Source organism: Pseudomonas cremoricolorata DSM 17059 = NBRC 16634 (genome assembly GCF_000425745.1).
GTDB lineage: Bacteria > Pseudomonadota > Gammaproteobacteria > Pseudomonadales > Pseudomonadaceae > Aquipseudomonas > Aquipseudomonas cremoricolorata.
The window spans coordinates 112,891-169,345 of sequence record NZ_AUEA01000010.1 but is presented as its reverse complement, the minus strand read 5'-3'; the positions used below and the strand labels follow the sequence as shown (position 1 = coordinate 169,345).

Sequence of the window (56,455 nt, the reverse complement as noted above, 5' to 3'; positions counted from 1 at the left end):
GCAAGGCCATCTGCACCTCGGCCAGTGCGGGGATGGGAATGTTCGGCGGCACCACGCGGTCGAGAATGCCGTCACGGCGCATGTAGGCGTGGGCCAGCACGTAGTCGCCGATGGTCTGCGATTGGCGCAGGCCGCCGCAGTGGCCGATCATCAGCCAGCAGTGCGGACGCAGCACGGCGAGGTGGTCGGTGATGTTCTTGGCGTTGGACGGGCCGACGCCGATGTTGACCAGGGTGATGCCATCGCCATCGGCGGCGATCAGGTGATAGGCCGGCATCTGGTAGCGGTGCCAGACCACGCTGGCGACCAGCCCCTGGACCTCTTCGTCGGCCATGGTGTTGTCGATCACCACGTTGCCGGGCAGCACCATGCGCACGAAACGCGGGTCGTGGCGCAGTTGCTCGAGGCCGTGGGCGATGAACTGGTCGACATAGCGGTGGTAGTTGGTCAGCAGGATCCACGGCTGCACGTGGCGCCAGTCGCTACCGGTGTAATGCACCAGGCGACGCAGCGAGAAATCCACCCGTGCGGCGTCGAACAGCGCCAGCGGCAGGGCCTCGGCGTTGCCCCAGTCCCACAGGCCATCGGCGATGTCATCGGTGGCTGCCGACAGGTCGGTGCTGGGGAAGACCCGCGCCAGCGCCGCTGCGGTGATGCCGCTGCCGGCCAGCTCGTCGCCCTGGTCGACCACATAGGGGTAGGGAATGCTCTGCTCGCTCATGCCGACTTCCACGGTCACCGTGTAGTCGTCCATCAATGGGCGCAACTGGTCGAGCAGGTAGCCACGGAAGGCTTCCGGCTGGGTCACGGTGACGCTGTAGGTGCCGGCCACCTGAACCTTGGCGTAGGCGCGGGTAGTGGCGGCGACTTCACCTTGGCTGTAGTAGGTCAGGCGCAGGGCCGGGTAGCGGTACAGCGCGCGTTCGCTGGGGCTGGGTTCGGAACGGTCCTTGAGGTAGCGCTTGAGGGCTGCGCTGAGGGCGCCGGTGGCCTGTTCATGCAGGGCCGCCAGACGGTCGACGGCCTGTTCGGGGGTATCTACGACTTCAAACGCTTGGCTCACGCTGGGCATCCTGTCTGGACATGCAGGGCACTCATCTTGCCTCGGTTCGCCGGGAAATACACCCCCAGTGCCTGCTTGTCAGAGCGGCCAGGGCGGTGTCGCTCGCGCCACCAGTGCGGCGAGGTCAGTACCACGCGGCAGGGTGCCGTAGAGCCGCCCGCCAGCGTCGAGGCGGCTGCCGATGAACGCTTCGCTGACGGTACTGCTGCCACCCTCGAGCAGCAGCCTGGCCTGCACCGCCAGGGCGATGTCTTCGCTCAGTCGCCGGGCGCGGGAAGGCAGCTCGGCGGGGTCATCCAGCGCCTGGCGCAGGCGCTCGATGTGCGCCGCCAGGCGGCGGTCGCCGTGCCCGTCACCCAGCTCGTCGAACAACGCCTCGCGTACGCCATCTTCCTTGCCCAGCGCACGCAGCACATCGAGGCACTGCACGTTGCCCGAGCCTTCCCAGGTGGAGTTGACCGGCGCTTCGCGGTACAGCCGCGGCAGGATGCTGTCTTCGATGTAGCCCGCCCCGCCCATGCACTCAGCCGCCTCGTTGATCATCGCCGGGGCACGCTTGCACACCCAGTACTTGCCCACGGCAGTCATCAGGCGGGCGAATAGCCGCTGCCGGGGGTCATCCGGTCGATCCAGCGCCTGGGCCATGCGCAGGCTCAGGGCCAGTGCCGCTTCGCTTTCCAGGGCCAGATCGGCGAGCACGTTCTGCATCAGCGGCTGCTCGCTGAGCAGGCGTCCGCTGACCGTGCGGTGGGCGCAGTGGTGGCTGGCCTGGGTCAGCGCCTGGCGCATCAGGGCGCTGGAGCCGACCATGCAGTCGAAGCGGGTCATGCCGACCATTTCCAGAATGGTGGCGATGCCCCGACCCTCCTCACCGAGCATCCACGCCAGGGCGCCGCGAAATTCCACTTCGCACGACGCATTGGCGCGGTTGCCGAGTTTGTTCTTCAGGCGCTGGATGTACAGCTCGTTGCGGCTGTCGTCAGGGCGATGGCGGGGTAGCAGAAAGCAGCTCAGGCCCTGTTCGGTCTGCGCCAGGGTGAGGAAGGCATCGCACATCGGCGCCGAGCAGAACCACTTGTGCCCAAGCAATTCGTAGGCCTCGCCCGGTCCGCTGGCCGCCACGGGGAAGGCCCGGGTGGTGTTGGCGCGCACGTCACTGCCGCCCTGCTTTTCGGTCATGGCCATGCCCAGCGTCACGCCAGCCTTGTGCCGGTCGCCGAGGTTGCGTGGGTCGTACTCGCGGGCCAGCGCCTTGGGCACCCAGTAGGCGGCCAACGACGCTTGGCGACGCAGCGCCGGAACGGCGGCGAAGGTCATGGTCAACGGGCAACCACTGGCGGCTTCGGCCTGGCTGTGCAGGTAGGTCATGGCCGCGCGGGCGACGTGCGCGCCGGGGCCGGGTTCGCTCCAGGGCAGCGACGGCAGGCCATGTTCGATGGCCGTGCGCATCAGCAGGTGATAGGCCGGGTGAAACTCGACCAGGTCGATGCGGTGCCCATAGCGATCATGGCTGTGAAACTGCGGAGGATTGGCCTCGGCAAGAAATCCCGCGGCCATCAGCGGGCCGCCCGCCAGCGCGCCATAGGCTTCGATGCGCGCCTCGGCCCAGCCAGCGCCGAAGTGCCGCGCCCAGTGCTGCAAGGGCAAATCGATGCGGTACAGGTTGGCGCCATCCAGCGGCGGCGGCTGGTTGCTGACGGTGTGGGTTTCGGCGAATGCGTGCAGGTTCATGGGCGCCTCCAATCGATGCGCATGCTCGCGGCCGTTGCGTGCGGCCGGTCCGATATAGCCTAGAAGCGTCCGCGGCGCTGCGCCTCCTCTACCTGCGGCACCCGCCCCTGCACCACCGCCAGGCTCAGGCTCAGCTCGAAGCGACTGCCCTTGCCTGGGGTCGATACCTGTGACAGCCGCGCGCCGAGCAACTCGCCCATCTGTCGGCAGATCGCCAGGCCAATGCCCAGGCCGCCGTGTTGGCGGGTGGTGGAACCATCGACCTGGAAAAAGCGCTGATACAGGCTGGCCTGATCGAGATCGGCGAAGCCAATGCCGCTGTCGATCACGCTGAAGGTCAAGGCCACGCGGTCAGGCCCGGTGCGACGGCCACGCACCTGCACCATCACCCCGCCTTGGGCGGTGAACTTCAGGGCGTTGTCGAGCAGGCAGGCCAGACAGCGCGTCAGTTTCTGCGCATCGCCCAAGAGGTATTCGGGCAGTTCCGGGCTGAGGTCGAGGCTCAGGTACAGCCCTTTTCCCAATGCCTGGCTGGCGTAGCGGGCGCGCAGTTCTTGCAGCAGTCGACCAAGATGGAATGGCAGCGCCTGGGCGTGCAGGCGCCCGGCCTGCAGCTCGGTCAGCACCAGTAGGTCATCGACCATGGCCAGCATGTCGTGGGCAGCGGCGCTGGCGCTGCGGTGGAACTGCGCCTGCTCGGCGCTGAGCGAGGGTGAGTGCAGCAGTTCCAGCGAACCGACCACGCCGTTCATCGGCGTGCGCAGCTCGTGGCTGACGGTGGCGAGGAATTCATCCTTGAGCCGATTGCTGCGCGCCAGTTGCTGGTTGAGCTGCTCGAGCGTGGCGCCGGTTTCACGCAGGGTGCGCGCCTGCTCGTCGCGCATGCCGTTGATGCGGTCGGCCAGCGCCAGCGACAACAACGCCACCTCCAGCGCCGAGCCAAGCTGGCTGGCGTACATGGTCAGGAACACGTTGGGCAGGTAGCCCAGCACCATCAGGGAGTTGATCAGCCCACCGCAGAGAAACGCCGACCAGGCGATGATGAACCAGCGCGCCACCCGCAGCCCGCGCCACCAGGCCAGCAGGCCTGCTGCGAAGATGCTCAGGGTGAATGCCAGGGCCAGCCCGGTCGCCAGGCGCAGCGCCAGGCCGTAAGGCGCCAGCAACGCCATGGCCATGACCACCGCGGCAGCGGCCATCAGCCCGAGCAGCAGACGGTCGTATATCTGGCTGATCCGCGCCAGTTGCAGGAAGCGCCGGGCGAACTGACAACCGAACAGCCCCGCAGCGCCGATGAAAAAGGGTGTCGCGGCATTCGCCCACCAAGGGTTGTCGGGCCACAGGTAGGCGACGCCGGCCCCGTTGACCGACACTTGGTACAGCCCGAACGCGGCGATATAGAGGATGTAGTAGAGATAGGCGACATCACGCACGCTGACGTACAGGAAGAAGTTGTACACCAGCATCACCAGCAGCACGCCGTAGATCATCCCCAGCACATACAGACGGCTGGGCTGCTGCTCGATGTAGGCATGCGCCGACCACAGGGTCAACGGCGCCTGCAGCGAGCCTTCGCTGTGGATGCGCAGGTAGACGGTGGTGGTGTGACCCGGGCGCAGCGGCAGGTCGAACAGGTAGGCATCCTGGCGGATCTGCCGGCTGGCGTAGGGCAAGGCGTCGCCTGTGCGCTGTGCCAGCCGGTAGCCGCCCTGGCCATCGGGCAGGTACAGCTCGAGGTGATCGAGCGGCGGATACGCCAGTTCAAGCAGCCATTGCTTTTGCGGGCTGCCCGGCCCTTCGCTGTAGGTCAGCGGCACCTTGAGCCAGAACACCGAGCGTGAATAGCCGGCATTGAGCACGTCGCGGTCCTGTTGGCGAAAGCCGCGAAAGCGTGGCGCGCTGACCTCATCGATGGTGCTCGCACCGCCGCGGTCTTCGAACACCTGCAAGGCCCGGCCCAGCTCCAGCCGCGTGGTGGCGTTGTCGAATCCGACCGCCTGGGCCAGCAGGGGCATGCAGCCCCACAGGAAAATCAGCAAATAACGCATACAGCCCCAACATGGCCCGTCCGTTGGCGCCGCAGTGTTCTCTGGTCCGTGTGAGAGGGGGCGCCGTGCGGCACCCGCTTATCGAATTGAACGCGGACTTTAGCATAGCTTGGCCAGGCAACGCGCCCATCCGCAAGGCACGCAGGCCGCACCGCGCCTGGGCTGGCGCCCGCTGCAAAGCACCTGCCCAGGCGCCGGGCGCGTCGCATCGGGCGGTTTGGTGGTAAGCTCGGCGACCATGACTATCTACAGCTCCCGCCCCGTTGTCCTCTGTCTCTCCGGCCACGACCCCAGTGGCGGCGCCGGTCTGCAGGCAGATATCGAAGCCCTGCTCGCCCAAGGCTGTCACGCCGCACCTGCGGTGACCGCCCTGACCGTGCAGGACACCGTCAATGTCAGCGACTTCCGCGTGCTCGACCGCGAGTGGGTACTGGCCCAGGCCAATGCCGTGCTCGCCGACTCGCAGGTCGCCGCGGTCAAGCTGGGCATGCTCGGCTCGATCGAGATGGTCGACACCGTCGCCGAACTGCTCAGCGCCCACCCGCATCTGCCATTGGTGTGCGACCCGGTGCTGCGCGCCGGTGGCGGTGGCCAGTTGGGCAAGGACGAGGTCGGCTACGCCCTGCGTGAGCGCCTGTTGCCGCTGTCGGTGATCGCCACGCCCAACCTGCCCGAAGCGCGCATTCTCGCCGAGCTGCCCAACGGCACCGCCGATGAGTGCGCCGAGGTGCTGTTGCGGTTCTGTCGCAACCTGCTGATCACCGGCGGGCATGGCGACGAAGCGCAGATCCACAACCGCTTCTACAGCCGCTTCGAGGCGCCACAAACCTGGCTCTGCGAACGCCTGCCCGGCAGCTACCACGGTTCGGGCTGCACCCTGGCCAGTGCCCTGGCCGGGCGCCTGGCCATGGGCGAACAGCTGCCAAGCGCGGTGCACAGCGCCCTCGACTACACCTGGCGAACCCTGCGCGACGCCGAACGACTGGGCCAAGGCCAGTTCGTGCCGCGTCGCCTGCCGCTCGATTTCTGCTCCTGATCTGACGAGGCCTGAGATGACCCTACGCGGTCTTTACGCCATCACTGATAGCCAACTGCTGGCCGGCCGCTTGCTGCCTTATGTCGAGGCGGCATTAAACGGCGGTGTGTGCTTGTTGCAGTACCGCGACAAAAGCGAAGACTCCGCCCGCCGCCTGCGCGAGGCCGAGGCGCTGCAAGGCCTGTGCGAGCGCTATGGCGCCACCCTGGTGATCAACGACGACGCCGAGCTGGCCGCGCGCCTGGGGGTGGGCGTGCACCTGGGCCAGAGCGACGGCCCGCTGACCGCGGCGCGGGCCCTGCTCGGCCCCCAGGCGGTGATCGGCGCGACCTGCCACGCCAGCCTCGAACTGGCCACCCAGGCTGCCGGTGAAGGCGTTAGCTATGTGGCGTTCGGGCGCTTCTTCAATTCCCTGACCAAACCCGGCGCCCCGGCCGCCAACCTGCAACTGCTGACCCAGGCGCGGGCGCAGGTTCGCCTGCCGATCGCGGTGATCGGCGGCGTCACCCTCGACAACGCTGCCCCGCTGGTCGCCCACGGCGCCGACCTGCTGGCGGTGATCCACGGCCTGTTCGGTGCCGACAGCTCGGCCGAGGTCACTCGCCGCGCCCGCGCCTTCAACGCCCTGTTCGCATCCTGATTCAAGAGAGTATGTCCATGTCCCGTTCCGAAGACCTGTTCGCCCAAGCCCAGAAACACATCCCCGGCGGGGTCAACTCGCCGGTGCGCGCCTTCCGTAGCGTCGGCGGCACGCCGCTGTTCTTCAAGCATGCCGAAGGCGCCTACGTGATCGACGAGGACGACAAGCGCTACGTCGACTACGTCGGCTCCTGGGGGCCGATGATTCTCGGTCACGGCCATCCCGAAGTGTTGGAGTCGGTGCGCAAGCAACTGGTGCACGGCTTGTCCTACGGCGCGCCGACGGCCATGGAAACCGAAATGGCCGACCTGGTCTGCTCGATCGTGCCGTCGATGGAAATGGTGCGCATGGTCAGCTCGGGCACCGAGGCGACCATGAGCGCCATTCGCCTGGCCCGCGGCTACACCGGCCGCGATGCCATCATCAAGTTCGAGGGCTGCTACCACGGCCACTCCGACAGCCTGCTGGTCAAGGCTGGCTCCGGCCTGCTGACCCAGGGCGTGCCCAGCTCGGCCGGGGTGCCGGCCGACTTCGCCAAACACACCCTGACCCTGCCGTTCAACGACCTGGCCGAGGTGGAAAAGACCCTGGCAGAAGTCGGCGACAGCGTCGCCTGCATCATCGTCGAACCGGTGGCCGGCAACATGAACTGCGTACCGCCTGCGCCGGGCTTTCTCGAAGGTCTGCGCGAGCAATGCGACAAACATGGCGTGGTGCTGATTTTCGACGAGGTGATGACCGGTTTCCGTGTTTCCCTCGGCGGCGCCCAGGGCTACTACGGCATCACCCCCGACCTGTCGACCTTCGGCAAGATCGTCGGCGGCGGCATGCCGGTAGGTTGCTTTGGCGGCAAACGGGCGATCATGGAATGCATCGCGCCGCTGGGGCCGGTGTACCAGGCCGGTACCTTGTCGGGTAACCCGCTGGCAATGGCCGCCGGCCTGACCACCCTCAAGCTGATCAGCCGTCCTGGCTTCCACGATGAATTGACCGCCTTCACCAGCCGCATGCTCGACGGCTTGCAGCAGCGTGCCGATGCCGCCGGCGTGCCGTTCGTCACCACCCAGGCAGGTGCCATGTTCGGCCTGTACTTCAGCGGCGCCGACGATATCGTCACCTTCGACGACGTCATGGCCAGCGATTCTGAACGTTTCAAGCGCTTCTTCCATCTGATGCTCGAAGGCGGCGTGTACTTGGCGCCGAGCGCGTTCGAGGCCGGTTTCACCTCGATCGCCCACGGCGACAAGGAGCTGCAGATCACCCTCGACGCCGCAGAACGGGCATTTGCCGCGCTGCGCTGAGGGCGCGACACCGCCACGGGGGCGGCACCTTTCGCTCCCGAGGTAGAAATTCGCGTAAATCTTTGTAAGGTTGGCGTTGCTTATCCCATAATGTGCCACCAGACATTGGCCGCAGCTTTGCAGAGGTAAGTCTATCCCCATGAACCGCACCGGCCGCGCCCTGACCCTGGGGTGTCTGTTGCTTCTCACACCCCTGCTGACGCTGGCAGAGGAAGGCAACTCGTTGCTGATCCCAGCCACGGGCCGTTGCACGCTCAATACTCAGCCCCAGGACCTCGAAAAGGCACTCAAGGCGTGCGAAAGCACCGCCGAAGCCGGCGATGCCGAGGCGCAGTTCGAACTGGGCGAGTACTACCACACGCAATCACCGCCGCAACTGGACAAGGCCCTGGCCTGGTTCCAGAAGGCCTCGTTGCAAGGCCATGCCGAAGCCCAGTACCGCCTGGGCGGCATGTTCTTCAAGGGTGAGGGGGTCAAGGCCAACAACGTGCAGGCCTACATCCTGCTGAAGATGGCCGCGGTCAACGGCGCCGAAGATGCGCTGGACATGGCGGATGAAGTCACCGAACAGATGCCGCGCGATGAGCTCGAGCACGCCACCCAGGTGCTGGGGCAGATCTTCCGCAAATACCTGCTCGAACTGCAGAACGCCGAAGGTCGCTCGCCCTTCTCACCCCTGCCCTGAGGGAATTGCCCGCTTTGCCTGAGGCCTCAGCGTTCGGGCACCGGCATCGGGAACGGCATCACATTGCCGCCGCCCTTGGCCTCACTGATCTTCGCCGTACCCAGCCGCTCGACCTCGTCAATGCGCACGATCGACTGCAACGGAACGAAACTGCGCACCACGCCCTCGAACTGGGTCTTGAGTTTTTCCTCACCGGGATCGACCAGCAGTTGGCTACGCTCGCCGAAGACGATTTCCTCGATTTCCAGAAAGCCCCACAGGTCGCTCTGGAAGATCTGCTTGGCGTACAGCTCGAAGACCTGGCCCTGGTTGAGGAAGATGACTTTATAAATGGCGGGTTCGCGCTTGCTCATGTTCGCTGGATGGCACGTGCTGGAAAAAAGGCCGGGCATCATAGCAGAGCGCTGACGCCTGCAAGCACCTGCCGGCGCCGACAGCCTCACTGTCATACGCGGCGTCGACAATCGCCCGCGTTGCCTTTGAGGCCGACCGCCCGCTTTCGCTGACCCTTGATCGTTTCAGTGCTTTCGTCCCTGTCATTCAAGGGTTATTCTTCAGCCCACATTCATTGCCGTCGAGCGGCCAAAAAACACCTTGAACGCACCCATACAGCCCCATCGTTTCCTCCTCGAACCCTTCGAGGCCCATCGCTTCGCCAACTTGTGCGGCCAGTTCGACGAGCACCTGCGCCTGATCGAACAACGCCTGGCCATCGAAATCCGCAACCGCGGCAATCAGTTCGAACTCATCGGCGACGCCAAATCCACCTCCGCAGCCGAGCAGCTGCTGCGCCGTCTCTATCGTGAGACCAAAGCGACCGACCTGTCGCCAGAGATGGTGCACCTCTACTTGCAGGAGTCCTCGGTGGAAAACATCGACAACCCGGCCGTCAACGAAGTCAGCGTCTCGCTGCGCACGCGCAAGGGCCCGATTCGCCCGCGCGGTGTCAATCAGCAGCGCTACGTGAAGGAAATCCTCGCCAACGACATCAACTTCGGCGTCGGCCCTGCGGGCACCGGCAAGACCTACCTGGCCGTCGCCTGCGCGGTGGACGCGCTGGAGCGCGAACAGGTACGGCGCATTCTGCTGGTGCGCCCGGCGGTCGAGGCCGGCGAGAAGCTTGGTTTCCTGCCCGGTGACCTGGCGCAGAAAATCGACCCGTACCTGCGCCCGCTATACGACGCACTGTACGAAATGCTCGGTTTCGAGCACGTGGCCAAGCTGATCGAGCGCCAGGTGATCGAAATCGCCCCGCTCGCCTACATGCGCGGACGCACCCTGAACAACAGCTTCATCATCCTCGACGAAAGCCAGAACACCACGCTGGAACAGATGAAGATGTTCCTCACGCGGATCGGTTTTGGCTCCACCGCGGTGATTACTGGCGACATTACCCAGGTCGACCTGCCGCGCGGCACCAAGTCGGGCCTGACCCACGTCATCGACGTGCTGAAGGATGTGCCGGGCATTAGCTTCACCCACTTCCAGCCCAAGGACGTGGTGCGCCACCCGCTGGTACAGCGCATCGTCGAGGCCTACGAGCGCTTCGACGCCCAGCAGACCGGCGTAGAGGCTACGCGCAAAGATGCTTGAACTCGACCTGCAACGGGCTTCGACAGCGGCCGCGCCCGATGACGCCGCCTTCCGCCTCTGGTGTGAGCTGGCCCTGCGCCAGCGCAGCGCAGATTCCGAGCTGACCATCCGCCTGGTCGACGAAGCGGAAGGCCGCGAGCTGAACCACACCTGGCGGCACAAGGACTACGCGACCAACGTGCTGTCCTTCCCTGCCGACGTGCCGGACGAGCTGCTCGACATCCCCCTGCTCGGCGACCTGGTGATCTGCATCCCGGTGGTCGAGCGCGAAGCACACGAACAAGGCAAGACACTGGACGCGCACTGGGCGCACCTGGTGATTCACGGCTGCCTGCACCTGCTCGGCTACGATCATATCGATGATGACGAAGCCGAAGAGATGGAAGCCCTGGAACGCACACTGCTGGCGGAACTGGGTCATCCCGATCCGTACGCCGACGACGAACATTCTCCAACCGCTGACTGCAAGGACCACGAGTAACCGCCATGAGCGAAGACCGATCGAGCAACGGGCAAAAGTCCTGGCTGGGTAAACTGACCCAGGCTTTTGCCCATGAGCCGAAAAACCGCCAGGAGCTCCTCGAGCTGCTGCGCGAAGCCCATCAGAACAAGCTGCTCGACAGCGAAGCGCTGGCCATCGTCGAAGGTGCTATTCAGGTCGCCGACCTGCAGGTGCGCGACATCATGGTGCCGCGCTCGCAGATGATCAGCATCAAGGCCGGGCAAACGCCTCGCGAGTTCCTGCCAGCGGTGATCGATGCCGCGCACTCGCGCTACCCGGTGATCGGCGAAAGCCATGACGATGTGCTCGGAATACTCCTGGCCAAAGACCTGCTGCCGCTCATCCTGCGCGAGAACGGCGACAGCTTCGACATCAAGCAGTTGCTGCGTTCGGCCACCTTCGTGCCCGAATCCAAGCGGCTCAACGTGCTGCTGCGCGAGTTCCGCGCCAACCACAACCACATGGCCATCGTCGTCGACGAATACGGCGGCGTCGCCGGACTGGTGACCATCGAAGACGTGCTCGAGCAGATCGTTGGCGACATCGAAGACGAGCATGACGTTGAGGAAGACAGCTACATCAAGCCGCTGCCCAACGGTGACTTCCTGGTCAAGGCACTGACCCCGATCGAGCACTTCAACGAGTTCTTCGACGGCGAGTTCTCCACCGAGGACTTCAACACCGTCGGCGGGCTGGTGATGACCGCGTTCGGTCACCTGCCCAAGCGCAACGAGACGACGGAAATCGGCCTGTGGCGCTTCCGTATCCTCAATGCCGACAGCCGACGCATTCACCTGCTGCGCCTGACCCCGATCAACCGTTAAGGACTCCCATGCGCTGGATCACCCGCCCCGGCTGGCCCGGTAACCTGCTGGCCGTGGTGGCTGGCGCTTCGACGCTGCTCGCCCTCTCACCCTTCGACCTGTGGCCGCTGGCACTGCTGTCGATCGCTGTGTTCTACCTGGGCCTACGCGAGCTGAGCCCACGCCAGGCCATGGGCCGCGGCTGGTGCTTCGGCTTTGGCCTGTACGGTGCCGGCACCAGCTGGATCTACGTCAGCATGACCACCTACGGCGGTGCCTCGCCGCTGCTGGCGGTGCTGCTGTTGCTGGCCTTCTTCGCTGCCATCGCCTGGTTCTTCGCCCTGCCCGCCTGGCTGTGGGCACGCTGGCTGCGGCGCAGCGATTCGCCGCTGGCCGATGCCCTGGCCTTCGCCGCCTTGTGGCTGCTGCAAGAGGCGTTTCGCGGCTGGTTCCTCACCGGCTTCCCCTGGCTGTATGCCGGCTACAGCCAACTGGCCGGGCCGCTGGCCGGGCTGGCACCGCTGGGTGGGGTGTGGCTGATTTCCTTCGTGCTGGCCCTGAGCGCCGCCTTGCTGTGCAACCTGAACCGCCTGCGCGCGCGTTTGCCGGCGCTGGCGGCGGGGCTGATTTTGCTGGTCGCGCCATGGCTGCTGGGCGGGGTACTGAAAGAGCACGCCTGGACGCAACCTGCGGGCGATCCACTGCGCGTGGCGGCGATTCAGGGCAACGTCGAGCAGGATCTGAAATGGGACCCTGCACACATCAACGCACAACTGGCGCTGTACCGCGACCTGAGCCTGACGGCAAAGCCGGTCGACCTGCTGGTCTGGCCGGAAACCGCAGTGCCGATCCTCAAGGATCAGGCGCAGGGCTACCTGGACATGATGGGCAGCTTCGCCGCGGGCCGTGATTCGGCGCTGATCACCGGGGTGCCGGTGCGCGAAACCGTGCAAGGCCAGCGCCGCTACTACAACGGCGTGACCGTGACCGGTGAGGGCGACGGCACCTACCTCAAGCAGAAACTGGTGCCGTTCGGTGAATACGTGCCGTTGCAGGATATGCTGCGCGGCGCCATCGAGTTCTTCAACCTGCCGATGTCCGACTTCGCCCGAGGCCCGTCCGACCAGACGCTGCTTCAGGCCAAGGGTTACCAGATCGCCCCGTACATCTGCTACGAGGTGGTCTACCCCGAGTTCGCTGCCGGCCTTGCCGCACGCAGCGACCTGCTGCTGACCATCAGCAACGACACCTGGTTCGGCACTTCGATAGGCCCGCTGCAACACCTGCAAATGGCGCAGATGCGTGCCCTGGAAGCCGGGCGCTGGATGATCCGCGCCACCAACAACGGCGTCACCGCACTGATCGACCCGTTCGGCCGCATCACCGCACAGGTGCCGCAGTTCGAGCAGGCGGTGCTGTACGGTGAGGTGGTGCCGATGCAGCAACTGACGCCCTACCTGCAATGGCGCTCCTGGCCGCTGGCCAGCCTATGCGTCGTGCTGCTGGGCTGGGCGCTGCTGGCTCGGCGCAGGGCGCGCGCGCTGTAACCTGGCGCAATGCCTCAGTAGAACAGCCGGTACCCCAGCAGGCCGACGGCTTCATTGAGCAGTTGGCCGTTCTGCCACATTGCGCGGCTTTCCGGCAGTAGCCCGGCGAACGGCCGCGCGTTGTCGCGGCCAAGGAAACCGACCGGTGCCGGCACCACGCTGAAACCGGCGCGCTCGAAACTCCAGCGCGCCCGCTGCATGTGCCAGGCCTGGGTCACCAGCACCACACGCCGTTTGCCCAGAGGCTGCAGCAAGGCAGCGCTGTAAGTGGCGTTTTCCCACGTGGTGCGGCTGGCCTGCTCTTGCCAGGTCACCGGTACGGCAAAGTCGCGTTGCATACCCTCAGCCATCAACTGCGCCTCGCTGGGCCGCGTGCCGTAGTGCAGGCCGCCGCTGGTCAGCACGGGCAGGCCGCTGGCCTTGGCCAGTGCGGCGGCGAAACGCATGCGCTCGATGGCCAGCAGGCTCGGCTGGTCGGCACCGCCCCAGGCCGGGTCGCCGCGCTCGCGGCCGGCGCCGAGCACGACGATCACATCGCCACGCTCGGCCAACTGCGCCCACTGCTCCGGGGCCAGGGGCGGCTCACTTTCCAGCACACGCGCCGCCTGCTCCATCACCAGCGGCAGGCTCATCAGCAGCAGCCCGCCGGCACCGCTGAAAAAGCACAGTGCCGCCAGCCGCGGCCGGCGACGGCGCAGCCACCAGCCGAGCGACAGCAGAATCAGCAGCAGCCCGGGCGGCAGCAACCATTGTTTGATGAAGAACCTGATCGGCATGGCGCACACCTTTGTCGAAGGCCTGCAGCCTAGGAGGATCGGCGCTGCGCCTCAAGAGCGCGGGCACCGATCAGGTTGAACAGGGTTGAGTGTCAGGCGCGGCCCGCCGGAGGGCGGGCGCGGATTACCTGGAGGTCTGCGTGCGAGTAGCCGGCGCGCGCGCGGGACGCTTGCGGTCTTTGAGCCAGATGACTCTGGCAGTGCTGGCCGGCGCGCGGTTGTCGCGGCCCGCCTGGGCGAGGCGACCGAGCGCCTGGGTTTCCAGCCAGGTCCTGATCAGCTCGAACTCGGCGGGGCTCAGACCTCGCAGTTCCAGCTCAGTGGGTGTCTCGTCGCGCAATCGGACGGCAGTCCTGGCGGTTTCCAAGGCCAGGCCAAGACGATCGATCAGGCGTTCATAGACCTCCGGTTCGGTTGTGGTCAGCGGCGAATCTCCCATCCGTACACCTCATTGAAGATAACGATATCTCCCCCCAGCCATGAGCTTAGCGTCACTCGCAAAAGCAGCCGGGCGCCGCGACCAACGGCCCCCGGGCATAGATTGGTTAGCCAGCGGCGGCGGCGCTCATGTATGCTACGGCGCTCACTCTCACGACGCCGGAGTGCCGGACGCAGCGAGGTTGCGCTGCCTGGAACAGGGTCCCTTCTCTCTCAGCAAAAAGTAGCCATGCACGAACAATACACGCCCCGTGATATCGAAGCCGCCGCCCAGTCTTTCTGGGATGCGCAACAGTCGTTCGCCGTCAATGAACAGCCAGGCAAGGACACTTACTACTGCCTGTCGATGTTCCCGTACCCGAGCGGCAAGCTACACATGGGCCACGTGCGCAACTACACCATCGGTGATGTGATCAGCCGTTACCAGCGCATGCTGGGCAAGAACGTGCTGCAGCCCATGGGCTGGGACGCCTTCGGCATGCCGGCGGAAAACGCCGCGATGAAGAACAACGTCGCCCCGGCCAAGTGGACCTACGAAAACATCGATTACATGAAGACCCAGCTGATGAGCCTGGGTCTGGCCATCGACTGGTCGCGTGAAGTCACCACCTGCAAGCCGGACTACTACCGCTGGGAACAATGGCTGTTCACTCGCCTGTTCGAAAAAGGCGTGATCTACCGCAAGAACGGCACCGTCAACTGGGACCCGGCCGACCAGACGGTCCTGGCCAACGAGCAGGTCATCGATGGCCGTGGCTGGCGTTCCGGTGCGCTGATCGAAAAGCGCGAAATCCCGATGTACTACTTCCGCATCACCGACTACGCCGACGAGCTGCTGGAAAGCCTCGACGAGCTGCCGGGCTGGCCTGAACAGGTCAAGACCATGCAGCGCAACTGGATCGGCAAGTCGCGCGGCATGGAAGTGCAGTTCCCCTTTGATCAGGCCAGCATCGGCCATGCCGGCGCGCTGAAGGTATTCACCACCCGTCCCGACACGCTGATGGGCGCCACCTACGTTGCCGTTGCCGCCGAGCACCCGCTGGCGACCCAGGCCGCCCAGGGCGATGCCGCGTTGCAGGCGTTCATCGATGAATGCAAATCGGGCAGCGTCGCCGAGGCCGACATGGCCACCCAAGAGAAGAAAGGCATGCCCACTTCTCTGCGCGTCGAGCACCCGCTGACCGGCGAAAAACTGCCGGTGTGGGTCGCCAACTACGTGCTCATGCACTACGGCGACGGCGCGGTCATGGCGGTTCCTGCCCACGACGAGCGCGATTTCGAATTCGCCCGCAAGTACCAGCTGCCGGTCAAGGCGGTGGTGCGTACCAGCGCCGGCGACGAGGTCGGCAGCGAGTGGCTCGAGGCCTATGGCGAGCACGGCCAGCTGATCAACTCCGGCGAGTTCGACGGCCTCGACTTCGCCGGTGCCTTCGACGCCATGGAAGCCGCGCTGATCCGCAAGGACCTGGGCAAGTCGCGTACCCAGTTCCGCCTGCGCGACTGGGGCATCAGCCGCCAGCGCTACTGGGGCTGCCCGATCCCGATCATTCACTGCGCACAATGCGGTGACGTGCCGGTGCCGGAAGACCAACTGCCGGTCAAGCTGCCCGAGAACGTGGTGCCCGACGGCGCCGGTTCGCCGCTGGCGCGCATGCCTGAGTTCTACGAGTGCACCTGCCCCACCTGCGGCAGCCCGGCCAAGCGTGAAACCGACACCATGGACACCTTCGTCGAGTCGTCCTGGTACTTCGCCCGCTACGCCTCGCCGAACTACGAAGGTGGCATGGTCGATCCGAAAGCGGCCAACCACTGGCTGCCGGTCGACCAGTACATCGGCGGCATCGAGCACGCGATCCTGCACCTGCTGTACGCGCGCTTCTTCCACAAGCTGATGCGCGACGAGGGCCTGGTCACCTCCAACGAGCCGTTCAAGAACCTGCTGACCCAGGGCATGGTGGTCGCCGAAACCTACTACCGCGTTGCCAGCAACGGCGGCAAGGACTGGTTCAACCCGGCCGACGTCGAGATCGAGCGCGATGCCAAGGCCAAGATCATCGGCGCGCGCCTGAAGAGCGATGGCCTGCCGGTTGAAATCGGCGGCACCGAGAAGATGTCCAAGTCGAAGAACAACGGCGTCGATCCGCAGTCGATGATCGAAGCCTACGGCGCCGACACCTGCCGCCTGTTCATGATGTTCGCCTCGCCACCCGACCAGAGCCTGGAATGGTCCGACTCCGGCGTCGAAGGCGCCAGCCGCTTCCTGCGCCGTGTCTGGCGTCTGGCCCAGGGCCACGTGGCCCAAGGCCCATCCGGGGCGCTGGATGTCAGTGCCCTGGACGATGCGCAGAAGGCCGTGCGCCGCGCCATCCATGCGGCGATTCGCCAGGCCAGCACCGATATCGGCCAGTTCCACAAGTTCAACACCGCCATCGCCCAGGTGATGACGCTGATGAATGTACTGGAAAAGGCGCCGCAGGCCAGCGCTCAGGATCGCGCATTGCTGCAGGAAGGTCTGGAAGCGGTGACGCTGCTGCTGGCACCGATCACTCCGCACATCTCCCATGCGCTGTGGGCGCACCTGGGCCACGCTGGCGCGGTGATCGACGCGACCTGGCCTGCGGTGGACGAGAGCGCGCTGGTGCAAGACACCCTGACCCTGGTGGTGCAGGTCAACGGCAAGCTGCGCGGTCAGGTTGAAATGCCGGCCAGCGCCAGCCGAGAAGAAGTCGAAGCCGCTGCGCGCAGCAACGAAAACGTCCTGCGTTTCCTCGATGGTCTGACCATTCGCAAGGTCATCGTGGTACCGGGCAAGCTGGTCAACATCGTCGCCAACTGATGGCAACGCCTGCTCGCCAAGGGTGCGAGCAGGCGGAATCGGCCCACAAGGGAGCTACAACATGATCAAACGCAATCTGCTGGTGATGGGCCTGGCCGTCATGCTCAGCGCCTGCGGCTTCCAGCTGCGCGGCACCGGTGCCAATGACCTGAACATCCGCGAACTCGACCTCAGCGCGCGCAACGCCTATGGCGATACGGTCAAGCAACTGCGCACCGCGCTGGAAAACAACGGCGTCAAGGTGTACAGCGGCGCGCCGTACCACCTGGTGCTGACCAACGAACAGGACACCCAGCGCGCGGCCACCTACACCGGCGGCACCCGCTCGGCCGAGTACGAACTGACCACCGTGGTCAGCTATGTCGTGCAGGGCTTGAACAACGCCGAGCTGCTGTCCGACAAGCTGGAAGTGCACAAGATGTACGTGCATGACGGCAACAACATCACCGGCTCCGACCTCGAAGCCCAGCGCGTGCGCAAAGAAATGCGCAACGATGTCGTGCAGGGCCTGATGCTGCGCCTGCAACAGCTGACTCCAGCACAGCTCGACGAGCTGCAGCGCAAGGCCGACCTGCGCGCCAAGGCTGAAGCCGAACAGATGGAAGCGGCCCGCCGTGCGCAGGACGCCACGCCCCAGCAATCGCCGATGGAAGTTCCGGCCAACTGAGGCCGAGCGGGGCACTGCGGTGCCCCGCCCTATTTCATGAAGCTTGCCCCCGCCCAGCTCAACAAACACCTGCAAGGCAGCCTGGCGCCGGTCTACGTGGTCAGCGGCGACGACCCGCTGCTGTGCCAGGAAGCCGCCGATGCCATCCGCGTGGCCGCGCGCGCCCAGGGTTTCGATGAGCGCCAGGTGTTCAGCGCCGACGCCAACTTCGACTGGGGCACCTTGCTGCAAGCCGGTGCCAGCCTGTCGCTGTTCGCCCAGCGGCGCCTGCTGGAGCTGCGCCTGCCGTCGGGCAAACCCGGCGATAAAGGCGCTGCTGCATTGATCGAATACTGCAGCAGACCCGCCGAAGACACCGTGCTGCTGATCAGCCTGCCGCGGCTCGATGCCAGCGCCCAGCGCAGCAAATGGGGCAAGGCGCTGGTGGAAGGTCAAGCGTGCCAGTTCATCCAGATCTGGCCGGTGGAAGCACGCCAGCTGCCGCAGTGGATCAATCAACGCTTGGCCCAGGCCGGGCTGTCGGCGCAGCGCGACGCGGTAGACCTGATCGCCACCCGCGTCGAAGGCAACCTGTTGGCCGCAGCGCAGGAAATCGAAAAGCTCAAGCTGCTCGCCGAAGGCAACCAGATCACCGTCGACACGGTGCAGGCGGCAGTGGCCGACAGCGCGCGCTTCGACGTTTTCGGCCTGGTCGACGCGATTCTTGCCGGTGACGCCGGGCATGCCCTGCGCATTCTCGAAGGGCTGCGCGGCGAAGGTGTCGAGCCGCCGGTGATTCTCTGGGCACTGGCCCGCGAGCTGCGTTCACTGGCAGGGCTGGCCCAGCAGTTCAGCCAGGGCGTGCCGCTGGACAAAGCCTTCAGCCAGGCCAAGCCACCGATCTGGGACAAGCGCCGGCCGCTGGTGAGCAAAGCGCTACAGCGGCTATCAGCGCAGCGCTGGGCGCAGCTGTTGCAGGATGCCCAGCGCATCGATGCGCAAATCAAAGGCCAAGCCGAGGGGTCGCCGTGGATGAGCCTGAGCCGCCTGACCCTGCTGATGGCCGGCCAGCGCCTGGCACTGCCCGCGCAGTGACTGCAACGGCGATTGACATATTCAATTGGCCTGCACTCAAGTTGAGTCCTACAGTGCCCATCGTCTTACACCCCAGACAGGACACTGCCATGAGCAAAAAGGCCAGCAAACCCGGCCCGAACAAAGCCAAATCGATCATCGCCCAGCCACTGTTCCGCTGCCGCCAGGAACGCGCCGGCAAGGGCAAAGGCAGCTACCGCCGCGAAGCCTTCCAATCGAGAGATTGGGAGGCTTCTTCCTTTCTGGCGGCATGAAGGCGTAAACCGCACAAGCATGATATGGTCGTCACCTGCCCTGTAATTCCTGGACCTGTGCATGCCTCCCAGTCTTTTCCCTCGCTGGCAATCGCGCCAGCTGATCGCGGCCTCCAGTCTCATTCTGCTCGTGGCCTGCGCGGAAAAACCCACCGCCGCCGATGCGCTACCGCTACCGCCAGCCCAACCGGCACCGGTGGTGACCGTCCCCAACGCCCAAGCAGACACCAGCAGCGACATCCAGCCGGTACAAACCTTCGCCCAGTGGCAGGCAGGCTTCCGCGAGCAAGCGCTGCAGGCCGGCATTTCCGCCAGCCTGTTCGATCGGGCCTTCCTCGGCGTCACTCCGGACATGGACGTGATCAAGGCCGACCGCAGCCAACCCGAGTTCAGCCGCCCGGTGTGGGAGTACCTCGAAGGCGCCCTGTCGCCGCTGCGGGTGCGTAACGGCAAGCGCCTGCTCGAGCAGAACGCCGAGTTGCTGGCGCGCCTGGAACAGCGCTATGGGGTCGACCGGCAGATTCTGGTCGCGGTGTGGGGCATGGAAAGCAACTTCGGTCAGTTCCAGGGCAGCAAGTCGGTGATCCGATCGCTGGCGACCCTGGCCTATGAGGGCCGCCGTCCGCAGTTCGCCCAGGATCAGCTGATCGCCGCCCTGCAGATCCTGCAGAACGGCGACATCCAGCCAGACGCCATGCTCGGCTCGTGGGCCGGCGCCATGGGCCAGACCCAGTTCATCCCCACCACCTACAACACCCATGCCGTCGACTTCGACGGCGACGGCCGCCGCGACATCTGGAAAAGCACGCCTGATGCCCTCGCCTCCACCGCCCACTACCTGCAAAGCTCTGGCTGGAAGCGTGGCCAGCCGTGGGGCTTCGAGGTGCAGGTGCCAGCCGGCTTCGACTACTGGCAGGCAGACGGCGCGCAGCGCAAAACCGTCAGCCAGTGGCTGCAGATGGGCGTGACCTTGCCCGCCGGCACGCAGTTGCCGGCGGGCAGCAACGAACTGTCTGCCGCATTGCTGCTGCCGGCCGGTGCCCGCGGCCCGGCGTTCCTGGTACTGGACAACTTCCGCGCCATTCTCAAGTACAACAACTCTTCGTCATACGCGCTGGCGGTCAGCCTGTTGGGTGATCGCTTCTCCGGCTGGGGTTTCATCGGCGGCAGTTGGCCGAAGGACGACCAACCGCTGAGCCGTAGCGAGCGTGTCGAACTGCAGAACCTGCTCAATGCCAGCGGTCACGAGGCTGGCAATGCCGATGGCATCATCGGCGCGAACACTCGCAAGGCGATTCGTACCGCGCAGCAGGCGTTGGGCTGGCCGGCAGATGGCTACCCCACGCACAAGCTGCTCGACAGTTTGCGCAGGTAGCCACGGCGCCCAGGTTAGTCGCGACACCACGCGTGGGCTGCTGCGCAGCCCATCGCCGGTAACCCTGAGCGCCCGCCGTTACGACCTGAACAGGTTTTGTTCCAGCGTCAGAGTCTGCGCCGTACTGTCCAGGCGCACTTGGGCGCCTAAAGGCAGGCACAGATTCGGGTCGCAATGACCGCTGCGCCAGCCGGCCAGTACTGGTATCTGCAAAGGGTCGAAGATATCCCGCAACAAGGGCGTCAAAGCCGCGACCGTGATGCCTGCGAAATCGCCCACCAATACCCCTTTCAGCCCCGCAAGCTTGCCCGCCAGGCGTAGCTGAGTCAGCAGTCGGTCGACCCGATACAGTGGCTCGTTGACGTCCTCGATGAACAGGATCGCGCCCTGCAGCTCTATCTCCGCTGGGGTGCCCAGCGTAGCGCCGAGCATCGACAGGTTACCGCCCAGCAGACGGCCACTGGCAGCGCCAGCACGCACGCAGGTCAGTGGGTGATGCGACGGATGAGCGATCAGCGCGCCTTGTGCCAAGCGTCCTGTAAGCAGGTCGAGTAACGATGATTCGGTGGGCGCCTGCTTGCCGCCCAGCAGATCGGCATTGAGCATCGCGCCGTGGAAGGTCAGCAAGCGAGCATGGTGAGCGAAGGCGGTGTGCAGTGCGGTGATATCGCTGTAGCCGATCAGCGGCTTGGGGTTGCGTGCCACGAGTTCGAAGTCGAGAGTATCGAGCAAACGCATGCTGCCGTAGCCACCGCGCATGCACAGGATCGCATCGATGTCAGGGTCGGCGAAGGCGTCATGCAGGTCTTGCGCACGCTGCGCATCACTGCCTGCCAGGTAGCCATCGGCCTGCATGACACTGGGATACAACCGGCACTGCAAGCCGCGCTGGCGAAACCAGTGCTCGGCCTTCGCCGTATCGACACGTGCCGGGCCGGCCGGCGCCACCACGGCGAAGCGCGCGCCGGCGGTCAACGGGCGGGGCAAGAGGAAGTTCTCGGGTTCAGCGCAGTTCATGTGATGACTCCTTGCTAGACAGGGGCGGTCACCTTAGGCATGGATGAACGCCCTGCCCCATCGGGTAAGGCTTACCCCATAAAAAAGCCGATGGCGCCTGTTCGGCGCGCATCGGCGTCGTGGACTCAGCCTGGCGTCAAAGCTTGATCTTGGCTTCGTGCGCCTGCTGGTCGGCGTGGTACGAGGAACGTACCAGCGGCCCGGAAGCCACGTTCTTGAAGCCCATCTTGTAACCTTCCTCGGCGAACCAGGCGAAGGTGTCCGGGTGCACGAAGCGCTGCACCGGCAGGTGGCTGCGCGACGGTTGCAGGTACTGGCCGAGGGTGAGCATGTCGATGTCATGTTCGCGCATGCGGTGCATGACCTCGATGACCTCTTCGTCGGTTTCACCCAGGCCCAGCATCAGGCCGGACTTGGTCGGCACATGCGGCACCAGCTGCTTGAATTTCTGCAGCAGGTCGAGCGACCAGTCGTAGTCCGAACCCGGACGCGCCGCCTTGTACAGGCGTGGCACGGTTTCCAGGTTATGGTTGAACACATCCGGCGGCTCGGCGGCGGTAATGGCCAGCGCCACGTCCATGCGCCCGCGGTAGTCCGGCACCAGGGTTTCCAACTGCACGCCCGGTGACAGCGCGCGGATTTCGCGAATGCAGTCGGCGAAGTGCTGGGCACCGCCGTCGCGCAGGTCGTCGCGGTCGACCGAGGTGATCACCACGTACTTGAGGCGCAGGTCGGCGATGGCCACGGCCAGGTTCTTCGGCTCGTCGGCATCCAGCGCCTTGGGCCGGCCATGACCGACGTCGCAGAACGGGCAACGACGGGTGCAGATGTCGCCCATGATCATGAAGGTGGCCGTGCCGCCCGAGAAGCACTCACCCAGGTTCGGGCAAGAGGCTTCTTCGCAGACACTGTGCAGCTTGTGCTTGCGCAGCAATTGCTTGATGCGGTCGACCTCCGGCGATACCGGAATGCGCACACGAATCCAGTCGGGCTTCTTCGGCAATTCGTCGGTGGGGATGATCTTCACCGGAATCCGCGCAACCTTCTCGGCACCGCGCAGCTTGACGCCGGCTTCGACTTTCTTGGGCGCCGGACGCGGCGTCACGTCGGTGGTGGCGATGAGGTTCGGCACGGCTTCTTGCACAGTTGTCATATTCAGTCGATTCCGCCCGTGAGGGTCGTCTGCTCTGCGTAGTCGAGGTGTCTGACCAGCTGTTCACGCAGCCTCGTCCTGACCTCGTCGAGTTCGATCGGGCCTGTGTGCTCGCTCAGCTGGGTCATGACCAGCCCGGCATAGCCACAGGGATTGATGCGGCGAAACGGCGCCAGGTCCATGTCGACGTTCAGCGCCAAGCCATGGAACGAGCAACCGTTACGGATGCGCAGCCCCAGCGAGGCGATCTTCGCCCCGTCGACGTACACCCCGGGGGCATCGGGCCTGGCCGCCGCTTGCACACCGAAACTGGCGAGCAGGTCGACCAGGCTGCGCTCGATGCGGCTGACCAGTTCGCGCACGCCAATGCCGCGGCGGCGCACGTCGAGCAGCAAGTAGGCCACCAGTTGCCCGGGGCCGTGGTAGGTCACCTGGCCGCCGCGCTCGGTCTGCACCAACGGAATGTCGCCCGGCAACAGCAGGTGCTCGGGCTTGCCCGCCTGGCCCTGGGTGAACACCGGGGTGTGCTCGACCAGCCAGACTTCATCCTGAATCGTCGCGTCACGCTGCCCGGTAAAACGCCGCATGGCTTCCAGCACCGGTTCATAGGGCTGTAGACCAAGCTCGCGAAAACCCAGGCACGCGTGCATCAGAGCACCATTTTCACGATGCCGGTGGCACGCAGGGCGCTGTTGATGTCGTGCAGCTGATCTTCGCTGGTGGCGACGATATGCAGCTGCACGGTGGTGTACTTGCCTTCCTTGCTCTGCCGCTCGGCCAGAGTCGAGAGGTCGACTTCGGCGTGCTTCTTGAGAATTTCGATCACCGTGTCGCGGAAATTGACCACGGTGTCACCGATCACCTTGATCGGATAGTCGGCGCAGGGGAATTCGATTTTGTGCGACTTGACGTCTGCTTCGCTCATGGCAGTAACGGCCTCGTAAGCCGTGGCAACAACAAAACCCCCGCGGGTGGGCGGGGGCTTGCCGGGTCACGTATCAGTTGAACAAGCCATAGAAGAATAGCCGAATGCTATCCCACATACGACGGATGAAACCACCTTCCTCGACCGGCTCGAGGGCGATCAGGTCGGCGCTGTGGACCACTTTCTCGTCCAGTTTGACTTCCACTTTACCGATCACGTCACCTTGCGCGATAGGCGCGGTGAGCTGCGGGTTGATGGTCATCGAAGCCTGCAGGCGCTTGAGCTGGCCTTTGGGCATGGTCATGGTCAGGTCGTTGGCCAGGCCGGCCTTGACCTGCGAGGTAGCACCCTTCCACACCGGCGCCTGGGCCAGTTCGGTACCTTTCTGATAGAAGGTCTGGGTTTCGAAGAAGCGGAAGCCGTAGGTCAGCAGTTTCTGCGTTTCGGCAGCGCGAGATTGCTCGCTGTTGGTGCCGAACACCACGGCGATCAGACGCTGGCCGTCACGCACTGCCGAGGACACCATGCAGTAGCCGGCCTCTTCGGTGTGGCCGGTTTTCAGGCCGTCGACGGTCTTGTCACGCCACAGCAGCAGGTTGCGGTTCGGCTGCTTGATGTTGTTCCAGAAGAACTCTTTCTGCGAGTAGATCGCGTAGTGCGCCGGATCTTCGTTGATGATCGCCCGGGCCAGCACGGCCATGTCGTGCGCCGAGGAGTAGTGCTCGGGGTGCGGCAGGCCGGTCGGGTTCATGAAGTGGCTGTTGCTCATGCCCAGGTCGGCAGCGGTCTTGTTCATCATGTCGGCGAAAGCATCTTCGCTGCCGGCGATGTGCTCGGAGAGCGCCACCGAGGCGTCGTTACCCGACTGAATGATGATGCCGTGCAGCAGGTCGCTGACGCTGACCTGGGTGCCGACCTTGATGAACATGCGCGAACCACCGGTGCGCCAGGCGTTTTCGCTGACGGTGACCGGATCGTTCTCGCCGATCTGCCCGCGACGGATGTCGAGTGTGGCGATGTAGGCGGTCATCAGTTTGGTCAGGCTGGCGGGCGGCAGGCGCTCGTCACCGTTGTTCTCGACCAGCACGTTGCCGCTGGAGGCGTCCATCAGCACGTAGGATTTGGCGGCCAGTTGCGGCGGTGCTGGCATCATCTGCTCTGCCGCGAAGGCAGCAGGCATGATCATCAGCAGCACGGGCAGGCACAGGCGTTTGGCTATTTTGGTGATGTTCATCCGTCTCTCGTAAATCGCTAAGGGTCTGATGTTTCGTGGACCGGGTAATCTCGGCTATCCAGACCACGCCCCCACATCAATGTTCACGCCCGGGGCCTGGGCCCAGGGTCTGGCGGGCAAAAACGGCCATTGTACATGGCCCTGCCCGCCGATTCATGACAAAACCTACAGATGCGCTCAGTCGGCGCTGACCAGCTTGGCCTGACCGAGATTGGCCAGGCGCACGCTGTCCTGCATCTGCTGCACTTCGCCCTGACTGTTGATCGGCCCCAGGCGAACCCGGTGCAAGGTTTGCTGGTTACGCACGATCGAGCTGATGAACACCGGCGCGCTGACCATGGTGCTCAGTTTCGAGCGCAGCAGCTCGGCGGCATCCGGGTTGGCGAAGGCGCCGACCTGCAGGAACATCGCCCCGCTGTTGGCCGGCCCAGCGTTGCCGCCGACCTGCACAGGCACCACGGGTGCGGCGTGCTGTTGCGGCGGCGGCGTCCACTGCTCGACGGCTCCGGTGCTGGCCGGAAGCGGCTGGGTCTGCGCCACCTGCGGCTCCTTGAGCACCAGCGGCGCCGGGCGGCCACGCTGGGCCCACCACTGCTGCGGATCGATACCCTCGACGCGCACCCGGGCGGTGCCGGTTTCGGCATAGCCAAGCTTCTTCGCCGCCGCGTAGGACAGGTCGATGATGCGGTCGGAGTAGAACGGCCCGCGGTCGTTGACCCGCAGGATCACGCTGCGCTGGTTGTCCAGGTTGGTCACCCGAACATAGGCCGGCAGTGGCAGGGTCTTGTGCGCCGCGCTCATGCCGTAGAGGTCATAGACCTCGCCGTTGGCGGTGTTCTGGCCATGGAACTTGGTGCCATACCACGAGGCCGTGCCCTCGGCGCGGTAGTTGCTCGACTGCTGGATGGGGTAGTAGGTCTTGCCCAGTACCGTGTACGGGTTGGCCTTGTAGTTGCCGGTGTGCAGGGTCGGCGTGGCGTCGGGAATCTTGTTGACGTCCACATCCCACCACGGCGCGCCATCCTTGTGCGCGCGGTTGATGTCCAAGCCCGGCTGCGAGCGCACGATGTCGCCGCTTTGCTTGGGCTTGCTCGCGGTCGGACGACTCGACGAGCAACTGCTCAGCACCAGCGCAGCGGCCAGGCAGCAGACCAGCTTCAAGGTGTTCGCTTGGAAAAAATCGCGCATTTAGTTGACGCCTCGTGCCTTGACCAGCTGCTCGGAAAGCTGATGCACCGCCATGGCATACATCACGCTGCGGTTGTAGCGAGTGATCGCGTAGAAGTTCTTCAGGCCCATCCAGTATTCCGCGCCGTTGTCGCCTTCGAGGCGGAACGCGGTGACCGGCAGATCGCCTGGCAGCGCATCATGACTCGACCAGCCCAGCGCTCGCAACTGAGCCACCGTGCTGGCCGGCTCGATGCCCTGGGTGACGCCTTGCTCGAAGCGATCGCCACTGACCTGGGCACGGCTGACCACGCCTTCGCCGGCCACCCAGCCGTGACGCTTGAAGTAACTGGCGACGCTGCCGATGGCATCGTCCGGGTTGTTCCAGATGTTGATGTGGCCGTCGCCGTCGAAATCCACCGCGTAGGCGCGGAAGCTGCTCGGCATGAACTGCGGCAGGCCCATGGCACCGGCGTAGGAGCCCTTGAGGGTCAGCGGGTCGACTTGCTGCTCGCGGGCCAGCAGCAGGTATTCACGCAGTTCCTTGCGGAAGAACTGCGCCCGCGGCGGGTAATCGAAGCCCAGGGTCGACAGTGCGTCGATCACGCGGAAGTTGCCGGTGTTGCGACCGAAGAAGGTCTCGACGCCGATGATCGCCACGATCACTTGCGCCGGCACGCCGTACTCCTGCTCGGCACGGGCCAGCACGGCCTCGTGCTGGCGCCAGAAGTCGACACCGCGGGCGATGCGCGCGTCGGTGAGGAACATCGGCCGGTATTCCTTCCACGGCTTGACCCGCTCGGCCGGGCGCGAAATGGCGTCGAGAATCGACTGCTTGCGCTGCACCTCGGCGAACACGTCGAACAGCTGCTCGCTGGCGAAGCCGTGGTCGCGGGTCATCTCGGCGACGAACTCGGCCACCTGCGGCGAGCCATCGTAATCGCCGGCATTGGCTTGCTGGACAGCGCCAAGCAACCCCAAGGCACCGATCCACGGCACCCAACGAGCGGCCCAGCCGCGCACGACTTGCATGAAATTGATCACCTTATTCAAACCTGCGCGATCCACTTGCGGTGCGTGTGGATCGACATCAAAACGCCAAACGCTGACAGCAGCGTCACCAACGAAGTTCCGCCATAGCTGATGAAGGGCAACGGCACCCCCACCACTGGCAGCAAGCCGCTCACCATACCGATATTGACGAACACGTACACGAAGAAGGTCATGGTCAGACTGCCGGCCAGCAGTTTGCCGAACAGGGTCTGCGCCTGGGCGGTGATCATCAGCCCGCGGCCGATCAGCAGCAGGTAGATGATCAGCAACAGGCAGATACCCACCAGGCCGAATTCCTCGCCGAGCACGGCGATGATGAAGTCGGTGTGGCTCTCGGGCAGAAAGTCCAGGTGCGACTGGGTGCCGAGCAGCCAGCCCTTGCCGAACACCCCGCCCGAACCGATGGCCGCCTTCGACTGAATGATGTTCCAGCCGGTGCCGAGCGGATCGCTTTCCGGGTCGAGGAAGGTCAGCACGCGCTGCTTCTGGTAGTCGTGCATGACGAAGAACCACATGCCCACCGCCACCGGCACGGCCGCGGTCAGCACGCTGATGATCCAGCGCCAGCGCAGGCCGCCCATGAACAGCACGAAGGCGCCCCCGGCAAGAATCAGCAGCGCGGTGCCGAGGTCGGGCTGGCGCACGATGAGAATGAACGGCACACCGATCAGCACCAGGCTGATCAGCACGTGCTTGAGATGGGGCGGCAAGGTGCGCTTGGACAGGTACCAGGCCAGCGTCGCCGGCATGATGATCTTCATGAATTCCGAGGGCTGGAAGCGGATCACCCCGGGGATGTTGATCCAGCGCGTGGCGCCCATGGCGTTGTGGCCCATGACGTCGACCACCACCAGCAGCAGCACGCCGAACAGGTAAGCCAGCGGCACCCAACGGGCCATGAAGCGCGGTTCGAGCTGGGCGATGATGAACATCGAGCCCAGGCCCAGGCCGAAGGACGTCGCCTGCTTGAGCAGCAAGTCCCAGTTCTTGCCACTGGCCGAATACAGCACGAACAGGCTGCCGGCGGCCAGGGTCAGGAGGATGAGCAGCAACGGCCCATCGATGTGGATGCGTTGCAGGAAGCTGGCGCGGCGGCGCATCACGTCTTCGCTGGAGAGCATCCGGTCGAAATTGTTCATCACGGGGCCGTCTCCTCGGCAACGGTGGCAGGCACGGCGCCGGACTTGAGCCGGCCGTTTTCATCGAGCAGCCAGGCATCCATGATCTGACGGACTACAGGCGCTGCGACGCCAGAGCCGGATTCGCCGTTCTCGACCATCACCGAAATGACGATCTCAGGCTTCTCCGCCGGGGCGAAGGCGACGAACAGGGCATGGTCGCGGTGGCGTTCCTGCAGTTTGTTGCGGTCGTACTTCTCGCCCTGGCGAATGGCGACGACCTGGGCCGTACCGCTCTTGCCGGCGATGCGGTACTGCGCGCCGAGCGCGGCCTTGCGCGCAGTGCCACGGGCGTTGTGCATCACCTGCTCCATGCCGTGGGTGACCTTGGCCCAGTCGGACTTGTCACGCAGGACGATATCCTCCATGGGGTTTTCGTCCACCGGTGGCTGACCTTCGATGGTCTTGGCCAGGTGCGGACGATTCCACACACCCTTGTTGGCGATCAGCGCCGTGGCCTGGGCCAGTTGCAGCGGCGTGGCCTGCATGTAGCCCTGGCCGATACCAAGAATCAGGGTTTCACCGGGGAACCAGGCCTGACGACGGGTAGCGCGCTTCCATTCACGGGACGGCATCAGTCCGGCGGACTCTTCGAACATGTCCAGCGAAACACGCTGGCCGATGCCGAACTTGTTCATGTAGGACGACAGCCGATCGATGCCCATCTTGTGCGCCAGATCGTAGAAATAGGTGTCATTGGAACGCATGATCGCCGCGTCCAGGTCGACCCAGCCGTCGCCGCTGCGGTTCCAGTTGCGGTACTTGTGGTCGTAGTTGGGCAACTGGTAGTAGCCGGGGTCGAACACCCGACTGCCGGCGTTGACCACGCCGCTGTCGAGACCGGCGATGGCCACCGCCGGCTTGATGGTCGAGCCCGGCGGATACAGCCCGCGCAGCACGCGGTTGAACAGCGGGCGGTCGATCGAATCGCGCAGCTCGGCGTAGGCCTTGAAGCTGATGCCGGTGACGAACAGGTTGGGGTCGAAGCTTGGCTGGCTGACCATCGCCAGCACCTCGCCGGTGCGCGGGTCGAGCGCCACCACCGCGCCACGGCGACCGCCCAGCGCCGCTTCGGCGGCCTCTTGCAGCTTGATGTCCAGGCTCAGGACGATGTCCTTGCCAGGCTTGGGGTCAGTGCGTTTCAGCACACGCAGAACACGTCCGCGGGCGTTGGTCTCGACCTCTTCGTAGCCCACCTGGCCGTGCAACGAGTCTTCGTAGAAGCGCTCGATGCCGGTCTTGCCGATGTGGTGGGTGCCACTGTAGTTGACCGGATCGAGGGTCTTGAGCTCTTTCTCGTTGATACGCCCGACATAGCCGACCGAATGGGCGAAATGCGCGCCCTGGGGGTAATGGCGAACCAGTTGCGCGACCACTTCCACCCCGGGCAGGCGGAACTGGTTCACCGCAATGCGGGCGATCTGGTCTTCGTTGAGTTCGAACAGAATCGGCACCGGCTCGAACGGCCGGCGCCCCTGGCGCATACGCTTCTCGAATAGCACGCGGTCGTCTTCGCTGAGCTTGAGCACCTCGACGATGGTGTCGAGCACCTGCTGCCAGTCACTGCCGGCGCGCTCGCGGGTCATGCTGAGGCTGAAGCTGGGCCGGTTGTCGGCGATGATCACGCCGTTGCGGTCGTAGATCAGCCCGCGTGTCGGCGGAATCGGCTGCACGTGCACCCGATTGTTTTCCGACAGCGTCGAGTGATAGTCGTACTGGATGACCTGCAGGTAATACAGCCGAACGATCAATACGCAGATGAGCAGCATGATTGCCACAGCACCGACCACGACGCGGTTGCGCACCAGACGGGCGTCTTTCTCGTGGTCCTTGAGGCGGATCGGCTGCGACATCGGTCAGGCTTACAGGCTCATTTGTGGTAGGGATGCCCGGACAACACGGTCCAGGCGCGGTAGATCTGCTCGCCGATCAGTATCCTTACCAACGGGTGCGGCAAGGTCAGCGGCGACAGCGACCAGCGCTGCTCGGCCCGCGCGCACACTTGCGGCGCGAGGCCCTCCGGCCCACCGACCATCAAATTGACGGTACGCGCATCCAGCCGCCAGCGGTCCAGCTCACCGGCCAACTGCTCGGTGCTCCACGGCTTGCCATGGACTTCGAGAGTGACGATGCGCTCACCGGGCTGCACCTTGCTCAACATGGCGTCGCCCTCCTGACGAATCAGGCGGGTGACATCGGCATTCTTGCCGCGGGTGTTGAGCGGGATTTCCACCAGTTCCAGGGCCATTTCCGCAGGCAGGCGCTTGGCGTACTCGTGCCAGCCTTCCTCGACCCACTTGGGCATGCGCGAACCGACCGCGATCAGACGCAGACGCACGGCGCAGACCTATTCCCGGTCCTTGAGCTTTTCGAAGTAGTCGTGGGTGGCGTTTTCCGGGCTGTGGTGCTTGCCATCGGCGGCGCGGCTCTGCTCGGCACCGACCCACAGACGCTCGAGGTCGTAGAACTGACGGGCAGCGGCGGTCATCATGTGCACGATGACGTCGTTGAGGTCGAGCAGCACCCAGTCGCTGTCGCCCTTGCCTTCTTCGCCCAAAGGCTGTGCGCCCTTGGCCTTGACCGCTTCACGGACCTTTTCCAGCATTGCGTTGATCTGCCGGTTGGAAGTACCGGTGGCGATGATCATGTAGTCGGTGAGGCTGTGCTTGTCGCGCACGTCGATCACCTGGATGTCCTGGGCCTTGACGTCTTCCAGCGCGGCCTTGGTCAGCTCGACCAGTTCTTCGCCGTGGATTTTCTGCTTGGTCATATAAAACTCGTTCAACGTGTTGAGTGAGGTGCCTGTTGGCACCTTCAGTTAGACGCACGATACAGGTCGTGCGCCTCTATGTAGGCCAGTACTGCGTCCGGCACCAGGAACCGCACCGACTTGCCGCTGGCCAGCAGCTGTCGGATCTGCGTGGCGGACACCGCAAGCGGTGTCTGCCAGACGAACGAAATGTTTCCCGCCGGGCCGGACATGGCGGTGGGATCGCTCTCGGAGCGTGCAGCCAGCAGGTTGCGCAGCTCAAAAGGAGGTTCGACATCGGCATCCGGGCGTTGCAGCACCAGGATGTGACAGTGTTGCAGCAATTCTTCCCAGCGATGCCAACTGGGCAGCCCGCAAAAGGCATCCCAGCCCAGCACCATGAATAGCTGATCGTCAGCGCCCAGCTCGGCGCGCAACGACTCCAGGGTGTCGATGGTGTAGGACGGTTTGTCGCGGGCCAGCTCACGGGCATCGACGCGCAACGGCGCCGCGCCCTCGACCGCACCGCAGACCATGGCCAGACGCTGCTGCGCGGTGACCTGCGGGGTCTCGCGGTGCGGCGGTCTAGCGTTGGGCAGCAGGCGCAGTTCGTCCAGTTGCATCAGCTCGACCACTTCCAGCGCGCTGCGCAAGTGGCCGATGTGCACCGGATCGAACGTACCGCCGAGAATGCCGATGCGCCGGGCTGCCGGGGGCTGGGTCAAATCAGCACGGCTCCTGACCGCGCAGTTGACCGTCGCCCACCACCACGTACTTCTCGCAGGTCAGCCCTTCCAGGCCCACTGGACCGCGCGCATGCAGCTTGTCGGTGGAAATGCCGATCTCGGCGCCCAGGCCATACTCGAAGCCATCGGCGAAGCAGGTCGGCGCATTGAGCATGACCGAAGCGGAATCTACTTCGGTCATGAACTGACGGGCCTGACCCTGGTGTTCGGTGACGATGGCATCGGTGTGGTGCGAGCCGTAATGATTGATGTGCTCAATGGCCTGCTCCAGGCCCTCGACCACGCGAATCGACAGGATCGGCGCCAGGTACTCGGTGTGCCAGTCCTGTTCGCTGGCCGGCAGCACGTCGATCAGCGCCTGGGTGCGCTCGCAGCCGCGCAGCTCGACGCCCTTGGCCAGCAGCGCCTCGGCCATCGACGGCAGGAAAGCCGCGGCCACGCGCTGGTCGACCAGCAGCGTTTCCATGGCGCCGCAGATGCCGTAGCGGTAGGTCTTGGCGTTGAGCGCGATGCGCTGGGCCTTGTCCAGCTCGGCATGTTCGGCGACGTAGACATGGCAGATGCCGTCGAGGTGCTTGATCACCGGCACGCGGGCGTCGCGGCTGATGCGCTCGATCAGGCCACGGCCACCGCGCGGGACGATGACATCGACGTACTCGGGCATGCTTATCAACGCGCCAACGGCTTCGCGGTCGGTGGTTTCCACCACCTGCACCACGGCGGCCGGCAGGTCGGCGGCGGCCAGGCCACGCTGAATGCAGCGGGCAACGGCGCGGTTGGAATGAATGGCTTCCGAGCCGCCACGCAGAATGGTCGCGTTACCCGACTTCAGGCACAGGCTGGCGGCGTCGATGGTCACGTTCGGGCGTGACTCGTAGATGATGCCGATGACCCCCAGCGGTACGCGCATCTTGCCGACCTGGATGCCCGAGGGCCGGTAGCTCATGTCGCGGATCGCGCCGACCGGGTCGGGCAATGCCGCGACCTGGCGCAGGCCGGTGATCATGCCGTCGATGCGCGCCGGGGTCAGCGCCAGACGGTCGAGCAACGCGGGCTCAAGACCATTGGCGCGACCGGCGGCGAGGTCTTGCTCGTTGGCGGCGGTGAGCTCGTCACGGGCAGCGTCCAGGGCATCAGCGGCGGCATGCAGGGCGCGGTTCTTCTGCGCGGTGCTGGCACGGCCGATGACCCGCGACGCCTGGCGGGCGGCGCGACCCAGGCGGGTCATGTAGTCAAGAACGGACTCAGTCATGGGTTCGGTGTCTTGGCGAAGGGGAAATCGGCCGATTATAACTGGCGCGCCGGTATACGCCCAGCGGTGGGAGGCGGATGGTAGTGGATGTGTACTTCTGAATGTAGGAAAGATGTAACCGGTGGTATCGGATTGTTCTGATTGTTTTCCACCGCCGAAGCTGCTCATGCCGCGTCACCACTCGCCTGGCGCCTGGCAACGGCGTTGCGTTGAACCCCCTCAGGGGGCGCCTCGGACAGCGGCGATTCAGCCACCGCTGGCCGATTCATTGCTATGCTCGCGGTCTTTTCATCCGGACCGATCGCCCGCATGACCCAGCCCGCCCCTTCGCCCTACCCGGCGCTGCCCGATACCTTCTTCGACCGTGATGCGCAGACCGTCGCCAAGGACCTGCTCGGCAAGGTCATTCGTCATCGCCAGAACGGCCTGTGGCTGGCCGCGCGCATCATCGAAACCGAAGCCTATTACCTCAGCGACAAGGGCAGCCACGCCTCGCTGGGCTTCACCGAGAAACGCAAGGCGCTGTTTCTCGATGGCGGGCATATCTACATGTATTACGCCCGCGGCGGCGATTCGCTGAACTTCAGCGCCCAGGGCCCCGGCAACGCGGTGCTGATCAAAGCGGCCTACCCGTGGCTGGATGCGCGCAGCGACGCCAACAGCCTGGCGCGCATGCAACTGAACAATCCCGACGCCAGCGGCAACGTGCGCCCGGCCGAGCGCCTGTGTGCCGGCCAGACCCTGCTGTGCCGAGCCCTGGGCCTGAAAGTGCCGGAGTGGGACGCGCAACGCTTCGACGCGCAGCGGCTGTACGTCGAGGACTGCGCCAACCCCGTGCCGGAGGTGATCCAGACCACCCGTCTGGGCATTCCCCAGGGCCGCGACGAACACCTTCCCTACCGCTTCGTCGACGCCCAGTACGCGCGGTTCTGCACACGGAACCCACTGCGTCGGGGCCAAGTCGAAGGCCGAGACTTTTTCCTCCTGAAACAACAAGGAAGCTGAAACCATGGGCCAATGGCTCGACAGCCTCACCGTCTGGCTCAGCGCCAACCCCGAGTGGCTGGGCGTCGCGATCTTCATCATCGCCTGCATCGAATGCCTGGCGATTGCCGGCATCATCGTCCCCGGCACGGTGCTGTTGTTCGGCGTTGCCGTGGCCGCCGGCAGCGGTGCGCTGAGCCTGGGCCATACGCTGCTGCTGGGCTTCCTCGGCGGGCTCTTGGGCGACGCAATGTCCTACGCCATCGGCAAGTATTTCCACCAGAACATCCGCCGCCTGCCGCTGCTGCGCAGTCACCCGGAGTGGATCGGCGGCGCGGAAACCTACTTCCACCGCTATGGCATCGCCAGCCTGCTGGTCGGGCGCTTCATCGGCCCGTTGCGGCCCATGCTGCCGATGGTGGCCGGCATGTTCGACATGCCGCTGCCGCGCTTCATCGCCGTCAGCCTGGTGGCCGCAGCCGGGTGGTCGGCAGCCTACCTGCTGCCGGGCTGGGCCACCGGTGCGGCAATGCGCCTGCCCTTGCCGGAGCACTTCTGGCCCCAGGCCGGGGTGGTTGCCGCGGGCCTTGCGCTGCTGCTGGGCCTGAGCCTGAACAGCAGCATCCGCGACCGCCGCTACGGCACGCGGATGATCAGCGGCCTGTGCCTGGCAACGTTGATTGCGCTATTTCTCGGCTGGCCGTGGCTGCACGACTTCGATCAGGGCGTGATGACCCTGGTGCAGGAACACCGCAGCCAGGCCCTGGATGGCGCCGTGGTGCTGGTCACGCGGCTGGGCGATTTCCGTACCCAGTTCTTTCTTGGCGGGCTGCTGACCGGCCTGTTGCTGCTGATGCGGCAATGGCGCCATGCGCTGTTCGCCGGCGCCGCGCTGATTGGCACGGCGATCGGCAACGGCACGCTGAAGTGGCTGTTCGCCCGCGCTCGCCCGGAAGTGCTCACCGATCCCCTGACCAGCTACAGCATGCCCAGCGGCCACAGTTCGGCGTCGTTCGCATTCTTCCTGGTGCTGGCGGTGCTCGCGGGCCGCGGCCAGCCGCCACGCATGCGTCTGACATGGGTATTGCTGGGCTGCATACCGGCGCTGTCGATTGCCTTGTCGCGGGTTTACCTGGGCGCGCACTGGCCGACCGACATTCTCGCCGGCGCGCTGCTGGCGTGCTGCGTCTGCGCCCTCAGCCTGACCCTGGTGCAGCATCGCCAGCCATTGCCGACCATGCCGCTGCGGGTCTGGTGGCTGGTGTTGCCCGCCTGCGTTGCGCTACTGGGCTTCTTCGCTCTGTATGCCTTGCCCGATGCGGTGGCGCGCTACCAGTACTGAGACAGCCCTGGCTCAGTCGAACAGCTCGCCCTGCAAACGTTCGAGCAGCCGCTGGATTTCATCCAGGCGCTGCTCGGGCGAGTCGATCGCCAGCAAGTCGAGCTTGTCCTGCTCGGGGAACGGCAGCAAGTAACCGAGCTGATTGGCCAACGCCTGCCGCCCGGTGATCGCCAGCGGCATGTCCAGCGCCTTGACCATCGGATGTTCACCCAGCGCCAGCAGCAGGGCGAGCAGGTCGTCGTCTTCTTCGCCCAAGGCGCTGTCGGCGTGCTCGCTCAACCAGTTCGGCTCGCCGAGCAGCAGTTGGTCCTTCTGCACCTCGGTGTGCCCCACCTTGAAACGCCGGGCCCCTTCGACGCGAATGCCCAGCAGGCCATTGTCCTGCTGCACGAAGTCACGGATCAGCGCCTCGCAGCCGATGCTGGCGATGCCTGCCGGCGCCTGGCCGACCTGCTCGCCCTCATGGATGCACACCACGCCAAAGCCTTCACCCTGTTTCATGCAGCGGCCGATCATGTCCAGGTAGCGCGCCTCGAAGATCTGCAAATCGAGCAGGCAGCCCGGGAACAGCACGGTATTGAGCGGAAACAGCGGTAAGGTCATTTTCCCTCCTCAAGCAATCACGCTGACGGCCAGCGGCAGGAACACCGCGGTCGCCACGCCCATCAGGCTCATCGCCAACGCGGCGAATGCACCACATTCATCACTCTCTTGCAGCGCCACCGAGGTGCCCACCGCATGGGCGGTGACACCCAGCGACATGCCGCGCGCCTCCGGGCTGGTGACCCCGAAGCGGTCGAGCAAGGCCGGGCCGAAGATCGCCCCCAGCACCCCGGTGATCAGCACGAACACCGCCGCCAATGCCGCCACGCCGCCGATCTGCTCGGCCACCAGCATGGCAATCGGTGAGGTCACAGACTTCGGCGCCATGGTCATCAGAATCATGTGTTCGGCGCCGAACCAGTAGCCCAGCGCCACACAGGCCACGGTGGCGAACACGCCACCGATCACCAGCGTAGTAAAGGTCGGCCAGAACAGCTGGCGAATGCGCCGCAGGTTCAGGTACAGCGGCACAGCCAGGGCGACCGTGGCCGGGCCCAGGAGGATGTTGAGGATTTCCGTGCTCTTGCGGTATTCGGGGTAGTGAATGCCGCACAGCAGCAGTACGCCGATCACCAGCAGCATCGACACCAGCACCGGTTGCAGGAAGATCCAGCGGGTCTTGTCGTAGGCCGCCACCGCCAGTTGATAGGCGCCCAAGGTGATGCCGATGCCGAACAGCGGATGATGCACCACCGCATCCAGCGCGCCTTGCCAGTCCGGGTTCATGGCTGCTCCTTGCGTGCGGCCTGGCGATGGATGAGCTTTTGCATCAGCACACCGACCAGTACCAGGGTCAGCAGGCACGACAGCACCAGCGCACCGACGATGGCCCAGAAATCGGCGGCGATGTCCTTGGCGTAGACCATCACCCCCACCGCTGGTGGCACCAGCAGCAATGGCAGGTAGCGCAGCAGGCTGGACGAGGCCTCGCTCAGCGGCTGGGCCACTTCGCCGCGGCTGATCAACCAGGCGAGCAGCAACAGCAGACCAATGATCGGCCCCGGCAGCATGGGCAACAGCAGGTGATTGATCGCCGTACCGAGCAGTTGGAACAGCACCAGCCAGGTCAATCCACGCAACAGCATACGAACCTCCTCCAGGCAATTGCGCCTATTAAGCAAGCTGCGCACAGCATGCTGCAAGGTGCAGGCTGAACGCAGGCAGCGACTGCCAGCGATCGGCCAACGCCGTTGACCCGCCCGCTGACGCTTGAAGCACGTGCGCAGCCAGCCCCATACTCGCCGGTTTGCCGTCCCCGGATACCGTCCATGCGCCCATTGCTGCCACTCGCCTTGATTCTGCTGCTCGCTGCCTGCGGCGAAGGCGAGCCGCTGTCGCCACCCGATGCTCGCCTGCCTGATGGCGGCCGCTATCGCGGCGAGGTGGTCAATGGCCTGCTGCAGGGCCAGGGGCGTATCGACTACCCCAACGGCAGTTTCTATCAGGGCGGCTTTCACGATGGCCAATGGCAGGGCGACGGGGAATGGCACGGCAGCCACGGCGAGGTGTATCGCGGCCAGTTCAAGGGCGGGCTGTTCCATGGCCTGGGCGATCTGACCACCCCGGGTAGCCACTACAGCGGCACCTTCGAGGGCGGGCGGCGCTCTGGTGAAGGCACCCTCAAGCAGAACGACCAGCTCTACCGTGGGCAATTCAAGGACGATCAATACCAAGGCGCCGGCGAGTTGCAGATGGCCGACGGCAGCCGCTACCAGGGCCTGTTCAGCCAGGGCAAACCCAATGGCGCCGGCGTGCGCAGCGACGCCAGCGGCAACCAGTTCAGCGGCACCTTCGTCGACGGCCAGTTGCAAGGCAGCGGCACATTCGACAGCGTCGAGGGCGAGCAGTACATCGGCGAATTCAAGGACAACCGCCTGCAAGGCCGTGGCCGTTATGAAAATGCCGACGGCGATGTCTGGATCGGCACCTTCAAGGATGGCGCGCTGGTCGGTGACGGCGAATTGCTCGGCGCCGATGGCAGCCATTACAAAGGCCAGTTCCGCGACTGGCGCTTTGCCGGCAAGGGCCACCTGCAACTGCCCGACGGCAGCCACTACCGCGGCGGCTTCGATAATGATGCGTACCAGGGCCAGGGTCGCCTGACCCACGCTGACGGCCGTGTCGAAGCGGGGCTGTGGCGCAATGGCGTGCGCGTGCGCGATGACCAGGGCCACGCGTTGCCCGACCCGCTGGATCTGGCCCTGCTCGATCAAGGTCGCTTGCTCGACGACGCGCTGGCGCTCGTGCCGCCCTCGGACAAAGCGGTGCAGCTGTACAGCCTGGTGGTGGCGGGCGACGGGCAACAGAGTGTGTTCATGCGTGAGGCCGATTACGTCAGCAACCTGCTCAAGGTGCGCTTCGGCGCCAGCGGGCAAGTCACGTTGGTCAATCACCGCGACAGCATGAACACGCGCCCCATGGCCACCCGCGAGAGCATCAGCCGCGCCGCGCAGACCCTGGCCGAACGCAGCGACGCCGACGACCTGCTGTTCATCTACCTGACCACTCACGGCAGCGCCGACCACCAGTTGGTGCTCGACCAACCGCGCCTGCAACTGGCCGACCTCACCGCCGACGAACTGGTCAGCGCCCTGGCACCGCTAAAAAAACGCAACAAGGTCATCGTCATCTCGGCCTGCTATTCGGGCGGCTACATCGAACCGTTGAAAGACGCCCACACCCTGATCATGACTGCGGCGCGGCCTGATCGGGTCTCGTTCGGCTGCTCGGAAGAAGCTGACTTCACCTATTTCGGCGATGCCCTGTTCGCCCAGGCGCTGAACCAGACCGACGACCTCGAACAGGCGTTTGAACTGGCCCGCGCCAGCGTTGCCGAACGAGAACAGCGCGAAGGCTTCGAAGCCTCCGAACCTCAGCTCTGGGCGCCCGCTGCGGTGCTTGAACACTGGCAACGCCTGCGCCGCCAGCAAGCCGAACAGGCGCTGGGCGAACAGGCGCAAGTAACGGGCCCGGCAAAGGAAAAACGCTCACAGAGCCACTAAGCTGGATGTAAACAAGGAGGGACACCATGTATCTGACTCCTCAGCACGTGCTGCTCGCAGGCGCCACCGGCCTGACTGGCGAACACCTGCTCGACCGTCTGCTCAGTGAGCCGACCATCACCCGCGTGTTGGCGCCGACCCGCAAGCCGCTCGCCGAGCATCCGCATCTGGAAAATCCGGTCGGCGAGGTGTCGGCACTGCTCGCGCAGCTCGACGGCCCGATCGACATCGCCTTTTGCTGCCTGGGCTCCACGATCAAGCAGGCCGGCTCGGAATCAGCGTTTCGCGCCGTCGACCTCGACCTGGTGGTGGCCTTTGCCCAGCGCGCGCGGGCCTTGGGTGCACGGCACCTGCTGGTAATCAGCGCCATTGGCGCCGACCCTGGGTCATCGGTGTTCTACAACCGCATCAAAGGGGAAATGGAACAGGCGTTGCAGCAACAGGACTGGCCGCAACTGACCATCGTCCGCCCCTCGTTGCTGCTCGGCGAACGCGCCCAGCCAAGACTCGCCGAGCGCCTGGCCGCGCCGCTGTCGCGGTTGATTCCCGGCAAGTACAAAGGCATCGAAGCCCTGGCCCTGGCCCGCGCCCTGTGGCGTCTGGCGCTGGAGGAAGAGCCTGGCGTGCGGGTGGTCGAGTCGGATGATCTGCGGCGCTTGGGTAAGTGAGGTTTGCGACCTGGACTGCCCTACAACCCACCGCTCACCTGGCTATACGCACCTGCCGCCATCGGCAACGACAACGGCAGCAGCAAGGTATCCAGCACAGCGCTACCGGGCAGGTCGAGCGCCGGCCAGCGGGGGCCGGCGGTGCCGAAGCGCTCTTCGGCGCAGCAACCGCCTTGCAGCGTATAGAGGTTCAGGCGGGTGCCGGCATACACCACCGGCGCGCCGGGCTTGTTGGCGTCCAAGGTGCTGACCGTGGCGCAACCGCCCAGCAGCGCCAGCACGCCGAACACCAGAGCGGCTTTCACTCTTCTCCGCCGATGTGATGCTCGCCCCAGCGCGGCAGCATGTCCTGGGGGATATCCAGCAGGTTGAGAATCCGCGCCACGACGAAATCGACCAGATCGTCGATGGTCTGCGGCTGGTGATAGAAGCCCGGTGCCGCTGGCAGGATGACCGCGCCCATCTGCGACAGCTTGAGCATGTTCTCCAGGTGTATGGTCGAGAACGGTGCCTCGCGCGGCACCAGAATCAGCTGCCGACGCTCCTTCAAGGTCACATCGGCGGCGCGCTCGATCAGGTTGTTGCAGGCGCCGGTGGCGATGGCCGACAGCGTGCCGGTCGAACACGGCACCACCACCATCGCCGCCGGAGCACCGGAGCCGGAGGCCACCGGCGACATCCAGTCTTCCTTGCCATACACACGAATCTGCCCGGCCGCCGCGCCGGTGTATTCGGTGAGAAACATCTGCGCAGCCTGCGGTTTGGCCGGCAACTGCACATCGGTTTCCGTGGCCATGACCAACTGCGCGGCCTTGGAAATCAGGAAGTGCACCTCGCGCTCTTCGCGCACCAGGCAATCGAGCAGACGCAGGCCGTATTGCGCGCCGGAGGCCCCTGTCATCGCTAGGGTGATGCGCTCGGGGCCGCTCACTGCAGCGCCTCGGCCAGCTTGCCGTGCAGGCCGCCGAAGCCGCCGTTGCTCATGATCACCACGTGGGTGCCGGGTCGTGCCTGGCCCTTGACCCGCTCGATGATCGCTTCGAGGCTGTCTGCCACTACCGACGGTACGCTGCACTGTTCGGCGGTGGCGGCCAGGTCCCAACCGAGGTTGGCCGGGGCGTACCAGATCACCTGATCGGCGTCGTTGACGCTTTCTGGCAAGCCATCGCGATGGGCGCCGAGCTTCATCGAGTTGGAACGCGGTTCGATGATGGCGATCACCGGCGCTTCACCGACGCGCTTGCGCAAGCCGTCGAGGGTGGTGGCGATGGCGGTGGGATGGTGGGCGAAGTCGTCGTAGATGGTCACGCCGTGCACCTGGGCGACGGTTTCCATGCGCCGCTTGACGCTCTTGAAGGCGCTCAGGCCTTCGATGCCCATGGCTGGCACCACGCCCACATGGCGCGCCGCGGCCAGGGTAGCCAGGGCGTTGGCGACGTTGTGCTGGCCGGTCAATGGCCACTGCACCACGCCCTGGACCTCACCGTCGAACAGCACTTCGAAGCGCGAGCCGTCGGCGCTGAGCAGGCGCGCCTGCCATTGTCCGCCTTCGCCGGTGGTCTGCACCGGAGTCCAGCAGCCCATGTCGATGACCCGCGCCAGCGCAGGTTCGCTGGTGGGATGAATCACCAGGCCTTCGCTGGGGATGGTGCGCACCAGGTGATGGAACTGCCGCTCGATGGCCGGCAGGTCGGGGAAGATGTCAGCGTGGTCGAATTCCAGGTTGTTCAGAATCGCCGTGCGCGGATGGTAGTGGACGAACTTCGAGCGCTTGTCGAAGAACGCGCTGTCGTATTCGTCGGCCTCGACCACGAAGAACGGCGTGTCGCCCAGACGCGCCGACACCGCGAAGTTCTGCGGCACACCGCCGATGAGAAAGCCCGGGCTCATGCCGGCATGCTCCAGCACCCAGGCCAGCATGCTGCTGGTGGTGGTCTTGCCGTGAGTGCCGGCGACGGCCAGTACCCAGCGGCCTTGCAGCACGTGATCGGCCAGCCACTGCGGCCCCGACACGTAAGGCAGGCCCTTGTTGAGCACGTACTCCACGGCCGGGTTGCCGCGCGACATGGCGTTGCCGATGACAACCAGGTCGGGCGCCGGCTGCATTTGCGCAGGGTCGTAGCCTTGGGTCAGTTCTATGCCCTGAGCTTCGAGCTGGGTGCTCATGGGCGGGTAGACATTGGCGTCGGAGCCGGTGACATGGTGGCCAAGCGCCTTGGCCAGCACGGCCAACGAGCCCATGAAAGTGCCGCAAATACCAAGAATATGAATGTGCATGATCGACCTCGCAAAACGTCGAGGCAGGGTAGCCCAGCGCCGGGTAAAGCGCACCCGCTGATTCGCTCAGTGGCGGCGCGCGATACCGTGTTTGCGCAGTTTGCGGTACAGCGTGTTGCGGCTGATCTGCAACTGCGCCGCGACCTCGGTCATGTGCCAGCGATACTGCTCGAGCGCCGCCAGCAGCGCACTGCGCTCGGCGTCTTCGAGGCCGCAGGCAGGGCTGACGGCAGGCGCCGCGCTGCGCACGATCAGCGCCGGCAGCTCGGCCAGGCCGATGCTCGGGCCATCGGCGAGCGCCAGCAGCGTGCGCAGCACGGTACGCATCTGCCGTACGTTGCCTGGCCAGGGGAAGGCCAGTAGCGCCGCGCGTGCCGCTGGATCGAGAGCGGCCACCTGGCCGCCCGCCTCTTGCTGCAACAACAGCTCGAGCAACTGCGCCTTGTCGCTGCGCTCGCGCACCGGCGGCAGGTTCACTTCCAGGCCGTTGAGGCGGTAATAGAGGTCTTCGCGGAAGCTGCCCTGCTCGACCCGTTCGAGCAGATCGCGGTGGGTGGCGCTGACGATACGCACATCGACCTGCTGCGGCTCACCACCAATCGGCACCACCTGACGCTCTTCCAGCACCCGCAACAGGCGGGTCTGCAAGGCCAGCGGCATGTCGCCGATTTCATCGAGCATCAAGGTACCGCCATCGGCCTGCAACAGCTTGCCGCGCATGCCTTCCTTGCGTGCCCCGGTGAAGCTGCCGCCGCGGTAGCCGAACAGCTCGCTTTCGATGAGGTTTTCCGGAATCGAGGCACAGTTGATCGCCACGAATGGCTTGCCCTGGCGATCGCTGGCCTGATGCACTGCCTGGGCGAAGGCCTCTTTGCCACAGCCGGTTTCACCGCGCAGCAGTAAGGGCACATCCCGGTCGAAGACTCGCACGGCGCGGCGCAGATCCTCTTGCAGGGCAGGGTCGAGCAAGCACCAGCGCGGGGTTTGCACAGGCTGCGGCGCTGGCGCTGCGGGCGCGGCGAACAGCGCCTTGCGCGGCTGCCCGCGCAGGCTGGCGAACATCTGCCGACCGCTCTGGGTACGCAGCGGCCAGGCCGCGCCGCCGTCGCGGGTGGCGCGGGCGAACAGCTCGTCGGGGTGGCAGGCGAAAACCTGCTGCACGGGCTGGCCGAGCAGCCCGGCGCGGGTGCCGCCGAGCAGGTTCATGGCGCTTTGGTTGAGCGCGCAGATACGCCCGTCGCCATCCAGCGCCAGCAGCCCCTCGCTGAACAGCCCGACCGACTCGGCCTGCACATGCAGGCGCAACAGCCACAGGTGCTCGAACTGGCGCAGGAAATAACTGCTCTCGATCAGCTTGGCCGACAGATTGACCAGCGCCATGGTGTGGAACTGGCTCTGCCGAGACACATCGCGCCGCGCAGACGACACATCGAGCACTGCCAACAGTTCGCCGTAAGGATCGAACACCGGGCTGGCCGAGCAGGTCAGGCCGGTGTGGCGGCCGCGAAAGTGTTCATCACGATGAATGATCAGCGCCTGACGCTCGACCACACAGGTGCCGATGCCGTTGGTGCCTTCGCGCGACTCGCTCCAGTCGGCTCCCAGCCACAGCCCGGCGCCCTCGAATACGCGCTGTTCGCTAGGGGCAGTGATGCAGTTGAGGATGATGCCCTGGGCGTCGGTCAGCAGCACCGCATGGCCGGCGCCACTGAGTTGCTGGTGCAAGCTGTGCATCTCGCCGCCGGCAATCTCCAGCACCCGCCCCAGGCGTTCGCGGGTCTGCTGCAGGTGGCCCTGCTCGAGTACCGCCGGCGCCTGCGCCAGGGCCGGATCGAGGTGGTAATCCTCCAGGCAGCGCAACCACGAACGGGCAATCGATGAATCACTGCCGGGCTCGCTGGGCTGGCTGCGGGCGACAGTGAACACTTGCTGGGCATGACGGCTGAACGGGCTGCTCTGCATGATCGCGGGCTTCTGTGCAGAAAGAGTTCCCTGAGCATCCTCCAGGCGATTGTGCTTTGCAATGGTGCACCGGCTTTGCGGTGCTCAAGCGTCACGCCGATGGCACAAAGTGTCACTGCAGCTGTGCCACAAGCGGTACAGGTTGCCCGGGCAAATCCGCGCTGCAACTGCCAACCCCTTGAATTCATTGGCCCTGCCCACGCTGGCCCAGGCTTTGCTCTACGCTTTGCACTCCTCAACAACCATAAATCAACCAGGAGACACACCATGCGTTACGCACATCCCGGTACCGACGGCGCCAAAGTCTCGTTCAAGGATCGCTACGGTAACTACATCGGCGGTGAGTTCGTCCCCCCGGTGAAGGGTGAGTACTTCACCACCACGTCCCCTGTGAATGGCCAGCCCATCGCCCAATTCCCCCGTTCCACTGCCGAAGACGTCGACAAAGCCCTCGACGCTGCCCACGCCGCCGCCGATGCCTGGGGCCGCACCTCGGTGCAGGATCGCTCCAACGTCTTGCTGCGCATCGCCGACCGCATCGAGCAGAACCTCGAAGTGCTGGCCATCACCGAAACCTGGGACAACGGCAAGCCGATCCGCGAAACCCTCAACGCCGACATCCCGCTGGCCGTCGACCACTTCCGCTACTTCGCCGGCTGCATCCGTGCCCAGGAAGGCGGCGCTGCCGAAATCAACGAAACCACCGTCGCTTATCACATCCACGAGCCACTGGGCGTGGTCGGGCAGATCATCCCGTGGAACTTCCCGCTGCTGATGGCCGCCTGGAAACTCGCCCCGGCCCTGGCCGCCGGCAACTGCGTGGTGCTCAAGCCTGCCGAGCAAACCCCGCTGGGCATCACCGTGCTGATGGAGCTGATCGGCGACCTGCTGCCCAAGGGCGTGCTTAACGTCGTCCAGGGCTTTGGCCGCGAAGCTGGCGAGGCCCTGGCCACCAGCAAGCGCATCGCCAAGATCGCCTTCACCGGCTCCACCCCGGTCGGCTCGCACATCATGAAGTGCGCCGCCGAGAACATCATTCCGTCGACCGTAGAGCTGGGCGGCAAATCGCCCAACGTCTACTTCGAAGACATCATGCAGGCTGAGCCAACCTTCATCGACAAGGCCGCCGAAGGCATGGTGCTGGCGTTCTTCAACCAGGGCGAAGTGTGCACCTGCCCGTCCCGTGCGCTGGTCCAGGAATCGATCTATCCGCAGTTCATGGAAGTGGTGATGAAGAAGGTGCTGCAGATCAAGCGCGGCGACCCGCTGGACACCGACACCATGGTCGGCGCCCAGGCTTCCGAGCAGCAGTTCGAGAAGATCCAGTCGTACCTGAAGATCGCCCAGGAGGAAGGCGCCGAGCTGCTCACCGGCGGCAACGTCGAGAAGCTCGAAGGCTCGCTGGCCACCGGTTACTACATCCAGCCGACCCTGCTCAAGGGCAACAACAAGATGCGCGTGTTCCAGGAAGAAATCTTCGGCCCGGTGGTCAGCGTCACCACCTTCAAGGACGAAGCCGAAGCCCTGGCGATTGCCAACGACACCGAGTTCGGCCTCGGCGCCGGAGTCTGGACCCGCGACATCAACCGCGCCTATCGCGTTGGCCGTGGCATCAAGGCTGGCCGCGTGTGGACCAACTGCTACCACCTCTACCCCGCCCACGCCGCGTTCGGCGGCTACAAGAAGTCCGGCGTTGGCCGTGAAACCCACAAGATGATGCTCGACCACTATCAGCAGACGAAAAACCTGCTGGTCAGCTACGACATCAATCCTTTGGGCTTCTTCTAAGGCCCCGCCGCTGGGGCGGCGGGGCAGCGGCAAGCTTTGAGCTTCAAGCTGCAAGAAAGGCGATCGGCGTAAGGTGCGCGCTTTTCTTGCCGCTTGTGGCTTTTAGCTTGCCGCTTGCCGGAGCGCCGCTCTGGCGCACTTCGTGCAACAACAAAATCACCATGGGCCGGAGCTCTTCCGGCCAACAAAAAGAACAGGTGAATACATGCCAAGCGAACACACCGGCCCTGCGCCGACAACCTCGTCGGTCGACTTCGAAAAAGTCGGCTCGGACTACTTTCAACAACGTCAGCTCAAACAAGGCGCCGCCGGCTGGGTATTGCTGGTCGGCCTGGGCGTGGCCTATGTGATTTCCGGCGACTACGCCGGCTGGAACTTCGGTCTGGCCCAGGGCGGCTGGGGCGGTATGTTCCTCGCCACCTTGCTGATGGCGACCATGTACCTATGCATGTGCTTCTCGCTCGCCGAGCTGTCGTCGATGATCCCCACTGCGGGCGGTGGCTATGGCTTTGCCCGCAGCGCCTTCGGACCGTGGGGCGGATTCCTCACCGGCACGGCAATTCTCATCGAATACTCCATCGCCCCTGCGGCCATCGCCGTGTTCATCGGCGCCTACTGCCAATCGCTGTTCGGCATCGGTGGCTGGATGATCTACCTGGCGTTCTACATCATCTTCATCGGCATCCACATTTTCGGCGTGGGTGAAGCCTTGAAGCTGATGTTCGGCATCACCGCGGTCGCCGCCATTGCCCTGGTGGTGTTCCTGGTGAGCATGGTGCCCCATTTTGATGCAGCCAACCTGTTCGACATCGCCCAGACCGACGCCGCCGGCGCCAGCAGTTTCCTGCCCTTCGGTTATGTCGGGGTGTGGGCGGCGATCCCCTACGCCATCTGGTTCTTCCTCGCCGTAGAGGGCGTGCCCCTGGCCGCCGAAGAAACCAAGAACCCCAAGCGCGACCTGCCGCGCGGTTTGATCGGCGCCATGCTGGTGCTGCTGACCTTCGCCTTGCTGATTCTGGTGATCGGCCCGGGCGCTGCCGGTTCGGAAGCGCTCAAGGCCTCGGGCAACCCGCTGGTCGAGGCACTGGCCAAGGCTTACGGCGGTTCGACCTGGATGGGCAGCTTCGTCAACCTGGTGGGTCTTGCCGGGCTGATCGCCAGCTTCTTCTCGATCATCTACGCCTACTCGCGGCAGATTTTCGCCCTGTCACGCGCTGGCTACCTGCCGCGCAAGCTGTCGCAGACCAACAAGAGCAAGGCGCCGGTACTGGCCCTGGTGATCCCCGGGCTGATCGGCTTCGCCCTGTCGCTCACCGGCCAAGGCGACCTGCTGATCCTGGTGGCGGTTTTCGGCGCGACGTTGTCCTACGTACTGATGATGGCTGCGCATATCACACTGCGTATCCGCCGGCCGAAGATGGAGCGCCCGTATCGCACCCCTGGTGGCATCTTCACCTCGGGCCTGGCCCTGGTGCTGGCATGCGTGGCGGTGGTGGCCGGGTTCCTGGTCGATCCACGGGTGGTGATCGGCGCGGCGGTGATCTACGGCGTGCTGATCGCCTACTTCGCCTTCTATAGCCGTCATCATCTGGTCGCCGGTACGCCGGAGGAAGAATTCGCCGCGATCCAACAGGCCGAGGAGGCCTTGCACTGATCGCCACGCTGCGCCCCGGGCCAGGCCTGGGGCGCTCTGGAGAATTTGTATGGCACGTTTCGTACACACGGCAGGCAATCTGCTGTACCGCTTCGACAGCCTCAGGGACGTCATGGCCAAGGCCAGCCCCGCCCGTTCCGGTGACTTTCTCGCAGGCGTTGCCGCCAGCAGTGATGCCGAGCGGGTGGCGGCGCAAATGGCACTGGCCGACATTCCCCTGGGCCAGTTCCTCGACGAGGCGCTGATTCCCTACGAAGACGATGAAGTCACCCGGCTGATCATCGACAGCCACGACCCTGAAGCCTTCGCCGCGGTCAGCCACCTGACCGTTGGCGGGCTGCGCGACTGGCTGCTCAGTGAAGCGGCCGACGAACACAGCTTGCGCGCCCTGGCCCCTGGGCTGACGCCGGAGATGGCCGCGGCAGTGTCGAAGATCATGCGCGTTCAGGACCTGGTGCTGGTGGCGCAGAAAATCCGTGTGGTCACCGCGTTTCGCGGCACCATGGGCCTGCGCGGCCGGCTATCGACCCGGCTGCAACCCAACCACCCCACCGATGAGCCGGCCGGTATCGCCGCGAGCATTCTCGACGGCCTGCTGTACGGCAATGGCGATGCGATGATCGGCATCAACCCGGCCACCGACAGCACCGCCTCGATCTGCGCCCTGCTGGAAATGCTCGACGCGGTGATCCAGCGCTATGAAATTCCCACCCAGTCGTGTGTGCTGACCCACGTCACCACCTCAATCGAGGCGATCAACCGCGGCGTGCCGCTGGACCTGGTGTTCCAGTCCATCGCCGGCACCGAGGCCGCCAACGCCAGTTTCGGGGTCAACCTCAATGTTCTGCAGGAGGGTTACGAGGCGGGGCTGTCGCTCAAGCGCGGCACTGTCGGGCAAAACCTGATGTACTTCGAGACCGGCCAGGGCAGCGCGCTGTCGGCCAACGCCCACCACGGCGTCGACCAACAGACCTGCGAGACCCGCGCCTACGCCGTGGCGCGGCACTTCAAGCCGTTTCTGGTCAACACCGTGGTCGGCTTCATCGGCCCGGAATACCTGTACAACGGCAAGCAGATCATCCGCGCCGGGCTGGAAGACCACTTCTGCGGCAAGCTGCTCGGTGTGCCGATGGGTTGCGACATCTGTTACACCAATCACGCCGAAGCCGACCAGGACGACATGGACACCCTGCTCACTCTGCTGGGCGTGGCCGGAATCAACTTCATCATGGGTATCCCGGGGTCGGACGACATCATGCTCAATTACCAGACCACCTCGTTCCACGATGCGCTGTATGCGCGGCAGACCCTTGGCCTGCGACCGGGGCCGGAGTTCGAGGCCTGGCTGGAACGCACCGGCATCTTCACCCAGGCCGATGGCCGGGTACGCTTCGGCAACGACCTGCCGCCGGCATTCCGCCAGGCGCTGGCACAACTGGCCTGAGAGGTGAGCATGGACCGTTCGACACCCGCTGCCGACAACCCCTGGTTGGCCCTGCGCACCCTGACCCCGGCGCGCATCGCCCTGGGCCGTACCGGCACCAGCCTGCCGACCCAGGCGCAGCTCGATTTCCAGTTCGCCCACGCCCAGGCACGTGATGCCGTGCACCTGCCCTTCGACCATGGCGGCCTGCGCCAGCAACTGAGCGACGCCGGGCACGACAGCCTGCTGCTGCACAGCGCCGCCAGCGACCGTCACGAATACCTGCAACGCCCCGACCGCGGCCGGCGCCTCGATGAAGCATCGGCCGAACACTTGCGCGCTCACGCCAGCGCCAACCCGGGCGGCGTGGACCTGGCCATCGTCATCGCTGATGGCCTGTCGGCACTGGCCGTGCATCGGCACAGCCTGGCCCTGATCAAACGCTTCGACGAACAGGCCCAGGCCGATGGCTGGAGCCGTGCACCGGTGGTGCTGGTCGAGCAAGGGCGGGTGGCCGTGGCCGATGAGGTCGGCGAACTGCTCGGCGCACGCATGACGGTGATGCTCATCGGCGAGCGCCCGGGACTGAGTTCACCCGACAGCCTGGGTGTGTATTTCACCTACGCGCCACGGGTCGGCCTCAATGACGCGGCGCGCAACTGCATCTCCAATGTGCGCCTGGAAGGCCTGAGCTATGGCATGGCCGCTCACCGGCTGCTGTACCTGATGCGTGAGGCCTGCCGGCGGCAGCTGTCGGGAGTTAAGTTGAAAGACGAAGCGGAGATTCAACGCATCGACGGCGACGATTCCACTGCGAAAGTGGGTAATTTCCTCTTGGGCGAGGAGTAGCGGCAACGCCGCATCCCCCCTCTTTCCGTCGATCAGGGGCGTTCGCCTGAACGCTTCCGGTCGACGCCCACCCGCAGGCAACGCAGCGAAACTCGTAACCCCCCGCTACAAACTCCCCGGGCACATTCCCAAGTTAGCCGTATAATGCCCGCACTATCGTGTATGAAATTTTACCCACACCCTGGCCCTCCCAGTGCCAAGGCGCAGTCCATCATCGCTCGCCCGTCGCTGCGGGACCCGAACACAGGTGTTGTACATGGAATTCAACCCGCTCGACCTCATCCTGCATCTCGACTACTACCTCGATGTCCTGGTGGCCAACTATGGCACCTGGATCTACGCCATCTTGTTTGCGGTGATCTTCTGTGAAACCGGGCTGGTGGTGATGCCGTTCCTGCCGGGCGACTCGCTGTTGTTCATCGCCGGCGCGGTGGCTGCTGGTGGAGGCATGGATCCGGTCCTGCTGGGCGGGCTGCTGATCATCGCGGCGATCATGGGCGACAGCACCAACTACGTCATCGGGCGAACGGCTGGGGAACGGCTGTTCCGCAACCCAACGTCGAAAATCTTCCGCCGCGACTACCTGCAAAAGACCAACGACTTCTACGCCCGCCACGGCGGCAAGACCGTCACCCTGGCGCGCTTCCTGCCGATTCTGCGCACCTTCGCCCCCTTCGTGGCCGGCATCGCCCGCATGCACTACTCGCGCTTCCTTGGCTTCAGCGTTGCAGGTTCGCTGCTGTGGGTCGGCAGCCTGGTGACCTTGGGCTATTTCTTCGGCAACGTGCCGTTCATCAAGCAGCACCTGTCGCTGATGGTCGTGGTGATCATCCTGCTGTCGCTGGTGCCGATGATCCTCGGCCTGCTGCGCGGTCGCTTCGGCCGCGCCGCCAAGGCCCACTGATTCACCCCGATGTGGTCGTTCAGCGCCTGGCGCCGCCGACGCACCCTTGCCCGCTACCCGATCAGCGAGTCACTGTGGCAGCAGGTGCGCCAGCGCCTGCCGATGCTCGACGGCATCGAGGCCAGGGAAGATCGCTGGCTGCGTGAGGCCAGCGTGCTGTTCCTGCACGCCAAGCACCTGACCATGCTGCCCGGCGTCGAACTGGACGACGAACAGCGGCTGTTCCTCGCCGTGCAGGCGCAGTTGCCGCTGCTGCATCTGGGCGAGCACGACTGGTACCAGGGCTTTCATGAGCTGATTCTCTACCCCGACGACTTCCAGAGCCCGCAGCGTCACCGCGATGGCAGTGGTGTCGAACACGTGTGGAATGGCGAGCACAGCGGCGAAGCCTGGCAGCAGGGGCCGGTGATCATGGCTTGGCCTGGGGTGCTGGCCGGCGGTGGCTGGGAGGCCTACAACCTGGTCATCCATGAGCTGGCGCACAAGCTCGACATGCTCAATGGCGATGCCACCGGCCTGCCGCCGCTGCACAGCGACATGCACATCGGCGAGTGGGCGGCGGCCATGCAGCAGGCCTATGACGACCTCAACCGTCAGCTCGACGCCAACCCCGACGCCGACACCGCCATCGACCCCTATGCCGCGGAAAACCCAGCCGAATTCTTCGCCGTGACCAGTGAGTACTTCTTCAGTGCTCCCGACCTGTTGGCGCAGGCCTACCCCGAGGTGTACCGGCAGTTGGCGCTGTTCTATCGGCAGAACCCGCTGACCCGTCTCCAGCAGTTGCAAGCCGAGCATCCCGAGTATCAGCACGATCGACCCTGAGGCCGCGGCGCATCAGGGCGGACGTGGCATGGCTGGGCAGAATATGCCTATAATCGCCGCCACTTTTTCGGTCAAACACGGGGGCACTGCCCAATGAGCTACAGCAAGATTCCGGCGGGCAAAGACCTGCCGAACGACATCTACGTCGCCATCGAAATCCCGGCCAACCACGCGCCGATCAAATACGAGATCGACAAGGACAGCGACACCCTGTTCGTCGACCGTTTCATGGCCACCCCGATGTTCTACCCGGCCAACTACGGCTTCATCCCCAATACCCTGGCCGACGACGGTGACCCCCTCGACGTGCTGGTCGTGACCCCGTACCCAGTGGCACCAGGCTCGGTAATCCGCGCCCGTCCGGTCGGCATCCTGAACATGACCGACGACGGCGGCGGCGACGCCAAGGTCATCGCCGTTCCGCACGACAAGCTCTCGCAGCTGTACGTCGACGTGAAGGAATACACCGACCTGCCTGCCCTGCTGATCCAGCAGATCGAGCACTTCTTTGCCAACTACAAAGATCTCGAGAAGGGCAAGTGGGTCAAGATCGAAGGCTGGGACGGCGCTGATGCTGCCCGCGCTGCGATCACCAAGTCGGTCGCCGCCTACAAAGGCTGATCGCACTGCATGAAACCCTGCCTCGGCAGGGTTTTTTTACGCCCGTCGTTTGGCGACTGCTTACCAAGCCAGCCGAAACGTCCTACACCGATGTCTGACAGACCGAGCCTTTTTCATACAGCCTGTTCAACGTCACGTTGATACGCCCCGCCCTCCCCCGCCGCTAGAATGCGCTGCATGAATAATTCCGGCGATCGCTTGAAGGCACTGCTGCAGGAGTGCGACCTGACCCCCTCGGACTTCGCCGCGCAGCGCGATGTCTCGCCGCAGCACATCAACAACTGGTTCAAACGCGGCGTGCCCGTCGCCCGCCTGGAAGAAATCGCCGACCTGTTCTGCGTGCACCGGCGCTGGCTGAAAAGTGGCGAAGGGCCCAAGCACCCGGACCCGATCCTGCGTCCGCGCCCCGTGAGCCCCACTCCGCCGCGACCGCCATCGCTGCTGCTGACCAGCAACGGCGTACAGGTTCACTGGCCGTTGCAGCACTGGCAGCACGGCGAGTTCAAGGTGCTGGAGGACTGCCGGGTCAGTGTGCCGCAGCAGGCCCTGGAAGCGCTGGGCATCTTCGCCCGTGACGTGCTGTGCCTGGCGATGCCGGCAGACAACATGGCGCCGGTGATTCCGCGCGACAGCATCCTTGCCATCGACCGCAGTTGTACCCAGGTGGTGGAAGGCGAAACCTATGCGTTGTTGCACGGCGACCAGCTACGCATCCACTGCCTGAGCCTGGGCCACAAGGAGGTGCTCAGCCTGCACAGCCATGACCGTCTGCACCACCCAAGCGAACGCTACTCCCCCGCCCAGCGTCAGGCGCAAGACCTGCGCATTCTCGGCTGGGTGTTCTGGTATACCCACCTGCGCCCGCAACACCCCCGCCACAGCGAAGGCAGTTAAGGCTGGGCAACCGCGTCCAAGGCTTGTATCCTAGCCGCCACGTTCACCCCAGCCCGTCTACGACGCAGCGCCTGGGGCCGGCAGTGGCGCACACCGTCGCTCGCCCATCCTTTCCATGGCCCTTGCGGCCATACCGTTCAAGGCGGTCGCGGCCCATCAAAAATGAGCCAAAACCGCCCTCGAGAAGCCGGCCACAAGCCGGCTTTTTAATGTCTGCGATTTTTGAACCTGGTGACGACACCGTTTGTCGGCACTCGCACGATGGCGGAAGACGCTGGCGTATTCGAGTGCGAGTAATCGCACTTTCACAGATAACGCGGTCAGTCGCGTTTCGCCCGCCTTCCAACCTCCATCGCCAGGCCATGGATGGCGTTGTTGAGGTTTTCGCGACAGACCTCCCCCCCTTCAGAGGACTGATTTGATCTGCAACCCGAACACTAGGGCATTGGCGATATCCCTGCCGGAGAACGCGCCTGGCTCGATGATGTATTGCACATCCGGGCGCAGGCTCAGCCATGGCGTTACCTGGTAGCCGTAGCTCAGTTCGATCAACCGTTCGGCATTGTCGATAGCGGAGAAGCGCTCGCCGTTGTCGAATGCCGCCTCTTCCAGAACGTCTCGGCTGCGCGGGTTGGGGACGGCACGGCCATAGCCCAGGGCCACGGTATCGCGCGGTCGACTCTGGAATGGTTTGTACAGCACCACACCCGCGCCATACCACTTGGTGAACGGCGAAGCGGCCTTGCTCGACGCCGAGTATTGACCGAACACGTGCAGACTACGGCCCGGCGATGACTCATCGTTCCACACGGCCTGGTCGGCCAGCAGGTAATGGCCGCTACGCCCGGACACGTCCTTGTCGCTACCGATGCGCTTCACGTCCGAGCTGTCGTAGTAATAGCCCAACTTGTACTCCCCTGAGCGCTCGCCCTGAAGCTTGTACACCAGCTCCAGCGGCACGACGGTACCGGTGGTGTGCTTGGGCCCGATGTGCCACGCACGACTGGAATTGCCATTGCTTTCAGGATCGACGTTGAACGCGGCCACGCGTAGTTGCCAGGAGGGGGACAGGTCGTATTTAACGCGCACGCCCAGACGTGCGTTGGGGTAGTTGGTCCAGCCGCTACCGCCGGACATATTCAGCGGGTGGCCGCAGAAACCAGCATTCATGAAGTTGCACAGGATGCCGCTATCAAGGCCGCCCAGGTCGTTGCCCATGGCCATGTAGCCGAGCTTTACATTGAGCGCCGGGGTCAACAGGGTGCGCTCGTAGCTCAGTTCGGTGAGGCGGGTGTAAAGGCCGCCGAAGTTTTCCTGAATGGGCAGGCGGTTGCCGACGAGGTCTTCCGAGGCGCTGTTGCCGCGGCGGTCGTTGATGGTCAGTTGCACATTGCCGCCGTTGTCGAGTGCAAAGATTTTCGACAGGTCGAACCGCGCGCCGAGCTTGAGGTTCTGCGAATAGCGGGCCGAGCGGTGCAGACCACCGTGGGCGTTATAGGCGGTTTCGCCGCTGTAGTCGCCGGTGAACTTGATGCCGTTCTCATCGAGCTGGTGGCGCAGGCCGCCCCAGTCGCCGGTCATGGTGCTACGCGAAAATACGTCACTGGCGGCCAGCACGGGGCTGCTGGCCAGGGTCAGGACTGCCAGAAAAAGATAGCGAGAAGTGGGTGGCATGAGGGTGAGCGTCTGTCAGTGTTCAAAGGTCTTTTCGCCGCTGGAACAGTCCTGCAAGCCATGGGCTTGCAGGAAAACTGCTCTCGACGGCTGGAGCGGTGCGGCACTTACTGCAGGGTGTAGGCGATCACGTAGTCGCCCCGATCCGTCGACTGGCGCGCACCGCCGGCAGTGATCACGACATACTGCTTGCCGGTCTTGGGCGAGACGTAGGTCATCGGGCCGCCCTGGCTGCCAACGGGCAGGCGGGCCTTCCAGATTTCGTTACCGTTGCTGCTGTCGTAGGCGCGCAGGTAGAAGTCCTGGGTGCCGGCGATGAACACCAGGCCACCTTGGGTGGACAGGGTGCCGCCGAGGGTCGGCAGGCCGATCTTGATCGGCAGGTGCATGCGGATGCCCATTGGGCCTGTGTCTTCGACAGTGCCGACCGGAACCTGCCAGGCAATCTGGCGAGTCTTCATGTCGACGGCGGTCAGGGTGCCGAATGGTGGAGCCTGGCAAGGAATGCCGGCAACCGACAGGAAGCGGTTCTTGTTCACCGCATAGGGCGTGCCCTTGAGCGGTACGGCGCCCATGCCGGTGTTGAGCGCTTCGCCACCCGAGGCGGCCTCACCTTTGTTTTGCGACGGGATCATCTGGATCCAGAGGCCCAGGCGCATGTCGTTGACGAAGATGAAGCCGTGTACCGGGTCAGTCGAAATGCTGCCCCAGTTCATGCCGCCCAGCGAGCCAGGGAAGCTCAGCGACAGATCGCTGCCTGGCGCGGTGTAGAGGCCGTCGTAGCGCATCTTCTTGAAGTCGATGCGGCACAGCAGCTGGTCGTAAGGGGTTGCGCCCCACATGTCAGACTCGGTCAGGGTCTGCGCGCCGATCTGCGGCATACCGACCGATTTCGGCTGGGTTGGGGAGTATGGCTCGCCAGGAATGTTGCTCGGATTGACTGGCACTTCGTCGACCTGAGTCAGCGGTTTGCCAGTGGCACGGTCGAGCACGTAGATCTGCCCGGCCTTGGTGCCGATCACCACCGCAGGCACGGTCTTGCCATCCTCCTTAGTGAAATCGATGAGGCTCGGCTGCATCGGCAGGTCGAAGTCCCACAGATCGTTGTGTACGGTCTGGAACACCCACTTCTGATTGCCCGTGGTGGCGTCCAGCGCCAGTACTGAAGCCCCGTAGGTGTGGTCGAGCTTGCTGCGCTCGACACCATAGATGTCGGTGGACGAAGAGCCCATCGGCAGGAATACGGTGTTCATGTCCGCATCGTAGGACATCGGCGCCCAGCTGTTCGGGGTACTGCGTACGTACGTGCTGCCGTCGGCTGGCGCCGCACGGTCTTGCGGGTTACCCGGGTCGAAGGCCCATTTCATGGCCCCCGTGATCACGTCGAAGCCTCGGATCACACCACCTGGCATGTCGGTCTGGACGTTGTCGGCAACGCGACCGCCAACGACCACGGTCGTACCGGCCATCAGCGGCGCGGAAGACAGCTGGTAGTAGGAATCGGGCACCTCGCCCAGGCCGGCCTTGAGGTCGACCTGGCCGTTGTTGCCGAAGTCCTGACAGAACTCGCCGTTATCCGCATCGACAGCGATCAGGCGGCCGTCAATGGTGTTAGTCAGCAGGCGGCGCTGGCATTGGCTGCCGGCCGCAACGCTACCGCCGGTCACTGGCGAGCTGTCTGGCTGGGTCGGCTGGACGATGGCGCTGGTGGCGTCGTAGTAGGCCATGCCACGGCAACGCTGCCAGACCTTGGACTGGGCGTTGATCTGGTTTTTCCACAACTCCTTACCCGTGTCGGCATCGAGTGCGATCAGGTTGTTGTGCGGGGTGCAGATGAAAACCTTGTTACCGATCTGCAGCGGGGTCAGTTGGTCTTCGGCACCGTTGCCGTCGCTGATAGCGACGTCACCGGTGTGATAAGTCCAGGCCACCTTGAGTTTGTCGACGTTGTCACGGTTGATCTGGTCGAGCGCGGCGAAGCGGCTGCCGCCTTCGGTGTTGCCGTAGTGGGCCCAGTCCTTCTGCTCTGTGCCCGCCTCGACGGGCGTCATGCCTGGGCCCTTGCCATTCGGTGCGACGCTCGGATGAGCGACGAACATGTTGCCAGCGGCGATCACCAGCGCCACGGCCAGCACGCCGGCA

Annotated in this window: 53 protein-coding genes (2 of these 53 running past the window's edge); 25 read left to right on the top strand and 28 right to left on the bottom strand. The window is 64.8% G+C overall.

Features of this window, described 5'->3' with window-relative positions; translation table 11 throughout:
* From amn to H618_RS0113345, 3 genes are all read right to left on the bottom strand, one after another.
* Positions 1-1,072 carry the 5' portion of an AMP nucleosidase gene (gene amn, locus H618_RS0113355; RefSeq protein ID WP_245586781.1) on the bottom strand. 401 nt of this gene lie to the left of the window's left edge, so the window shows 1,072 of its 1,473 coding nt (coding positions 1-1,072); it begins with the start codon at positions 1,070-1,072; its stop codon lies beyond the left edge, outside the window.
* 69 nt (positions 1,073-1,141) lie between these two features.
* Entirely contained in the window at positions 1,142-2,794 is a 1,653-nt protein-coding gene (locus tag H618_RS0113350; RefSeq protein ID WP_028695535.1) for an acyl-CoA dehydrogenase family protein, read from the bottom strand.
* Positions 2,795-2,853: 59 nt separating this feature from the next.
* Entirely contained in the window at positions 2,854-4,842 is a 1,989-nt protein-coding gene (locus H618_RS0113345; protein WP_028695534.1) for a sensor histidine kinase, read from the bottom strand.
* A 238-nt stretch (positions 4,843-5,080) separates the two neighbouring features.
* Between H618_RS0113345 and H618_RS0113340 the strand changes: the two genes are divergently transcribed.
* The 4 genes from H618_RS0113340 (at position 5,081) to H618_RS0113325 (ending at position 8,504) form a co-directional block, all read left to right on the top strand.
* On the top strand, positions 5,081-5,878 hold the full coding sequence (locus H618_RS0113340) for a hydroxymethylpyrimidine/phosphomethylpyrimidine kinase (RefSeq protein ID WP_028695533.1): 798 nt from the start codon (positions 5,081-5,083) through the stop codon (positions 5,876-5,878).
* Between the two features lie 16 nt (positions 5,879-5,894).
* Positions 5,895-6,518, top strand: a complete 624-nt coding sequence (thiE, locus tag H618_RS0113335) for a thiamine phosphate synthase (RefSeq protein WP_028695532.1) — start codon at positions 5,895-5,897, stop codon at positions 6,516-6,518.
* Between the two features lie 17 nt (positions 6,519-6,535).
* On the top strand, positions 6,536-7,819 hold the full coding sequence (gene hemL / locus H618_RS0113330; protein WP_028695531.1) for a glutamate-1-semialdehyde 2,1-aminomutase: 1,284 nt from the start codon (positions 6,536-6,538) through the stop codon (positions 7,817-7,819).
* Between the two features lie 139 nt (positions 7,820-7,958).
* Positions 7,959-8,504: a tetratricopeptide repeat protein gene (locus tag H618_RS0113325; RefSeq protein ID WP_028695530.1), complete on the top strand. Its 546-nt coding sequence runs from the start codon at positions 7,959-7,961 to the stop codon at positions 8,502-8,504.
* Between the two features lie 26 nt (positions 8,505-8,530).
* Here the strand turns inward: H618_RS0113325 and H618_RS0113320 are convergent, their stop codons facing one another.
* The gene (locus H618_RS0113320; RefSeq protein WP_028695529.1) at positions 8,531-8,857 is read right to left on the bottom strand and encodes a DUF1820 family protein; all 327 of its coding nucleotides are present in this window, start codon (positions 8,855-8,857) and stop codon (positions 8,531-8,533) included.
* Positions 8,858-9,098: 241 nt separating this feature from the next.
* Between H618_RS0113320 and H618_RS0113315 the strand changes: the two genes are divergently transcribed.
* Genes H618_RS0113315 through lnt form a run of 4 tightly spaced genes read left to right on the top strand, consistent with a single transcriptional unit; the run spans position 9,099 to position 12,949 of the window.
* Positions 9,099-10,097, top strand: a complete 999-nt coding sequence (locus tag H618_RS0113315) for a PhoH family protein (protein WP_028695528.1) — start codon at positions 9,099-9,101, stop codon at positions 10,095-10,097.
* Positions 10,090-10,578 (top strand): rRNA maturation RNase YbeY, encoded by a 489-nt coding sequence (gene ybeY / locus H618_RS0113310; protein WP_028695527.1) that lies wholly within the window; start codon positions 10,090-10,092, stop codon positions 10,576-10,578. Before H618_RS0113315 ends, ybeY begins: the two co-directional genes overlap by 8 nt.
* Before the next feature lie 5 nt (positions 10,579-10,583).
* Positions 10,584-11,423 carry a CorC family transporter gene (locus H618_RS0113305; protein WP_028695526.1) on the top strand — a complete coding sequence of 280 codons (840 nt, stop codon included), beginning with the start codon at positions 10,584-10,586 and terminating at the stop codon, positions 11,421-11,423.
* An 8-nt stretch (positions 11,424-11,431) separates the two neighbouring features.
* Complete coding sequence (lnt, locus tag H618_RS0113300; RefSeq protein ID WP_028695525.1) at positions 11,432-12,949, top strand: apolipoprotein N-acyltransferase; 1,518 nt, start codon at positions 11,432-11,434, stop codon at positions 12,947-12,949.
* Between the two features lie 14 nt (positions 12,950-12,963).
* On the opposite strand, the gene H618_RS0113295 is transcribed toward lnt, so the two are convergent.
* Both H618_RS0113295 and H618_RS0113290 read right to left on the bottom strand, forming a co-directional pair.
* Positions 12,964-13,725 (bottom strand): YdcF family protein, encoded by a 762-nt coding sequence (locus H618_RS0113295; protein WP_028695524.1) that lies wholly within the window; start codon positions 13,723-13,725, stop codon positions 12,964-12,966.
* 124 nt (positions 13,726-13,849) lie between these two features.
* Positions 13,850-14,164 (bottom strand): hypothetical protein, encoded by a 315-nt coding sequence (locus H618_RS0113290; RefSeq protein WP_028695523.1) that lies wholly within the window; start codon positions 14,162-14,164, stop codon positions 13,850-13,852.
* Between the two features lie 228 nt (positions 14,165-14,392).
* Between H618_RS0113290 and leuS the strand changes: the two genes are divergently transcribed.
* The 5 genes from leuS to H618_RS0113265 all read left to right on the top strand — a co-directional run bounded on the left by leuS (position 14,393) and on the right by H618_RS0113265 (position 20,369).
* Positions 14,393-16,999: a leucine--tRNA ligase gene (leuS, locus tag H618_RS0113285; RefSeq protein ID WP_028695522.1), complete on the top strand. Its 2,607-nt coding sequence runs from the start codon at positions 14,393-14,395 to the stop codon at positions 16,997-16,999.
* Positions 17,000-17,060: 61 nt separating this feature from the next.
* Positions 17,061-17,666 (top strand): LPS-assembly lipoprotein LptE, encoded by a 606-nt coding sequence (locus H618_RS0113280; RefSeq protein WP_028695521.1) that lies wholly within the window; start codon positions 17,061-17,063, stop codon positions 17,664-17,666.
* A 36-nt stretch (positions 17,667-17,702) separates the two neighbouring features.
* Complete coding sequence (gene holA / locus H618_RS0113275) at positions 17,703-18,740, top strand: DNA polymerase III subunit delta (protein ID WP_028695520.1); 1,038 nt, start codon at positions 17,703-17,705, stop codon at positions 18,738-18,740.
* Positions 18,741-18,829: 89 nt separating this feature from the next.
* Positions 18,830-18,994 carry an alternative ribosome rescue factor ArfA gene (arfA, locus tag H618_RS0113270; protein ID WP_028695519.1) on the top strand — a complete coding sequence of 55 codons (165 nt, stop codon included), beginning with the start codon at positions 18,830-18,832 and terminating at the stop codon, positions 18,992-18,994.
* Between the two features lie 61 nt (positions 18,995-19,055).
* Entirely contained in the window at positions 19,056-20,369 is a 1,314-nt protein-coding gene (locus H618_RS0113265; RefSeq protein WP_028695518.1) for a lytic murein transglycosylase, read from the top strand.
* A gap of 78 nt (positions 20,370-20,447) precedes the next feature.
* On the opposite strand, the gene H618_RS0113260 is transcribed toward H618_RS0113265, so the two are convergent.
* From H618_RS0113260 to H618_RS0113200, 13 genes are all read right to left on the bottom strand, one after another.
* Positions 20,448-21,386 carry a S66 peptidase family protein gene (locus H618_RS0113260; RefSeq protein ID WP_028695517.1) on the bottom strand — a complete coding sequence of 313 codons (939 nt, stop codon included), beginning with the start codon at positions 21,384-21,386 and terminating at the stop codon, positions 20,448-20,450.
* Positions 21,387-21,522: 136 nt separating this feature from the next.
* The gene (gene lipA, locus H618_RS0113255; protein ID WP_033727674.1) at positions 21,523-22,539 is read right to left on the bottom strand and encodes a lipoyl synthase; all 1,017 of its coding nucleotides are present in this window, start codon (positions 22,537-22,539) and stop codon (positions 21,523-21,525) included.
* Between the two features lie 2 nt (positions 22,540-22,541).
* On the bottom strand, positions 22,542-23,189 hold the full coding sequence (lipB, locus tag H618_RS0113250) for a lipoyl(octanoyl) transferase LipB (RefSeq protein WP_028695515.1): 648 nt from the start codon (positions 23,187-23,189) through the stop codon (positions 22,542-22,544).
* Positions 23,189-23,464 (bottom strand): DUF493 domain-containing protein, encoded by a 276-nt coding sequence (locus tag H618_RS0113245; RefSeq protein WP_028695514.1) that lies wholly within the window; start codon positions 23,462-23,464, stop codon positions 23,189-23,191. Before H618_RS0113245 ends, lipB begins: the two co-directional genes overlap by 1 nt.
* A gap of 73 nt (positions 23,465-23,537) precedes the next feature.
* Positions 23,538-24,698 (bottom strand): D-alanyl-D-alanine carboxypeptidase family protein, encoded by a 1,161-nt coding sequence (locus H618_RS0113240; RefSeq protein WP_028695513.1) that lies wholly within the window; start codon positions 24,696-24,698, stop codon positions 23,538-23,540.
* A gap of 177 nt (positions 24,699-24,875) precedes the next feature.
* The gene (locus H618_RS0113235; protein WP_028695512.1) at positions 24,876-25,886 is read right to left on the bottom strand and encodes a septal ring lytic transglycosylase RlpA family protein; all 1,011 of its coding nucleotides are present in this window, start codon (positions 25,884-25,886) and stop codon (positions 24,876-24,878) included.
* On the bottom strand, positions 25,887-26,897 hold the full coding sequence (mltB, locus tag H618_RS0113230; protein WP_028695511.1) for a lytic murein transglycosylase B: 1,011 nt from the start codon (positions 26,895-26,897) through the stop codon (positions 25,887-25,889).
* A 17-nt stretch (positions 26,898-26,914) separates the two neighbouring features.
* Positions 26,915-28,018: a rod shape-determining protein RodA gene (gene rodA, locus H618_RS0113225; RefSeq protein ID WP_050577315.1), complete on the bottom strand. Its 1,104-nt coding sequence runs from the start codon at positions 28,016-28,018 to the stop codon at positions 26,915-26,917.
* A 38-nt stretch (positions 28,019-28,056) separates the two neighbouring features.
* Entirely contained in the window at positions 28,057-29,949 is a 1,893-nt protein-coding gene (mrdA, locus tag H618_RS0113220) for a penicillin-binding protein 2 (protein WP_028695509.1), read from the bottom strand.
* A 17-nt stretch (positions 29,950-29,966) separates the two neighbouring features.
* Entirely contained in the window at positions 29,967-30,434 is a 468-nt protein-coding gene (gene rlmH / locus H618_RS0113215) for a 23S rRNA (pseudouridine(1915)-N(3))-methyltransferase RlmH (RefSeq protein WP_028695508.1), read from the bottom strand.
* A 9-nt stretch (positions 30,435-30,443) separates the two neighbouring features.
* Positions 30,444-30,866, bottom strand: coding sequence for a ribosome silencing factor (rsfS, locus tag H618_RS0113210; protein WP_028695507.1), 423 nt, complete (start codon positions 30,864-30,866; stop codon positions 30,444-30,446).
* A gap of 44 nt (positions 30,867-30,910) precedes the next feature.
* Positions 30,911-31,570, bottom strand: coding sequence for a nicotinate-nucleotide adenylyltransferase (gene nadD, locus H618_RS0113205; protein ID WP_028695506.1), 660 nt, complete (start codon positions 31,568-31,570; stop codon positions 30,911-30,913).
* A 1-nt stretch (position 31,571) separates the two neighbouring features.
* Positions 31,572-32,843: a glutamate-5-semialdehyde dehydrogenase gene (locus tag H618_RS0113200; RefSeq protein WP_028695505.1), complete on the bottom strand. Its 1,272-nt coding sequence runs from the start codon at positions 32,841-32,843 to the stop codon at positions 31,572-31,574.
* A gap of 309 nt (positions 32,844-33,152) precedes the next feature.
* Here H618_RS0113200 and H618_RS0113195 point away from each other — a divergent pair, with 309 nt between their 5' ends.
* Together H618_RS0113195 and H618_RS0113190 are read left to right on the top strand one after the other, a co-directional pair.
* The gene (locus tag H618_RS0113195) at positions 33,153-33,848 is read left to right on the top strand and encodes a DNA-3-methyladenine glycosylase (protein WP_028695504.1); all 696 of its coding nucleotides are present in this window, start codon (positions 33,153-33,155) and stop codon (positions 33,846-33,848) included.
* A 4-nt stretch (positions 33,849-33,852) separates the two neighbouring features.
* Positions 33,853-35,169, top strand: a complete 1,317-nt coding sequence (locus H618_RS0113190; RefSeq protein ID WP_028695503.1) for a bifunctional DedA family/phosphatase PAP2 family protein — start codon at positions 33,853-33,855, stop codon at positions 35,167-35,169.
* 12 nt (positions 35,170-35,181) lie between these two features.
* On the opposite strand, the gene H618_RS0113185 is transcribed toward H618_RS0113190, so the two are convergent.
* From H618_RS0113185 to H618_RS0113175, 3 genes are read right to left on the bottom strand one after another with little or no spacing between them, the layout of a single operon-like run.
* Positions 35,182-35,772 carry an LON peptidase substrate-binding domain-containing protein gene (locus H618_RS0113185; protein ID WP_028695502.1) on the bottom strand — a complete coding sequence of 197 codons (591 nt, stop codon included), beginning with the start codon at positions 35,770-35,772 and terminating at the stop codon, positions 35,182-35,184.
* A 9-nt stretch (positions 35,773-35,781) separates the two neighbouring features.
* Positions 35,782-36,498, bottom strand: a complete 717-nt coding sequence (locus tag H618_RS0113180) for an LrgB family protein (RefSeq protein WP_028695501.1) — start codon at positions 36,496-36,498, stop codon at positions 35,782-35,784.
* On the bottom strand, positions 36,495-36,857 hold the full coding sequence (locus tag H618_RS0113175; RefSeq protein WP_028695500.1) for a CidA/LrgA family protein: 363 nt from the start codon (positions 36,855-36,857) through the stop codon (positions 36,495-36,497). The genes H618_RS0113180 and H618_RS0113175 overlap by 4 nt, the downstream gene beginning before the upstream one ends.
* 183 nt (positions 36,858-37,040) lie before the next feature.
* Here H618_RS0113175 and H618_RS0113170 point away from each other — a divergent pair, with 183 nt between their 5' ends.
* Together H618_RS0113170 and H618_RS0113165 are read left to right on the top strand one after the other, a co-directional pair.
* Positions 37,041-38,774, top strand: coding sequence for a C13 family peptidase (locus H618_RS0113170; protein WP_028695499.1), 1,734 nt, complete (start codon positions 37,041-37,043; stop codon positions 38,772-38,774).
* A 26-nt stretch (positions 38,775-38,800) separates the two neighbouring features.
* Complete coding sequence (locus H618_RS0113165) at positions 38,801-39,442, top strand: oxidoreductase (protein ID WP_028695498.1); 642 nt, start codon at positions 38,801-38,803, stop codon at positions 39,440-39,442.
* Between the two features lie 20 nt (positions 39,443-39,462).
* Here H618_RS0113165 and H618_RS0113160 read toward each other — a convergent pair whose 3' ends face one another.
* From H618_RS0113160 to H618_RS0113145, 4 genes are all read right to left on the bottom strand, one after another.
* On the bottom strand, positions 39,463-39,747 hold the full coding sequence (locus H618_RS0113160; protein ID WP_050577312.1) for a YceK/YidQ family lipoprotein: 285 nt from the start codon (positions 39,745-39,747) through the stop codon (positions 39,463-39,465).
* The gene (ubiX, locus tag H618_RS0113155) at positions 39,744-40,373 is read right to left on the bottom strand and encodes a flavin prenyltransferase UbiX (RefSeq protein WP_028695496.1); all 630 of its coding nucleotides are present in this window, start codon (positions 40,371-40,373) and stop codon (positions 39,744-39,746) included. Before ubiX ends, H618_RS0113160 begins: the two co-directional genes overlap by 4 nt.
* Positions 40,370-41,719: a UDP-N-acetylmuramate:L-alanyl-gamma-D-glutamyl-meso-diaminopimelate ligase gene (mpl, locus tag H618_RS0113150; RefSeq protein WP_028695495.1), complete on the bottom strand. Its 1,350-nt coding sequence runs from the start codon at positions 41,717-41,719 to the stop codon at positions 40,370-40,372. The genes ubiX and mpl overlap by 4 nt, the downstream gene beginning before the upstream one ends.
* 66 nt (positions 41,720-41,785) lie before the next feature.
* Positions 41,786-43,681 (bottom strand): sigma-54-dependent Fis family transcriptional regulator, encoded by a 1,896-nt coding sequence (locus H618_RS0113145; RefSeq protein ID WP_028695494.1) that lies wholly within the window; start codon positions 43,679-43,681, stop codon positions 41,786-41,788.
* Between the two features lie 267 nt (positions 43,682-43,948).
* Here H618_RS0113145 and exaC point away from each other — a divergent pair, with 267 nt between their 5' ends.
* From exaC to H618_RS0113105, 8 genes are all read left to right on the top strand, one after another.
* Complete coding sequence (gene exaC / locus H618_RS0113140; RefSeq protein ID WP_028695493.1) at positions 43,949-45,469, top strand: acetaldehyde dehydrogenase ExaC; 1,521 nt, start codon at positions 43,949-43,951, stop codon at positions 45,467-45,469.
* A gap of 205 nt (positions 45,470-45,674) precedes the next feature.
* Positions 45,675-47,123 carry an ethanolamine permease gene (gene eat / locus H618_RS0113135; protein ID WP_028695492.1) on the top strand — a complete coding sequence of 483 codons (1,449 nt, stop codon included), beginning with the start codon at positions 45,675-45,677 and terminating at the stop codon, positions 47,121-47,123.
* A gap of 49 nt (positions 47,124-47,172) precedes the next feature.
* A complete protein-coding gene (locus H618_RS0113130; protein ID WP_028695491.1) occupies positions 47,173-48,567 on the top strand; it encodes an ethanolamine ammonia-lyase subunit EutB in 1,395 nt (464 codons plus the stop codon).
* Positions 48,568-48,576: 9 nt separating this feature from the next.
* Positions 48,577-49,395 (top strand): ethanolamine ammonia-lyase subunit EutC, encoded by an 819-nt coding sequence (gene eutC / locus H618_RS0113125; RefSeq protein ID WP_028695490.1) that lies wholly within the window; start codon positions 48,577-48,579, stop codon positions 49,393-49,395.
* Between the two features lie 256 nt (positions 49,396-49,651).
* On the top strand, positions 49,652-50,299 hold the full coding sequence (locus H618_RS0113120) for a DedA family protein (protein ID WP_028695489.1): 648 nt from the start codon (positions 49,652-49,654) through the stop codon (positions 50,297-50,299).
* A gap of 9 nt (positions 50,300-50,308) precedes the next feature.
* Complete coding sequence (locus H618_RS0113115) at positions 50,309-51,124, top strand: M90 family metallopeptidase (protein WP_028695488.1); 816 nt, start codon at positions 50,309-50,311, stop codon at positions 51,122-51,124.
* A gap of 93 nt (positions 51,125-51,217) precedes the next feature.
* Entirely contained in the window at positions 51,218-51,745 is a 528-nt protein-coding gene (gene ppa / locus H618_RS0113110) for an inorganic diphosphatase (RefSeq protein WP_016497835.1), read from the top strand.
* A 177-nt stretch (positions 51,746-51,922) separates the two neighbouring features.
* A complete protein-coding gene (locus H618_RS0113105; protein WP_028695487.1) occupies positions 51,923-52,639 on the top strand; it encodes a LexA family transcriptional regulator in 717 nt (238 codons plus the stop codon).
* Positions 52,640-53,044: 405 nt separating this feature from the next.
* Here the strand turns inward: H618_RS0113105 and H618_RS0113100 are convergent, their stop codons facing one another.
* Entirely contained in the window at positions 53,045-54,313 is a 1,269-nt protein-coding gene (locus tag H618_RS0113100; RefSeq protein WP_028695486.1) for a carbohydrate porin, read from the bottom strand.
* A 107-nt stretch (positions 54,314-54,420) separates the two neighbouring features.
* Positions 54,421-56,455, bottom strand: the 3' portion of a protein-coding gene (locus H618_RS0113095) for a glucose/quinate/shikimate family membrane-bound PQQ-dependent dehydrogenase (RefSeq protein ID WP_028695485.1). It continues 383 nt past the right edge of the window; 2,035 of the gene's 2,418 nt are visible here — the last part of the coding sequence; the start codon falls outside the window, past its right edge; the stop codon is at positions 54,421-54,423.

Excerpts from the sequence above, each read along its gene's own strand:
- H618_RS0113340 (WP_028695533.1), top strand. The coding sequence starts at position 5,081 with ATGACTATCTACAGCTCCCGCCCCGTTGTCCTCTGTCTCTCCGGCCAC.
- H618_RS0113345 (WP_028695534.1), bottom strand. The coding sequence starts at position 4,842 with ATGCGTTATTTGCTGATTTTCCTGTGGGGCTGCATGCCCCTGCTGGCC.
- arfA (WP_028695519.1), top strand. The coding sequence starts at position 18,830 with ATGAGCAAAAAGGCCAGCAAACCCGGCCCGAACAAAGCCAAATCGATC.
- lnt (WP_028695525.1), top strand. The coding sequence starts at position 11,432 with ATGCGCTGGATCACCCGCCCCGGCTGGCCCGGTAACCTGCTGGCCGTG.
- H618_RS0113195 (WP_028695504.1), top strand. The coding sequence starts at position 33,153 with ATGACCCAGCCCGCCCCTTCGCCCTACCCGGCGCTGCCCGATACCTTC.
- H618_RS0113350 (WP_028695535.1), bottom strand. The coding sequence starts at position 2,794 with ATGAACCTGCACGCATTCGCCGAAACCCACACCGTCAGCAACCAGCCG.
- leuS (WP_028695522.1), top strand. The coding sequence starts at position 14,393 with ATGCACGAACAATACACGCCCCGTGATATCGAAGCCGCCGCCCAGTCT.
- ybeY (WP_028695527.1), top strand. The coding sequence starts at position 10,090 with ATGCTTGAACTCGACCTGCAACGGGCTTCGACAGCGGCCGCGCCCGAT.
- exaC (WP_028695493.1), top strand. The coding sequence starts at position 43,949 with ATGCGTTACGCACATCCCGGTACCGACGGCGCCAAAGTCTCGTTCAAG.
- ppa (WP_016497835.1), top strand. The coding sequence starts at position 51,218 with ATGAGCTACAGCAAGATTCCGGCGGGCAAAGACCTGCCGAACGACATC.
- lipA (WP_033727674.1), bottom strand. The coding sequence starts at position 22,539 with ATGACAACTGTGCAAGAAGCCGTGCCGAACCTCATCGCCACCACCGAC.
- H618_RS0113235 (WP_028695512.1), bottom strand. The coding sequence starts at position 25,886 with ATGCGCGATTTTTTCCAAGCGAACACCTTGAAGCTGGTCTGCTGCCTG.
- mpl (WP_028695495.1), bottom strand. The coding sequence starts at position 41,719 with ATGCACATTCATATTCTTGGTATTTGCGGCACTTTCATGGGCTCGTTG.
- hemL (WP_028695531.1), top strand. The coding sequence starts at position 6,536 with ATGTCCCGTTCCGAAGACCTGTTCGCCCAAGCCCAGAAACACATCCCC.
- H618_RS0113290 (WP_028695523.1), bottom strand. The coding sequence starts at position 14,164 with ATGGGAGATTCGCCGCTGACCACAACCGAACCGGAGGTCTATGAACGC.
- rodA (WP_050577315.1), bottom strand. The coding sequence starts at position 28,018 with ATGCGCCGCCGCGCCAGCTTCCTGCAACGCATCCACATCGATGGGCCG.
- H618_RS0113240 (WP_028695513.1), bottom strand. The coding sequence starts at position 24,698 with ATGAACATCACCAAAATAGCCAAACGCCTGTGCCTGCCCGTGCTGCTG.
- eutC (WP_028695490.1), top strand. The coding sequence starts at position 48,577 with ATGGACCGTTCGACACCCGCTGCCGACAACCCCTGGTTGGCCCTGCGC.
- thiE (WP_028695532.1), top strand. The coding sequence starts at position 5,895 with ATGACCCTACGCGGTCTTTACGCCATCACTGATAGCCAACTGCTGGCC.
- H618_RS0113105 (WP_028695487.1), top strand. The coding sequence starts at position 51,923 with ATGAATAATTCCGGCGATCGCTTGAAGGCACTGCTGCAGGAGTGCGAC.
- H618_RS0113200 (WP_028695505.1), bottom strand. The coding sequence starts at position 32,843 with ATGACTGAGTCCGTTCTTGACTACATGACCCGCCTGGGTCGCGCCGCC.
- mrdA (WP_028695509.1), bottom strand. The coding sequence starts at position 29,949 with ATGTCGCAGCCGATCCGCCTCAAGGACCACGAGAAAGACGCCCGTCTG.
- H618_RS0113305 (WP_028695526.1), top strand. The coding sequence starts at position 10,584 with ATGAGCGAAGACCGATCGAGCAACGGGCAAAAGTCCTGGCTGGGTAAA.
- H618_RS0113175 (WP_028695500.1), bottom strand. The coding sequence starts at position 36,857 with ATGCTGTTGCGTGGATTGACCTGGCTGGTGCTGTTCCAACTGCTCGGT.
- H618_RS0113265 (WP_028695518.1), top strand. The coding sequence starts at position 19,056 with ATGCCTCCCAGTCTTTTCCCTCGCTGGCAATCGCGCCAGCTGATCGCG.
- eat (WP_028695492.1), top strand. The coding sequence starts at position 45,675 with ATGCCAAGCGAACACACCGGCCCTGCGCCGACAACCTCGTCGGTCGAC.
- H618_RS0113245 (WP_028695514.1), bottom strand. The coding sequence starts at position 23,464 with ATGAGCGAAGCAGACGTCAAGTCGCACAAAATCGAATTCCCCTGCGCC.
- H618_RS0113185 (WP_028695502.1), bottom strand. The coding sequence starts at position 35,772 with ATGACCTTACCGCTGTTTCCGCTCAATACCGTGCTGTTCCCGGGCTGC.
- H618_RS0113165 (WP_028695498.1), top strand. The coding sequence starts at position 38,801 with ATGTATCTGACTCCTCAGCACGTGCTGCTCGCAGGCGCCACCGGCCTG.
- mltB (WP_028695511.1), bottom strand. The coding sequence starts at position 26,897 with ATGCAAGTCGTGCGCGGCTGGGCCGCTCGTTGGGTGCCGTGGATCGGT.
- lipB (WP_028695515.1), bottom strand. The coding sequence starts at position 23,189 with ATGCACGCGTGCCTGGGTTTTCGCGAGCTTGGTCTACAGCCCTATGAA.
- H618_RS0113325 (WP_028695530.1), top strand. The coding sequence starts at position 7,959 with ATGAACCGCACCGGCCGCGCCCTGACCCTGGGGTGTCTGTTGCTTCTC.
- H618_RS0113115 (WP_028695488.1), top strand. The coding sequence starts at position 50,309 with ATGTGGTCGTTCAGCGCCTGGCGCCGCCGACGCACCCTTGCCCGCTAC.
- H618_RS0113320 (WP_028695529.1), bottom strand. The coding sequence starts at position 8,857 with ATGAGCAAGCGCGAACCCGCCATTTATAAAGTCATCTTCCTCAACCAG.
- H618_RS0113170 (WP_028695499.1), top strand. The coding sequence starts at position 37,041 with ATGCGCCCATTGCTGCCACTCGCCTTGATTCTGCTGCTCGCTGCCTGC.
- H618_RS0113145 (WP_028695494.1), bottom strand. The coding sequence starts at position 43,681 with ATGCAGAGCAGCCCGTTCAGCCGTCATGCCCAGCAAGTGTTCACTGTC.
- H618_RS0113280 (WP_028695521.1), top strand. The coding sequence starts at position 17,061 with ATGATCAAACGCAATCTGCTGGTGATGGGCCTGGCCGTCATGCTCAGC.
- H618_RS0113120 (WP_028695489.1), top strand. The coding sequence starts at position 49,652 with ATGGAATTCAACCCGCTCGACCTCATCCTGCATCTCGACTACTACCTC.
- H618_RS0113130 (WP_028695491.1), top strand. The coding sequence starts at position 47,173 with ATGGCACGTTTCGTACACACGGCAGGCAATCTGCTGTACCGCTTCGAC.
- H618_RS0113260 (WP_028695517.1), bottom strand. The coding sequence starts at position 21,386 with ATGAACTGCGCTGAACCCGAGAACTTCCTCTTGCCCCGCCCGTTGACC.
- H618_RS0113295 (WP_028695524.1), bottom strand. The coding sequence starts at position 13,725 with ATGCCGATCAGGTTCTTCATCAAACAATGGTTGCTGCCGCCCGGGCTG.
- rsfS (WP_028695507.1), bottom strand. The coding sequence starts at position 30,866 with ATGACCAAGCAGAAAATCCACGGCGAAGAACTGGTCGAGCTGACCAAG.
- holA (WP_028695520.1), top strand. The coding sequence starts at position 17,703 with ATGAAGCTTGCCCCCGCCCAGCTCAACAAACACCTGCAAGGCAGCCTG.
- H618_RS0113190 (WP_028695503.1), top strand. The coding sequence starts at position 33,853 with ATGGGCCAATGGCTCGACAGCCTCACCGTCTGGCTCAGCGCCAACCCC.
- H618_RS0113180 (WP_028695501.1), bottom strand. The coding sequence starts at position 36,498 with ATGAACCCGGACTGGCAAGGCGCGCTGGATGCGGTGGTGCATCATCCG.
- H618_RS0113100 (WP_028695486.1), bottom strand. The coding sequence starts at position 54,313 with ATGCCACCCACTTCTCGCTATCTTTTTCTGGCAGTCCTGACCCTGGCC.